The following is a 55,768-nucleotide window of genomic DNA, read 5'->3' on the forward strand; positions in this document are numbered from 1 at the left end:
TCCTGAAGGTGGATTCCACCGTCGCCTACCTGCTGATCGCCGCCGCGCTGTTCCTCGCCACGCCGTTCTTCCTGTTCTTCGGCTGGCTGTCGGATCGCATCGGTCGCAAGAAGATCATCATGGCGGGCTGCCTGCTGGCCGCGGTCACCTACTTCCCGATCTTCAAGGGCATCACCCACTTCGCCAATCCGGGCGTGGAAGAAGCCAGCCGCAACTCGCCGGCCGTGGTGGTCGCGGACAAGGACACCTGCTCGTTCCAGTTCGACCCGATCCCGGGCACGCGCAAGTTCACCAGTTCGTGCGACCAGGCCACCGCCGCCCTCGCCCGTGCCGGCGTGCCGTACAGCGTGGAATCCGCCCCGGCGGGTACGCTGGCGCAGGTGCGCGTGGGCGATGCCTCGGTGGCGTCGTTCGAAGCCGCCGGCCTGTCCGGCGACGACGTGAAGGCCAAGACCGCCGCGTTCGGTGGTGAACTGAAGACGGCGCTGGGTGCGGCCGGTTACACGGAGAAGGCGCCGACGGATCGCATCAATGTGCCGATGACGATCTTCCTGCTCTGGATCCTGGTGATCTACGTGACCATGGTGTACGGCCCGATCGCCGCCTACCTGGTCGAGTTGTTCCCGACGCAGATCCGCTACACCTCGATGTCGCTCCCGTACCACATCGGCAATGGCTGGTTCGGTGGCTTCCTGCCGGCGATCTCCTTCGCACTGGTGGCGGCCACGGGCAACCTGTACTACGGCCTGTGGTACCCGATCGGCATCGCCGTGATGACGCTGATCATCGGCACGCTGTTCCTGCGCGAGACGAAGGACGTCGACATCACGAAGTAAACGCTCCTCCCCGGGCCGGTCCCTCCCAGGACCGGCCACCCCGACGCCGGCCCCCGTGGCCGGCGTCTTCTTTTGTACGACGCGCGGCGGGATAAGCTGGGAACTTCATCCCGCCGGAGTTGCGCCATGCCCCTGGTCACCGTGACCGTCCGCAAGCCGAAGGACGCGGCCTTCAAGTCGTCCGTGCTCGATGCGGTGCATGCCGCGCTTGTCGCCTCCGGCGTGCCGGCGACCGACCGTTTCCAGCGCGTGCTGGAACTGTCCGACGAAGACTTCCGCTACGACCCCGCGTACCCGGATGTCGCCGGCGCGCGCGACGAAGACTTCGTGCTGATCGAGATCCTGTGGTCGGTCGGGCGCAGCGTGAGGGTGAAGAAGGCGCTACTGGCCGATCTGATGCAGCGCCTGCGGGCGGCGGGGCGGAATCCCGAGAACGTCATGGTCTGCTTCAAGGAAACGACCTGGGAGAACTGGGCGTTCGCCGGTGGCCGCCTGGTCCACACCTGACGTCATTCAGCGCGGCGGCGCGGCCAGTTCCTTCGCGCTGAGGAATCCATTGCCGTCGGCATCCTGCCGCTTGAAGCGGTCGGCGAGCTGCGCCAGATGCGCCTCGCGGGTGACCGGCTTGCCTCGGCCACCGGGCAGCTCGTCGAGGGACAGCACACCATCGCGGTTGCGGTCCATGCCCTCGAAGGCGTAGCTCATCCAGGTCTGGTACTCGATCAGGCTGACGCGGCCGTCGCCATCGCCATCCATGCGCGCGAGATAGTCGCCGGTGGCGGTGACCTGTGCGAACGCGGCGGCCGGCAGGAGAGCGAGGACAAGGAGGGAGGACGGGAGGCGCATGCCGGCATTGTAGGGCCGCCAGACGCGCCCGTTGACCACCATGATTCGGGTACGCTGCACCGGCAACCGCTCCCCCGCCCTGCGATGACTCCCTCTGCCTCCCCTGCCGCCACGACGCACGCGGCGCCGCTGTTCGAACTGGACCGCGCCACCGTCGTGCGGGGCGCCACCCGCGTCCTGCACGACCTGTCGCTGCGCATCCCGCTGGGCCAGCACACGGCGCTCCTGGGCCCGAACGGGGGCGGCAAGTCGACCTTCATCAAGCTGATCAACCGCGAGCTGTACCCGCTCGCCCGTGAAGGCGATGCGCCGGTGAAGGTGTTCGGCCTGCGCCGGTGGAACGTCAACGAACTGCGCAACCGCCTGGGCGTGGTGACCAGCGACCTGACCCGCGACCTGCAGCAGATGCCTTACCTGCGCGCCGAAGATGCGGTGGTCACCGGCTTCTTCTCCAGCTTCATGGTCCCGCCGCACCGGCAGGTCGATGAGGGCATGCGCCGCCGTGCGCGCCGTGCGCTGGACGACGTGCGGGCGCTGTCGCTTGCCGACCGCCCGGTCGCCGAGCTGTCCACCGGCGAAATGCGGCGCGTGCTGATCGCGCGCGCATTGGTGCACGAACCGGAGGCGCTGCTGCTGGACGAACCGACCGCAGGCCTCGACGTGGTGGCGCGGCAACACTTCCTCGCGCTGATGCGCACGCTGGCGCAGCGCGGCATCACGCTGGTGCTGGTGACGCACCATATCGAAGAGATCATTCCCGAGATCGACCGCGTGCTGCTGTTGCGCGATGGTGTACTCCACGCCGACGGCGATCGTGCGGCCACGCTGACCGACGCCCACCTCAGCCATGCCTTCGGCGGGCCGGTGCGCGTGCGCCACGAAGGCGGCTTCTACCGTGCGGAGCCGGACCATGCCTGAGTTGCCCGAGGTCGAAACCACCCGCCGCGGGCTGGCACCGCACATCGAAGGCCGGCGCATCCGGTCGGTGACGCTGCGCCGGCCGGACCTGCGCTGGCCGATCCCGCCCGACATCACCCAGGCATTGCCCGGACAGCGCATCGACGCGGTGCGCCGTCGCGCGAAGTACCTGCTGATAGACACGGCGGCGGGCAGCGCGCTGCTGCACCTGGGCATGTCGGGCAGCCTCCGCGTCCTGCCTGCGGCGACACCGGTGACCGCGCACGACCACGTGGACATCACGCTGGACGGGGCGGAGGGGCGCGTGCTGCGGTTCAACGATCCGCGCAGGTTCGGCTGCCTGCTGTGGCAGCCGGTCGGCGAGATCCATCCCCTGTTGCAGGGGCTGGGACCCGAGCCGCTGTCGGACGCTTTCGACGGCGACTACCTGTTCGCCCTGAGCCGTGGCCGCAAGGCCCCCGTGAAGACCTTCCTGATGGACCAGGCCGTGGTGGTGGGCGTGGGCAACATCTACGCGGCCGAGAGCCTGTTCCGCGCCGGCATCTCCCCGCTCCGCGCCGCGGGCAAGGTCTCGCGGGAGCGCTACGTGGCGCTGGCGGGGGCAGTGAAGGAGATCCTCGCATGCGCCATCACCCGGGGCGGCACCACGCTGCGCGACTTCCTGAGCCCGGACGGGGCGCCGGGCTACTTCGAGCAGGAACTGTCGGCCTACGGACGCGGCGGCGAACCCTGCCCGCGCTGCGGCCGGCCGATGAAGCACGCCAGCATCGGCCAGCGCGCGACCGTGTGGTGCGGCCACTGCCAGCGCTGACGACCCTCTCAGGGGCATCGCCGTCCTCACGTCCTGTGAGACAAATGACGTTATATTCGCGCCCTTGGCTCGTGGGGAAGACGGATGGCCGACGCACCTGACATCACCTTGTGGCTGGACTCGGCCCGGAGCGGCGATCGCGCCGCGCTGGACCGCGTGCTGGCCACGCTGTACCAGGAACTGCACACGATGGCGCGCCGCCAGCTGTCCGGCCAGCACGGCTACACGCTGGACGCCACCGCACTGGTGCACGAGTCGTACCTGAAGCTGCTCGGCTCCACCGGCACGGCCAAGTTCGAGGACCGCGCGCACTTCTTCGCCTATGCCGCCTCGTCGATGCGCAGCGTGGTGGTCGACTACGCGCGCAGCCGGCTGGCGCGCAAGCGCGGCGGCGACCTCAAGCGCGTGGCGGACATCCCGGAAGAGGTGGAAGGCAACCTGCGCCTGGACGAGGACATGCTGGCGCTCAACGATGCGCTGGAGAAGCTCGCCGCCGCGGACGAGCGCCTGGCCCAGGTGGTGGAGATGCGGTATTTCGCCGGCCTGTCGGAACTGGAAATCGCCGAGCTGCTGCAGCGCTCCGAGCGCAGCATCCGCCGCGACTGGCAGAAGGCGCGGCTGTTCCTGTTGTCGGCGATGGCGGATACCTGAGGCAGGCACGCCCGCGCCGCACCGATGGACGTCGAACGCTGGAAACGCCTGTCACCGCTGCTCGACGTCCTGCTGGAGCTGGAGCCGGAGGCGCGCGCGGACCAGCTGGAGATCCTGCGCGCGGATGATCCCGACACCGCGCGCGAGCTCGAGGCGCTGCTCGCGCTGGAAGAGGAAGGCGACGGCTTCATCGACCAACCGCTGGTCGACAAGCCCGGCCAGCTGAAACCCGGCATGCGGGTCGGACCCTACCAGCTCGAGTCCCTGCTGGGCGAAGGCGGGATGGGCCTGGTCTGGCTGGCGACCCGCGCGGATGGGCTGTACAAGCGCCGGGTCGCGCTGAAGCTGCTGCGCCCCGGGCTGGCCGACCCCAACCTGCGGCTGCGCTTCACCCGCGAGCGCGAGATCCTCGCGCGCCTCGAACACCCCAACATCGCGCGCCTGCTCGATGCCGGCATCGGCAGCGAGGGCCAGCCCTACCTGGCGCTGGAATACGTCGAGGGCGTGTCGATCACCGACTACTGCCAGGCCAACAACGTGGGCCTGGAAGCGCGGCTCGCGCTGTTCCTGCAGGTCTGCGAGGCCGTCAGCCACGCACACGCGAACCTGATCGTCCACCGCGACCTCAAGCCATCCAACATCCTGGTCACGCCGACCGGCGACGTGCGCCTGCTGGACTTCGGCATCGCCAAGCTGCTGGACGATCCCGAACCGGTGCCCGTGCATCCGCGTACCGAAGTCCGCGCCTTCACCCTGCACTACGCGGCGCCGGAACAGGTGCGCGGCGAACTCGTCACCACCATGACCGATGTGTATTCGCTCGGCGTGGTGCTGTACGAACTGATCGCGGGAACCAAACCCTACCGCCTGCGCCGACAGACCGACGCCGAGTGGGAGCAGGCCATCCTTGCGGTGGAACCGCTCAAGCCTTCCGTCGCCACCCTGCGCACCACCGACGGCAGCCGCAGCCGTTGCCCGGACGCGCGGCGCACGTCGCGCAAGCTGTCGGGCGACCTCGACAACATCACGCTGAAAGCCCTGCAGAAGTTGCCGGAGCAGCGCTATGCCTCGGTAGAGGCGCTGTCGCAGGACCTGCGGCGGCACATCGAGGGCCGTCCGGTGCACGCGCGTGCCCAGAGCATGGGCTATCGGATGAACAAGTACCTGGTGCGCCACCGCTGGGCACTGGGCACGGGCCTGGCGGTGGCGACCGTGCTGGTGGCGGCGCTGGCGGCCAGCGTGTGGCAGGGCCGGCAGGCGATGCGCGAAACCGCGCGCGCGCAGGCGATGCAGGATTTCGTGATCGGCCTGTTCGACAACGCGGCCGCGTCGCAACAGGGCAGCACGTTCGATGCGCGCGAACTGCTGGCCGCGGGCGAGCGCCGTGGCGAACGCGAACTCGCCGCCCAGCCGCGCGCACAGGCCGAGCTGCTCGGGGTGATCGCGCGCCTGCGCCTGGGCCTGGGCGACTACCACGAGTCCCTCGCGCTGCTGGAGAAACAGTCGCGCGTGCTGGCGGTGACGGACGATGCGCCCGACAGCCTGCGCCTGCAGGCCGCGACGCAGCACGGCCGCGTGTTGCGCCTGCTGGGACGTTCCCGCCAGTGCGTGCAGGTGATGGTGCCGATGGAAGCGCGCCTGCCCTCGCTCGCATCGCGCCTGCCGCTGCGGGTCGCGGAATTCCAGTCGCAGAACGGGCGCTGCCGCGCCGACGCCGGCGAGAAGCAGCTCGCCCGGCAGATGTTCGACCGCTCGCTGGACATCCGCCGCAACCTGAAGGACGAAGCCGGCGTCGCCGAGAACATGCGCGACCTGGCCCAGCTGGACGTGGAACTGGGCAACGCGGACGCCGGTGCGCGCGGTTATCTCGCCGCCCTGGCGCACCTGGAAGCGCATGGCCATGCGCGGCACCCGCTGGCCATCGAGATCCAGCGCAGCCTGGCGCTTCTGTATCGCAACCGCGGCGACACCGAGGAGGCGCTTGCAGCGTTCCGGCGCGCCCGCGCGCTGTCCGAGGATATCCATGGACCGCGCCATCCCCTGACCCAGGCCCTGCGGCGTCATATCGCGGCGGTGCAGGTGGACATGGGCCAGCTGCGCGAGGCCGACGAAGAGTTGCATCGCCTGCATGCGATGACGCTGGAATCGCTCGGCCCCCATCATCGCGATACGGCCTCGAGCTGGAATTCCATGGGCATCATCGCGTGGGAGCGCGGCGACAACGAAACCGCGGTCGCCGACGTGGCCCGCGCCGTGGCCATCTGGCGCGAGACGGAAAGCCTGCAGATCCTGCCGGGAGGCCTGTTCAACTACGGCATGGTGCTCTACAGCGCCGGGCGTTACGACGAGGCGTTGGCCGCGCTCGAAGAGTCGCGGCAGATGCGGGTGACCACGATCGGCGCCAGCCACGCGCTGATCGGCGAGACCGACCGGATGATCGGCGAAGTGCTGGCCGCGAAGGGGGACCTGAAGGGCGCCACCGAGCGCTTCGATAGGGCAGTACGGCTGACCCGGGTGGGGTTCGGCCCCGATCACCCGCGCACCTGGTTCGCGGAACTGTCGATGGCGCGCCAGCTCACGCGCCTGCACCGGCCGCAGGACGCCATCGCCCCCCTGCAGGCGCTCGCCGTGCACGAGGGTGGGGGCAGCGAAGCGCCCAAGCTGCGCTGGCTGGCGCGCGCCTATCTGGCGGAGGCGCGCTGCGGCCTGGGCGAAAAGGAGCGCGCGCGGCGCGAGCTGGATGCGCTGGCCGGCGAACTGCGCATCGCCCTGCCCGACGGCGGCATCATCCCGCGCGAAGTGGCGGGACTACGCGACGCCTGCCGCTGACGCCCGCGTCAGCCCAGCGGAAGATCGGGCTGCAGCGGATCGATGCGTCCTTCGCCGCGCGCGATCTTCTTGAACTCCGCGCGGCTGACCGACACGTAGCGTTCGTTGCCGCCGATCTCCACCTGCGGACCGTCCTGCACCGCCCGCCCCTGCTCATCGACGCGCACGGTCATGGTGGCCTTCTTGCCGGTGTGGCAGATGGTCTTGATCTCGCTCATCTCGTCGGCCCACGCCAGCAGGTACTGGCTGCCTTCGAACAGCTCGCCCCGGAAGTCGGTGCGCAGTCCGTAGCACAGCACCGGGATGCGCAGCGCATCCACCACTTCGCTCAGTTGCCAGACCTGGGCCCGCGTCAGGAACTGGGCCTCGTCCACCAGCACGCAGTCGAGCTTGCCGTTCACCGCGATGTCGTCGCGTATCCGCCGCTCGAGATCGTCGTCGCGCTCGAACGCCACCGCGTCGGCGCGCAACCCGATCCGCGACGCCACCACGCCGGTACCGGCGCGGTCGTCGAGCCGCGGGGTCAGGATCGCCACGCGCATCCCGCGCTCACGGTAGTTGTGCGCGGACTGCAGCAGCGTAGTGGTCTTCCCGGCATTCATCGCCGAGTAGTAGAAGTAGAGCTTGGCCATGGCGCGGATTCTACCGCGCGGCTTAACGGTCGTCGGTGCCCGCCGGCTCCGTGGGAACGTTCTCCACCTCGCCCACTTTCACTCTTCCCTTCAGAGGCGCTTTCCAGATCGCGTCCTGCAATCGCCAGTACTGATCGGGCTGCCAATACTTGGGGGCGTAATACTGGTCGCCCGTCAGTGTCATCCCGGTGCCTGCCAGCGGACCGGTGTGCGGGATGATGGTGAGATTGCCGACGTAGCCCACGCGACTTCCGGTGACGTTCCGTTTCGCGCGGCGCAGGACCTTTTCCAGGCGTGGCTTGGCGACGTCGTCGCCGTACTCGGCCAGGATGGCCTGGCCGCGCGCGATGGCGTCGCGCCGCTCATCATCGTTCAAGTCGGACCACATGCCTTCGCGCCTTACCAGGAAGTCGTGGTAGTGGCGCTCGGCCGCGATGTCCATCCAGGCGTAGGCGAGCGGTCGATCCACGGCAACGCCGATACCGCTCCAGTACATCTCGGCGATGATCGCCTGCGACGCCTTGTCGGCATGGCTCGCCGCGCGCTTGAACTCGTTCATCGCGATGGCGTAGTCCTTGCGGTCGTACGATCGCACGCCCTCGGCACGCCAGCGAAGATCGGGGTGTGCGGCCAGGAAGCCTTCGGTCAGCACGGCCGGATCGATCTGCGCGTCCTGGGCGATGGCCGCCGACACCGGCATGGCGAGGAAGACGAGGAGCGCCAGGCGGTTGAGACGGTTCATGGGGCGGCCTGCGCAGGAGGGCGGATGCAGGCCATGCTAGGAGAAGCCGGGCGCCGTTGTCTGTAAACTGATGGCCTACGCCGAAGTACGCCTCATGCACGGTCTCAACCCCCCCCAACGCGCTGCCGTCCTTCACAGCAAGGGCCCCTTGCTCGTGCTCGCGGGTGCGGGCAGCGGCAAGACGCGGGTGATCGTGGAGAAGATCGCCCACCTGATCGCAGGCAACCACGTCCCGGCGCGCCGGATTGCGGCCATCACCTTCACCAACAAGTCCGCGAAGGAAATGCGCGAGCGCGTCTCCAAACGGATCAGGGGCGATGCCGCGGAGGGACTGACGATCTGCACCTTCCACGCGCTCGGCCTGAAGTTCCTGCAGATCGAACATGCCGCGGTGGGCCTGAAGCGCGGTTTCTCTATCTTCGATGCCGACGACGCCCATGCACAGGTCAAGGACCTCATGTACGGCGCCAAGCCCGACGACGTGGAGGCGGCCAAGAACCTGATCTCGCGCGCGAAGAACGCCGGGCTGTCGCCCGAAGAGGCATTGGCGGAAGCACGCACCAACCGCGAAAAGGACGCCGCGCTGCTGTACCAGCGCTATCAGGACCGCTTGACCACCTTCAACGCGGTGGATTTCGACGACCTGATCCGCCTGCCGGTGCAGATCCTCGAGAACAGCCCCGAGATCATCGCGGCCTGGCGCGAGCGCATCGGCTACCTGCTGGTCGACGAATGCCAGGACACCAACGACGCGCAGTACCGCCTGCTGAAAGCGATCGCCGGCGAGCGCGGCGATTTCACCTGCGTGGGCGACGACGACCAGAGCATCTATGCGTGGCGTGGCGCGAACCCCGACAACCTGCTGCAGATGGCGAAGGATTATCCGGCGCTGCAGATCATCAAGCTGGAGCAGAACTATCGCTGCAGCAATCGCGTGTTGCGCGCCGCCAATGCGCTGATCGCCAACAACCCGCACGAGCACCCGAAGGCGCTGTGGAGCGACCAGGCCGACGGCGAGCGGATCCGCGTCTGGGAATGCCGTGACAACGAGCATGAGGCGGAGAAGGTCGCGGCCGAGATCTCGTTCGTGCACGCGTCGAAGAGCGCGGCGTGGAGCGACTTCTGCATCCTGTTCCGCGGCAACCACCAGTCGCGCGCGCTGGAGAAGGCGCTGCAGTTGCTGCGCATTCCCTATCACCTGACGGGGGGCACGGCGTTCCTGGAGCGCCAGGAGGTGAAGGATGCAATGTCGTGGCTGCGCCTGCTGGTGAATCCGGACGACGATGCTGCCTTCCTGCGCGCGGTGCAGTCGCCCAAACGCGAAGTCGGGGCCACATCGCTGGCCAAGCTGGCTGAAATGGCGCAGCACGCCCACCTGCCGCTGTCGCGCGCCGCCGAATCGATGGGCGCGCTGAAGGCCCTGCCGCCGCGGGCGGCGAACGGCCTCAGCGCCTTCGTCGATATCGTGCGCGATCTGCGCCGGCACGCCGAGGAGCTGCCGCCGGCGGACCTGGTACGGCGCTTGAGCGAGCGTTCGGGCCTGCTGGCGGACCTGCGCTCGCAATGCAAGGACGAAGCCTCGTTCCAGCGCCGCCGCGCCAACCTGGACGAGCTGGCGGACTGGTTCGAGGGCGGACCGCGCGGCAGCTCGGCCGGCGATCTCGCCGCGCAGCTCGCGCTGCTGTCGCGCAACGACAAGGACGACGGCGGCAACCAGGTGCGGTTGATGAGCCTGCACGCGGCCAAGGGCCTGGAGTTCCGCTACGTCTTCATCGTCGGCTGCGAGGACGGCACGCTGCCGCACGAGACCAGCGTGGAGGAAGGCAACCTGCAGGAAGAACGGCGCCTGATGTACGTGGGCATCACGCGGGCGAAGGAGCAGCTCTGGCTGAGCCACAGCCGCGAGACGCGCCGCTTCGGCGAGCGCCTGCGACTGCAGCCCAGCCGTTTCATCGACGAGCTGCCCGCCGACGAACTGCAGCGCGACGGGGCGGACCCGGTCGCGGATGCCGAGCGAAAGAAGGAACGCGCCAGCGCGGGGCTGGCCGCGATCCAGGCGATGTTCGACTGACGCCGCGCAACCGCCGGGCGAGACGCGGTAGGCTTGGCCGGCACCCCTCGGAGCATCGACGATGACGCGCAACAGCCGGATCTGGTGGCTGGTGGGTTTCCTGATCGCCCTGGTCGGCGTGGGTTTCCCGTACTGGCGGGCGCCTTCCGCGATGACCGCGCTGCCCGGCGCCTTTTACGGGCCCGGCCTGGCTGCGGTCGGCGTGGTGGCGATGATGCTGCGCGCGTTCGGCACCGGCCGCTTCTTGCCGCTGTGGTTGCTCATCGCGGCCGCCGCACCCGCGGCGGTGGTGGTGCGCATGCTGGTCGGCGATATCGCCGGCACGCCGGCGTCCTGGCCACGGGAGTTGTTGATCGCATCGGTGCTGGGGCTAGCGGCCTCGCTGGCAGGTACGCTCATCGGCAGCCTGTTCCTGCTGCGCAGCAGCCGTCGACCCACGTGATTCCGCCGGAGGTGCTGCGATGACCGCGACGCTCTCGACCATTCGCCAGATCGCCATCACGGTGAGCAATGTCGACGCAGCCCTGGCGTTCTACCGCGATGCGTTGGGCTTGGCCTTCCTGTTCCAGCCCGCCCCGACGCTCGCATTCCTGCAGGCGGGCGATGTGCGCCTGATGCTGACCACGCCACAGGGCGCAGGCGCCGTGGGCGCCAACTCGATCCTCTACTTCAGCGTGCAGGATATCGCCGCGACGCAGGCCGCGCTCGTGGCACGCGGCGCCACGGAAGAGCGCCCTCCGCAGATGGCCGCCCGGATGCCGGACCACGAGCTATGGACCGGCTTCCTGCGCGATCCGGATGGCAACCTCGTGGGGTTGCTGGAAGAGAAGCGCTAGCGCGCCCCTTACTGGCTCATCGCACCAGAGCGGGTGGCTCGCGGGCGGGCTCGACGGGCGCCGCTTTTGGCGGTATCTCAGGCAACGACGGTTCTGCGCGCGCGGCAAGTTCCCTTGCGACATCGGCCTGGAACTGGCGTGCCCACGGACCACTCAGATATTCGCTGACGACGGTCGCCATCGGGTCGCCTCCTCTCACCGCACCTGCGCGCGACACGCGCTCCACAAGATCATTGAGACCGGGCCAGGTGGAACGGTCGCCGGGGTCGGGAAGGGATCGTTCACCGGCCTTGTCCATCGTCGGTGGCGATACCCCGGTGCGGCGCTCGAATCGGGCGTCAAGGACTTCGTCGATCGGCTCCTTGCGGTTGCAGTCGTCGACCACGGCCCGCCTGCACAGCCGCTCCGGCGCCAGCGTGTCCACCTGGTCGCGGATGCCGTCGCGGTCGTAGCCGCGCGTGCCATACAGACCGCCCAAGTGCTGATCGGAGCGATGGATCACGTACTGGTCGGGATCGGTTGGAAGCGGACGCTTCTCAAGATAAGGCGTATCGCTGAGGCGATTGAGGAATTCGACACCGAGGTTGTGGCTGAGCGTACCGAGGCCGTTGCGGCTGTAGGTGTCACCGATGTTGCTGTGGCAGCCGAACACCCGTGCATTGTAGTTCCGGTCGTCTTCGCTGAAACCGGGGACGACGTGCTGGCTGGAGGGAAACATATCGCGACGTTCGTGTTGAGCGGTGACCTGGAAAGTCGAAAGGGTCGAGGGTGGCAGGCGGCGGTCATGCTCCTCGACGCCCGTCGACACGGGATCGAAGAGCAACGCGACTTGCGGCGTCTTGCCCGGCTCGACGAGCAGAGGTCTATCTGCGTACTGGATACCCACGACGAGATTTTCCGAATCACGCACTACCTTTGCGCCCACCGGATCGCGGATGCCTCGCTCGTGCACCATGCGCTGGAGCGCTGCAATCCCCTCGCCGCCGCGACTGAAACCCACGCCCGCCGTACGGATCTGCGCCTGGGGATCCTCATCAAGCCATTTCTTGGCCTGTTCGCAGAACTGAAGGTAGGCCGTCTCCACCCGCTCATCAAAGGTATGACCGAAGCGACCGTCCAACAGCTTTTCCGGTTTACTCAGCAGGCCATTCTGGGTATAGGTGCCTTCCACGTACCCCGTCGCAATATTGCTGACGCCCTCATCCTGCAATTCCCTGACTTGCTGGTGGATCTTCGCGACGACACTCCATCCCTCCGGCTTGTCGTCGAACATGCTATTACCCGTGCCGTCCATCGCCGCCAGATACAGCTTTTCGTTTGGCCTGCCGGCGTGAAGCAGGATGGGAATACGAAGCCGTGACAGATCGGCTTCTGCCCGAAGGTAGCTTTCCCTGCCAGGATCGCCTGCCAGTTCCGCCTCAACCCCACCATCACGATGCTTTGATTTTTGCCCAGACTCCATGGCGAGCTCTCCCTGCTCAGTAAGTCCGACTGAATACCTTGATCAGATCATCGCGGAAGTCACTGTGCGGCCGATCCGGCACACGCGGCTTCTTCAGCGCAATCATGTCGCGCATGTACACATTGATGGTGCGATCGTTGACCTCGAGGATGATGCCGGGCGTGCCACTCGACGCAGGGTCGAGCGCATCCTCCCGTGCCACATGGTGGCGGATCAGTTGATCCCTGAAGATCTCACCGATGTCGATCTGCGCCTGGAGCGCAGTACCATCCCGCGATCGCCACGAGACGTTGGCAGGCGGGGGGAAGTTGGCGATGGGGCCCGCGCCCGCCGTCATGTTGGCTGGATAACGCGACCCTAGTGCCTCGGATGAGGATTGCAGGCGATCCGCTGGTTCGTCAGCACGCACTCGTCCCGCATATTCCACGCGACAGCCATAGGTGCTGTAGGTGGACACACCGAAATAGTGGGCCCTGAACTTCAACGGCCATTCGGCACCGACGTTGGTGTAGTGGCCTTCCGGCAGCGCGGAAGAGGGGCCGGCTGAACTCGATTGACCCATGCTGGCGTGGCATCCTGTCGTGGCGACGGAGATCATCGCGGTGGTGGCGATGCTCCGGATGAGGCGTCGTTCCATGGAAACGTTCCGTGTCGGTGGACGTGGCGAACGTAGCGCGATGCATGGGTGCATGCAACGCGTCGGCACGCGTATCCGCGTGTAGCATCGCTTTCGTGCAGGCGAATGCAGCGTCATCCAGCCGATGATGAATGTGAACAACGCCTGCAGCGCGCGCAACGATGACCGACGATGCCCGATTCACGTTGCTCGCGTCCTACAACACATGGATGAACCAGCGCCTCTACGCTCCCCACAGCGACGTTGCCGCACGACGCTCTCGCCGCGGATCGTGGCCCCTTCTCCGGTCGATCCTGGCACGCTCAACCACCTGGCAGTCGCCGACACCCTCTGGCTGAAGCGCTTTGCCGCACGCTCGACGGTACGCCGATGCCGACGGAACGGGATGCGATGCCCTCCTCCACCTGTCCGCGTTGCACGCAGGCGCGCCTGGCTCGATGCGGCGATCGTGGAATGGATCGCCACGCTGGCGACGCCTGCCCTCTCGTCGCGGCTGGTCTACCCGAACATGAAGGGTGAGACCTTCGCGCGGCGCCTGGATGGCCTGCTGACGCACCTGTCCAACCACCAGACGCAGCATCGGGACCTGGCCACCACGCTGCTGTCGCAGGCGGGCGTGGAGGTCGGCGTGACCGATTTGGTGAGGCTGGCGCCGGACGAGGCGTGAGCGTCAGGAATCGCGCGAGGCCAGCAGTCCGGCCAGCTGTTCGCGCAGGGAAACGACCTCGTCCTCCAGTGCGGTAACGCGGGCTTCCAGCTCTGCGGTCGCGGGCTCGCCCACCGAGGCTGCCGGAATGCGCGCGGCGATAGCCGCCACGTCCACCGCGCCGCTCAACAGATGCACGTACCGATCCTCGCGCTGGCCCGGGCCGCGCGGGATCTGCACGACGAGGGCCGGGTCGCGCTGGATCATGCGGTCGAGGTGATGGCGGACATCGTCCGCATCGTTGAACTTGAACAGGCGCTCGCTGCGTGCGAGCAATTCGTGCACGGTCTGCGCACCGCGCAGCATCAACAGGCCCAGCAGCACGGCTTGCTGCCGGGGAATGCCGAAGAACGCGGCCGTGCGGTGCTCGTAGCGCTCGGCGCGCGAGGAGAACACCTGCTTCGCCAGTCCCTTCTGTTCCAACTGCCGCAACGCATGATTCACGGCGCCCGGATCCAGCGCCATCACCGGCTCGCGCGCGGTCTTCTGGTTGGCGGCGGCCTGCGCGGCATTCACCGTCAGCGGATACGTTTCCGGCGTGGTGGCTTCCTTTTCGATAAGGCAACCCAGCAGGCGGGCTTCGGCGGAGGTCAGGACGGGCGCGGTGTCTTCCATGGAGGCATCGGGAACTGGGTCGGACCGGCAGGATAACCCGCGCGCCGCAGCGTCGAACGACGGGTGTAATAGCGGTCGGCTAGAATTCCCGCACATTCGAAATGGGATCTTCCATGCGCGTTTCCCTGCTTGCCGCCGGCCTGGCGGCGTCGTTGCTGACCTTGGCCGCCTGCAAACGCACCGAACCGGCGGCGCCCGCTGATGCCGCCCCACCTGCCGCTGCCGCGACGCCTGCGAAGGACGCTTCCACGCACGACAACCTCAATGCCGTGGCCTGGGTACAGACGTCGGTCGAATATCGCGCGATCACCATGCAGACCTTCCGTGCCGCCGCCGACCATCTCGACGTGGCGCTGAAAGAGAAGAACTGGGACGCGCTGGTCCCGGGCGAGCGCGGCAATGCCGCCGCCGGCCTCAAGCCCGCCGTGGTGATGGACGTGGACGAGACCGTGCTGGACAACTCGCCCTACCAGGCGCGCCTGATCCGCGACGGCAAGGAATACGACGAGATCAGCTGGGACCAGTGGGTGGCCGAGAAGAAGGCCAAGCCGCTGCCGGGCGTGGTGGACTTCGCCAAGGCCGCCGCCGCGAAGGGCGTCACCATCCTGTACATCTCCAACCGCGCCGTGCATCTGAAGGAAGCGACGCTGGCCAACCTGCGCGAGGCCGGCCTGCCCGTGGCGGACGAGAGCGTGTTCCTCGGCCTGGGCACGGTGCTGGACGGCTGCGAGCAGAACGGCTCCGAGAAGAACTGCCGCCGCCGCCTGGCGGGACAGCAGTACCGCGTGCTGATGCAGTTCGGCGACCAGATCGGCGACTTCGTCCAGGTGGAAGCCAACACGCGTGACGGACGCCAGGCGCTGTTCGACGAATACGACGACTGGTTCGGCGAGCGCTGGTGGATGCTGCCCAACCCGACCTACGGTTCGTGGGAGCCGGCGCTGTTCAACAACGCCTGGGACCAGCCGGCCGCCGCACGCACCCAGGCCAAGCGCGACGCGCTGGACTACGCACCGTGAGCCGTGGGCCGGTCGCCCTGAGCGCGCGCGAGCGCCTGATCTTCGCGCTGGATGCGCCGTCCGGTGCCGACGCGCTGGCGTGGGTCGATCGGCTGGGCGATGCCGTGCAGTTCTACAAGATCGGCATGGAGCTGCTCGCCAGCGGGGACTACTTCACCGTGCTGGACGAACTGGCCCGCCGCGACAAGCGGGTGTTCGTCGACCTGAAGTTCTTCGACATCCCCGCCACCGTGGCGGGCGTGATCCGCGGACTGTCCCGCTGGCCGGTGACCTACGCGACCATCCACGGCTGGCACGCGGGGATGATGGAGGCAGCCGCCGCAGCGCGCGGCGGCGACCTGCGCCTGCTCGCGGTGACCGTGCTGACCTCGATGGACGGCAGCGATCTGCGCGCCATGGGCATCAACAGCGGTGAACCCGCCGATATCGTCGTGCAACGTGCGCTGGCTGCGCAGGCCGCCGGCATTGATGGCGTGATCTGCTCCGGGCAAGAGGCCGGCATGATCCGCGCGGCGGCGGGCACCGGCTTCTCCATCGTCTGCCCCGGCATCCGCCCCGGCGGCCCGGTCGGCGACGACCAGAAGCGCACCGTCGGCGTAGCCGAAGCCTTCGCGCTGGGCGCCGATGCCATCGTGGTGGGTCGGCCGATCAGCAAGGCAAGCGATCCGCGCTCTGCGGCCGATGCCATCCAGGCCGAGATCGCTGGCGCCTTCAATTAATTCAATAGCTTACACATATATATTTCAGGTATTGCCTTAGCATTCGGGCGCAGGTAGTCTGTGCGCATCCGGCCTGCGGGCCGGAGATGTGCCACAACACTTCGTCCTCCGGCCTCGGCCGGATTTCAGGAGGTCGGCGACGTCGAAAGACGCCCCGGCCTCCTTTTTTATGGGCCGCCGGCGGAGAACTTGCGACGACGGTGCTTGCCGCCCGCCCACGCGGGCCGCGAAGATGCGGGGCGACTGGGGAGTCACACCGCATGAAGCCAAGGCCATCCGCGTCCGTCCCGCGCGTGCTGGCAGCCCTCGGGCTGTCGCTGCTGCTGCTGGCCGCCTGCAAGAAGCATGGACCGGAGGAGCTTGCCGGTGCCGCCAGTGGTCCGGCCGCCGCCGTGCGCCAACTGGCCACCCACCTGCAGCGGAATGATCTGGTCGGCTTCGCCCGCGACGCCGTGCCTCCCGACCTCCACGACCGGCTGGATACCGCCTGGCGCGCCGGCCATAGCCGCTGGCCGCTGAGCGAGCTGCCCCTGGAGGACAAGCTGGTGCCGATGCTGGCCGCGCTGTCGGCGAAGGACGCGGAGAAGACGCTGCAGCGCAGCTTCGACCGCCAGTTCGCGCGCCAGGACCGGGACTTGAAGGAGGCCGCGCGCACGCTGGGGCTGTTCGGCGTGCAGTACGTGAAGAACGAGGGCGACTACACCCAGGAAGAACGCGACCATTACGCGCAGGTGATCGCCGCGCTCGGCGACTGGGCGCAGCAGGCACCCCTGGGTGACCCTGCGCTGGCGCGCACCACGCTGGCCCGACTGGCGCCGGCTGCACGTCGCAGCGGACTGACCACGGAGCAGGACCTCAGCGAGGCCGGCATGACGGCCAGCCTGCAACGGCTGACGCCGTTCTTCATCGAGGCCAAGGCGACCTTCTCCCGTTATGGGCTGCCGCTCGACACCACGTTCACCGACCTGCGCACGGGCCTGGTGGAGGAGAAGGGCGACACGGCCACCGTGCGCATCCACTACCCGCTGGGCGAGCGCGAGATCGACACGGTGGTCAGCCTCACGCGGCGCGGCGATCGTTGGTACCTCAGCGACTACCTCAAGCACGCCGAGGATGTCCTGGCGGCCTTGCCCCCGCCCGATGTCCCGGCCCCCGCGCCCTCCGAGCCCGAAACCCCACCGTCACCCTGATGATGCCGGGACACCACGCGAGAGCGGGGCTGGCGCTGGCCGCGTGGCTGGCGTGCGCCTCCTCGGTGCCTGCACACCCGGGGGGGCGTGGACAAGCAGGGGTGCCATACCGACCGGAAAAGCGGTGACTACCATTGCCACCGCATCATCCCGCGCGCCAGGGCTGCACCGAAACAGCCGTTGGCGCCGCCGCACATGCAGCCGCCGGCGCCCGCACGCGCTTTCCGCAACTGCGACGAGGCCCGCGCGCGCGGGGCTGCGCCTGTGGGGCGCGGAGATCCTGGCTACGGGCCGCACTTGGACCGTGACAACGACGGCGTGGGCTGTGAGCCGTATCGGGGACGCTGAACCGCTACGTTTCCGCCACGTGCATCGCTCCCATCGCCGCCGCTGCGATCGGGGGAACTGAAGGGCGGCACTCGCTGCGCGCTGTAACCGCTTCCCAGCCGGCCATGGGGGTGGGCCATAATGCGGTCGATGCCTGAACAGAATTCCCTGCCGTTCCCGGACGGCCCGACCCCGACGCCGCCGGAGAAGAAGCCGGGCGCGACGGACGTGCCCGTGCCTGACGCGACCCAGCCTCCGGCCGCGGATGTCGACATGCGTGGGACGGCCGGCCTGCCGATGGCCCCGGTTGCCCGCCAGGCGAAACGTCCGCTGTGGGCGCGCCTGCTCGGGCGCCTGGCCGACCCCTGGCTGGCCCTGAACATCGAACCCGCCGCGCCGGCCGAGCTGCTGGACGGCCGCCCGGTCTGCTACGTGCTGGAAGACTACGGCCTGTCGAATGCGCTGATCCTCGATCGCGCCTGCCGCGACGCCGGCCTGCCGTCCCCGCTGGTGCCCCTGCCCGTCGGTGGCAATCCGCTGGGCCGCAAGCGCGCCTACGTGGCCCTGTCGCGCCGCAACGCCAGCACGCTGATCCCCGACCAGGTCAGCGCCAAGACGCATTCCGGTTCGCTGGCGCGCCTGCTGGAAGCGCATCGCGCCAGCGCGGGCCTGGACGTGCAGCTGGTGCCGGTCTCGATCTTCGTCGGCCGCGCGCCGGACAAGCAGAGCGGCTGGTTCTCGGTCCTGTTCTCGGAAAACTGGGCCATCGTCGGCCGTTTCCGCCGCCTGCTGGCGATCCTGTTGAACGGTCGCGGCACCATCGTGCGGTTCGCCCCGCCCGTGTCGCTGCGCGATACCGTCGACGAGGGCCTGGAACCCGAACGCACCGTCCGCAAACTCTCGCGCGTGCTCCGCACGCACTTCCACCGCATCCGCGAAGCGATCATCGGCCCCGACCTGTCCACCCGCCGCCTGCTGGTGGACCAGGTGCTCGCCGCCGACCCGGTCAAGGAAGCCATCGCCGAACAGGCCAGGCGAGACAAGTCCAAGCCCGAGGACGCGTGGAAGAAGGCGCATGCCTATGCGTGGGAAATCGCCGCCGACTATTCCAACCCGGTGGTGCGCTCGGCCAGCTTCCTGCTGAGCCATGTGTGGAACCAGATCTACGACGGCGTGCTGGTCCACCACCTGGACAAGTTCAAGGAGGCCGCGCCCGGACACGAAGTCGTCTACGTGCCCTGCCACCGCAGCCATATGGACTACCTGCTGCTGTCCTACCTGCTGTACGAACGCGGCATCGTGCCGCCGCACATCGCGGCCGGCATCAATCTGAACCTGCCGGTGGTCGGCACGCTGCTGCGCAAGGGCGGCGCGTTCTTCATGCGCCGCAGTTTCCGCGGCAACCCGCTGTACTCGGCCGTGTTCACCGAATACGTGGCGCAGCTGGTCTCGGGTGGTTATTCGCTGGAGTACTTCATCGAAGGCGGACGCTCGCGCACCGGCCGCCTGTTGCCGCCCAAGGGCGGCATGATCTCGATGACGCTGCGCGCGTTCCTGCGCCAGCCGCGCAAGCCGGTGCTGTTCCAGCCGGTCTACATCGGTTACGAGAAACTGCTCGAGGGCACCAGCTACCTGGACGAACTCAGCGGCCGCCCGAAGGAGAAGGAATCCATCTGGGCCGTGCTGTGGGGCATTCCCAAGGTACTGCGGCAGAACTACGGCCAGGTGGTGGTGAACTTCGGCGAGCCGATCCCGTTGAACGACGCACTGTCCCGGTACGCGCCCGAGTGGGACGGCACGCCGGTCGGCGAAGAAGAAAAGCCCGCGTGGCTGTCCGACATCGTCGATGCGCTGGCGCAGCAGATCCAGGTCAACATCAACCGCGCCGCGGACGTGAACCCGATCAACCTGCTGGCGCTGGCGCTCCTGTCCACGCCCAAGCACGCGATGGGCGAGGCCGATCTGGTCGCGCAGATCGAACTATCGAAGACGCTGCTGGCCGAACTGCCGTACTCCGACCGCGTGACGGTCACGCCGCACTCGCCCGACCGCATCATCTCCCACGCCGAAGAAATCAACATGCTGCAGCGGATCAAGCATCCGCTCGGCGACGTACTGAGCGTGGACGACGACACCGCCGTTCTGCTCAGCTACTACCGCAACAACGTCCTGCACCTGTTCACGGCCTCGTCGTGGATCGCGTGCTGCTTCCAGAACAACCGGCGCATGAGCCGTGCCGGCGTACTGCGGCTGGGCCGCACGCTGTACCCGTTCCTGCAGGCCGAGCTGTTCCTGCCGTGGAGCGAGGACGAGTTCGCCGAGCGCATGGAACGGACGATCGACGTGTTCGTGCGCGAAGGCCTGCTGCAGCAGGTCAACGACGACGACGGCGGCATCCTGGCGCGCAGTGCCGGCCAGACCGACGAGGTCTTCCGCCTGCGCGCGATCGGCCACTCGCTGCAGCAGGCGTTCGAGCGCTACTACATCGCCATTTCGGTGCTGGTGAAGAATGGTCCCGGCACGCTGGGTGCCGCCGAACTGGAGGGCCTGTGCCAGCAAGCCGCGCAGCGCCTGAGCCTGCTGTATGCGCCGGCGGCGCCGGAGTTCTTCGACAAGACCCTGTTCCGCGGCTTCATCCAGAAGCTGCGCGAGATGAAACTGGTGTGGCCGGACGAGAACAGCAAGCTGGTGTTCGACGAGCGCCTGGACGCGTGGGCGCGCGATGCCAAGGCCATCCTCGGCCGCGAACTGCGCCACACCATCGAAAAGGTCAGCCCGGAAGCGGCGAAGGCCGCCGCGCCGGCCGAGGTGCCCCCCCCGCAGGAGTGAGCGTGGTGATGCGGCGCGCAGCTGCGCCCGTCAGTGCGCGGCGGCGCTGTCCGCCCCGGGGACACGACCGAGGCGGTATCCGGCCGCACCGTGGAGCACGGCCAGGCAGCCCACGTCGGGTGGCCGCTCACCCGTGACGCGGTTTGGCAGCCGCGAGGGCATCAGCACATCGCGTGGAACGACCGCGTCAGCCACGCCTTCGCCGGCAGCGCGCGGGCCGGATCGCGTATCAGCCGGTGCAGCGGCGAGCCGCATTCGGACAGATACGGCTCGTCCTCCATCACCAGCACCATGCGCAGCAGGTCCACGCCGCCCGGCAGGATCGCCGGCGGCAGGTACTCACGGAATCCGTAGTGCTCGAACACGCCGTGCAGGAAGGGCTCGCAGGCAAGCAGGCAGAACTGGATGCGCGATTCCTGCGCCCACCGGTAGGCCTCCTCCATCAAGCGATCCACCACGGGCTTGTTGCGTTCGTCCGCCTGCACCGCGAAGCGCGTGCCCACGGCCACCTGCGACAACGGCCAGGTCCGCGCGAAATCGTCGATCCGGAACAGGTTGCCGTATTCGACCTGCACCGCCAGCGGCGAGAAGTCGTGCAGCCGCAGCGTGGCGATCGCGTGCGAACCCTTCTCCACCGCCAGCGTGGTGCCGCAGCCATCCAGGCCGTCGGTGACGCGCTTGCTGCGGTCGCCGAACTGGCCCTGTTCGTGGAAGTAAACCTCGCGGCGCAGGCGCGGAACGTCGCCCAGCGCCTCGCCGGGCAACATACGCCGCATCCGCAGTCCGATGCCGGCCAGCGCTTCGTCGGTCGCCGCCGATGCCAACCGGGCCTCACGGGCCGAGACCGGGATGCGGGGGTTGAAGGGTTTGTCCTGCTCCATGCCACTCCCTCGCCACCGCACAGGCGTGCGCGTGGCATGTCGTTGGGAACCGCGGCGCCGGCAGGACGGCAGGCGGTCCTTGGTCGGGGAAATCCCCACACCCGGACTACCAAGCAAGCATCGGGCCAACTGCCGCCGCGACCCGCCGGGACCGCGAACGACACCTGCGGCGGGCGTGGCATGGCGGGACGGAGCGCCTGACGTGCGCACGGGCGGCGGCGCGGCACGCTTCCCGGTGACGCAGTGCGTCAGATTGCGCCTCCATCACGCGATTCCCGCCTGCGCGGTCGAGCGGTCTCTGCCGACGCCGTGGCTATACCCGCCCGCGGCACACGGTGGGGAACCGGGCGCCACACGCAATGTCGACACACGCAGGGGAATCCGGTGCGTCTCATCCACCTCGCCCGCCTGGCGACATGCGCGGCGGCTATCGCTCTGGTGGATGCCCGTCCCGCCCCCGACCGCGCCTTTTCGAGTGCCATACTCCCGGCCGCCCTGACGGTGGACGGCGGGGCACTCGACCCGGCCCCCGCTCCCTGCTTCCGTTGGCCCGCTTCGCGGGCCAACGCCATGTCCGTCGTGCGGAACTCAGGCGGGCTCGTCCGGGATCAGTGCGCTTTCCAGACGCGCGATGCAGTCCTTCAGCCACAGCTTGCGCTTCTTCAAGCGCTTGATCGCCACTTCGTCCGCGTCCGCATCATCGACGAGGCGCGCAATGGCGTCGTCCAGATCGCGATGTTCGACCCGGAGCGCGGCGATCTTGTCGGTGATGTCGGCGAGACTGTCGATGTTCACGCGATGAGCGTACACCGTCGCCCTCCCCACCGTCACCGCGCGCCGGTGCCGGCCGCACGCGACGGGACGGTGGCTGCCAGGCACCACGCGCCCCTCCGTGCGCCGGGGCGAGGGCGCATCGGGACGCCGGGTAGAATGGCGGCATGAGTACCGTCCTGCCCCTGCCCGACCCCGTCCTGCGCCGCCCGGCCGTCGACCCGCGCCGTGTCACGCACGAGCAGGGCAAGCTGGCCAGGCGCCTGCGCCGCCAGGTCGGCCAGGCGATCGCCGACTTCGGCATGATCGAGGACGGCGACAAGGTGATGGTGTGCCTGTCCGGCGGCAAGGACAGCTACACGATGCTGGACATTCTGCTGCAGCTGCAGAAGAAGGCGCCGGTGCGCTTCGAGCTGGTGGCGGTGAACCTGGACCAGAAGCAGCCCGGGTTTCCGGGACAGGTACTGCCGGAGTACCTGGAACGCGTCGGCGTGCCCTTCCACATCATCGAGCAGGACACCTACTCGGTCGTCAGCCGGGTGATTCCGGAAGGCAAGACCATGTGCTCGCTGTGCTCGCGCCTGCGCCGCGGCGCGCTGTACAGCTACGCCGAGGACAACGGTTTCACCAAGATCGCGCTGGGCCACCACCGCGATGACCTGGTGGCGACGTTCTTCCTCAACCTGTTCTTCCACGCCAAGCTCTCGGGCATGCCGCCCAAGCTGCTGTCGGACAACGGCAAGCACGTGGTGATCCGCCCGCTGGCGTACGTCCGCGAGGACGACATCGCCGCGTACGCCGATGCGAAGGCGTTCCCGATCATCCCCTGCAACCTGTGCGGCAGCCAAGAGAACCTGCAGCGCAAGCAGGTGAAGAAAATGATGGATGCCTGGGAGCGGGACACGCCCGGCCGCATCGAGACCATCGCGCGCGCGCTGGGCGATATCCGTCCGTCGCAGTTGAGCGACGCAAGACTGTTCGATTTCCTCTCGCTGGGCCATCGCGACGGCGCCACGCTGCATGACGCCCATGCATGGCTGGCCGGTGAGCCGCACGCCGACGGCGAGACACCGCAGTAACCCTTCCGTTTCGATCACTCCGCCCGTCCACGGGAGGAGCGGCTTTTCCCAACTTCTGGATAATCGATGTTCTTCCGCAATCTCACGCTGTTCCGTTTCCCGACCTCCCTCGATTTTTCCCAGCTCGACGACTTGCTGCCGGAGGCGGTGCTCAAACCGGTCGGCCCGCTGGAGCTGTCCTCGCGCGGCTTCATTTCCCCGTTCGGTCGCGGCGAAGACGCGCTTTCCCACCGCATCAACGACGCCATCTGGCTCAGCGTCGGCGGCGAGGACAAGATCCTCCCCGGCGCGGTGGTCAACGACCTGCTGCAGAAGAAGCTGCTGGAAATCGAAGCGAAGGAAGGCCGCAAGCCCGGCGGCAAGACCCGCAAGCGCCTGAAGGACGACCTGCTGCACGAACTGCTGCCGCGCGCGTTCGTGAAGCCGTCGCGTACCGACGCGCTGATCGACCTGGAGCACGGCTTCATCGCCGTCGATGCGTCTTCGCGCAAGACCGGCGAGAACGTGGTGTCGGAAGTGCGCCGAGCGCTGGGCAGCTTCCCCGCTCTCCCGCTCAACGCCGAAGTCGCGCCGCGCAGCGTGCTGACCGGCTGGATCGCCGGCGAACCGTTGCCGGAAGGCCTGTCGCTGGGTGAGGAATGCGAGCTCAAGGATGCGATGGAAGGCGGCGCGGTGGTGAAGTGCCAGAACCAGGAACTGCAGAGCGACGAGATCGCCAAGCACCTGGAAGCCGGCAAGCAGGTCACCAAGCTCGCGCTGGTGCTGGACGACCACGTGTCGTTCGTCCTCGGCGAGGACCTGATCGTGCGCAAGCTGAAGTTCCTCGACGGCGCGGTCGACCAGCTGGAGAACACCGAACACGACGACCTGCGCGCCGAGCTCGATGCCCGCTTCGCCCTGATGGCGGGCGAGCTGAAGCGGCTGTTCCTGGTGCTGGAGCATGCGTTGAAGCTCAGCAAGGTCGAAAGCTGAATCGGTCCGCGGTCCGAGGGTGGGATGCCTTCGCATTGACACGCGTCCGGAGACGGGCGCAGGATCGATTGCCGACCACACAAGGATAGAGTGAGATGAAGTCGATCCTGATCGTGTTTTCCCTGGGTGTCGCCTTGACGGCGGCGGGGTCATGCATGGCCACACCCGAGTCGGCGCCTGAGGCGTCCACGCAAACCGCGCGCCACGACTTCAAGCTTGTCACCCCGGACGTGCTGACGCCCTCCGGCAAGCAGTTCATCCGCCAATGCGACGACAAGGCCTTCGCCGCAACCGATGACGAACGCGGCTTGGCCAACCGCTGCGAACGGCTGTTGACCGGCTGGCGTCAGGAGGCCCACGCGCTCGTCGCCTCCCAACCTCCCGGTCCCCCGTCGGTGGGCGTTCCCTACGGACGCCCCATGGCCAGTTCCTCGGCCTACCGGTACCGACAGTGATCGCGCCGGCCTGATGTCCCCACGAAGAAGCCGGCGCCTACGCCGGCTTCTTCGTTCACCGCTACGGCGTGCCCATGCTCCGACTGCTCCACCGCAAACCCGCCCCCCCGCGAAGCATCGAACGCGATGTGGTTCACCTGACGCTGGACGACGGCGCGACCATCGAAGTCCGACGCGTCCGCGATCCCCGTGCGAAGCGCCTGAAGCTCAGCGTCGACGAACGCGGCGCACGGCTGACGCTGCCGTGGCGCGCGAGTCTGGTTTCCGGCGACCGCTTCCTGCAGCAGCATCGTGGGTGGCTCGGCGAACAGCTCGCCCGCCATGCACCCGATGACGACGCGACACCCTGGGCGCCGGGCGTGACGAGCCACCTGCCGCTGCGCGGCGAAGACCTTCCCCTGCACTGGCACGAGGGACGTTTCGCGCGGATCGAACGGCAGCAGGACGGCATCCATGCATTCCTGCCTGCCCGCGTCAGCGATGCGACCTTGCGGAGGACGCTACGCGGCTTCTACGAGGCCGAAGCGCGTGCCGACATCGGTCGTTGGCTGCCGGGCTATCTCGCGGGACTGCCCCGGTCGCCGCGGCAGATCCGCCTGAAGGTGATGTCCTCGCAATGGGGGTCGCTGGCACCCGATGGCACGCTGACGCTGGACCTGGCGCTGGTGCTGGGCCGCCCTTCGGCGTTCGAATACGTGCTGGTCCACGAGCTGTGCCATCTGCTCCAGGCCAACCATTCGCCGGCCTTCTGGCGGGAGGTCGAAGTCCGCTTTCCGGCCTGGCGCGACGAACGCGCTTGGTTCCATGCGGAAGGGCGTCGGCTGAAGGCCTCGCTGCATCGTCTCCTCGAGACCCGCCAGGGCTGATGAGAAGGGATTGCATGTCCTGAGTGAGACGTGCGTCACGATTCAATGGGGAGCCGATGGTGGCGGCCCCCTGGGGAGCGCCGACACCTCGTCGGATCCTTCCCACTGCCGATATCGCCATGGATCACCGCCCGCTTACCCCCCGTTCCCCTTCCCGTGCCGTCTCCGCCACGCGCGACGAAGGTGCAGATTCGATGCGGAAGTTCTCGCTGTATGCCGTCCCCACCTCCGAGACGGCGGCCAGCCTCAATGCCCGTCGCGCCCTGATGAGCCGCAAGAGCCTGTCGGTGGAAGAGGCCGGCAACCGAGCGCGCGAGCGTCGGCGGGCTGCCAGTGCGATCCAGCGGTTCGACCGTGTCGCCAGGCTGCTCCTCGCACTCTTGCTGGTGGCCGGAACCGTGGCGTGGGTGGGCAGCGCGCGGGATTCGATTCCCACCCTCCTGGCCGGCTACGTGCTGCTGGGCTTCGCCGCCATAGCGCTCATCGCACGCCTGACCCGCACGCCGGAGGCTGCGCGGCTTCCGCTGGAGCGGTATTACCTTCCCGACGAGCAACTGGCCAGTGCGGAAGACATCACCCTGCTGCGCCGCCTGGCGCAGGACGACAGCGAACTGGATGCCGCCACCACCGCATGGTGGCGGAGCAGCGCGCCGATCCGGAAGGGCGATATCGCGCTGGCGGTAGCGTTTCATTCCGCCAAGCGCGGCGCGTCAGGGCAGCAGAAACGCTGAGACCAGCGCGGCGACCGTCGCGGGGTCTTCCATGTGCAGGTGGTGGGTGCCGGGGATGACATGCAGCCGGCCGTCGGGCAGCAGTGCCGCCCGCTGCGAGCGCAACGGTTCCGGGAAATAAGCCTGCGGCGGGTCCGCGTAGACCACGGTGGTCGGACAGGCGACGCCTGCCACCAGCGCTGCCAGCTGCGCCTCGTCCAGTCGTTGCGGGGTGGGCAGGGTCAGGCGCGGGTCGCTGCTCCAGACATAGCCGCCGTCGACCGCCCGTACCCCGCGCTCGACCAGCAGGCGTGCGGCGGGTTCGCTCAACTGGTTCGCCTGCATGCGCGCCCGCACCGGTGCCGCGAGGTCGCCGAACACGCGCAGCTGCTTGCCCGGCAGCGAACGCGCAGCGGCGATCGCCTCACGCCACCGGTCGGCCGTACGTTCGACGGTCTCGGCTAGGCCACCGAGCGCTTCGATCACCACCAGGCGCTCCACGCGCTGCGGCACGGCGGCCGCCATCAGGCTGGCGATCCCCGCACCCATCGAATGGCCGAGCAGCGAGAACGTCTCCCAGCCCAGCGCATCGGCGATATCGAGCACCGCGTTGACCGCCACGCCACTGGTGTACTCCGCCCCGGGCGCAAGATGCGCGCTGCGTCCATGGCCCGGCAGGTCCGGTACCACGAGCTGTAGCCCCGGCAGATGGCCGGCGATCGGGACGAAGCTGGCCGCATTGTCGAGCCACCCATGCAGGGCGAGCACGCGCGGACCCGTCTTCGCCGCACTGCGCAGCCCGCTGATCCGGCCCAACGCGATGTCGACTTCGAACGCTTCCAACGTCATGCGCGCGCGTCGTCCGCCTGGCTGACCAGCGCAGCCAGCGCATCGGCATGCTGCCCATCATCGTTGAGGCACGGGATGTAACGCAGCTCGCCGCCGGCGTGCGCGACCTGCTCGGCGAAGCCGATACCGACCTCCTCCAGCGTCTCCAGGCAATCCACCGCGAAGCCCGGACACACCACATCGACCTTGCGCACACCGCGCGCCACCAGCGCCTGCAGGGTGGTGTCGGTGGCCGGTTCCAGCCAGCGCTCCTTGCCGAAGCGGGACTGGTAGGTCAGCGTCCACTCGCCGTCGCGCAGTCCCAGCGCCTGCACGATGGCACGCGTGCTGGCCTCGCAGCGCTGCGGATACGGGTCGCCGTTGCGCGCCAGTCGTTGCGGCAGCCCGTGATAGGAGAACAGCAGGTGCTCGCCCGCCCCCTGCCGCGCGCGCCATTGGCGGATCGCATCGACGACCGCCTGCACCCAACCGGCATCGACGGAATAGTCCTCGATGAAGCGCACCTCCAAGCCCGTCGCCTCGCGCACGACCACGTCGCGCACCGACTCGGTGGTGGTCGTGGAGTACTGCGGATACAGCGGCAGCACGACCACGCGTCGGATGCCCTCGGCCCGCAGCGCCTGCAGGCGGCTGGCCACCGATGGCTCGCCGTAGCGCATCGCATCCCGCACGCGCCATGCCGGCAACCGTGCCTGCAGCGCAACGGCCAGGCGACGCGTGTACACGGCCAGCGGCGAACCCTCGGGCAGCCAGATGCTGGCGTACTTCGCGGCCGCCTTCGGTCCCCGCAGCGGCAGGATCACGAAGTGCAGCAGCGGGCACCATAGCCATCGCGTCAGCTGCACCACGCGATGGTCGTGCAGGAATTCGGCCAAGTAGCGCCGGACGGCGCGGGGTGTCGGCGCCTCGGGCGTACCGAGGTTGACGACGAGCAGGGCGGTGGGCGTGTCGGACATCCGCGTATTGTGGCAGAGCCCCTGCATCGCACCGAGCCGGTCTTGCACCACCGGTGGTCGGCGCCCGCTGTCAGCACCGATTCATCCCTGCGCGCCTACTTTCAAGCAGTTGCAGCGTCCTGCTGCGAAACCCCCTTATGGAGCCGCCATGAACCGCACCTCCCGTCGCCTGCTGCCGCCCACCGCGCTCGCGCTGGCCGCCGCCCTGTTCGCCGGCCAGGCCATCGCGGGGCCGAAGGAAGACGAGCGCGCCGCCAATGCAGTGCGCGTGCTCAACGAAATCCAGCGCATTCCGGAAAACGGCATTCCCGACAAGCTGCTCGACGAAGGACGGGCGATCGTCGTGATCCCCGACACGCTGAAGGCGGGGCTGGTGATCGGCGGCCGTCGCGGCCACGGCCTGATGTCGGTGAAGAACCCGGACGGCAGCTGGTCGCAGCCGGTCTTCATCAAGCTCACCGGTGGCAGCATCGGCTTCCAGGCTGGCGTGCAGTCGTCGGACGTGGTGCTGGTGTTCCGCAACGACCGCTCGCTCGACTCCATCGTCAACGGCAAGTTCACCCTCGGCGCCGACGCGGGCGTGGCCGCCGGTCCGGTGGGCCGCAACGCCAGCGCATCCACCGACGGCCAGCTGAAGGCCGAGATCTGGTCGTGGTCGCGGGCGCGCGGTCTGTTCGCCGGGGTGGCGCTCGATGGCGCGGTGCTGCAGATCGACGACGAAGCCAACACCTCGGTCTACGGCAGCGCCGCGACGCCTCGCGCCATTTTCGAGAGCCGCGCCGGGCAGCCGTCGGATGCGGTGGTCGGCTTCCGCGACGAGCTGGAGGAAGTCACCGAACTGGCACGCGGCAACCGTGGCACGGCCGGCGCAACGGCGTCGGCCGCTGCGCGCACCCCCGCGCCCGCCGTCGCGCCGGTGGTCGTCGAAGCCCCGGCCCAGGCGCAGGGATTCGAGCCCGTGCAGGACGGCGAGGTGCGCACCGAACCGCTGGATGGCACCCCGTAACGGAAGTAATGGGCGGTGGATCGCCATCCCGGCGGTCTGCCTGCGCTATCCTGAGCGCCCCAACTTTCCTGCGAGCACACCATGGGCGGTTTGAGCATCTGGCATTGGATCATCGTGCTGGTGGTCGTGTTGCTCGTCTTCGGCACCAAGCGCCTGCGCAATGCCGGCCAGGACCTGGGCGAAGCGGTCAAGGGTTTCAAGAAGGGCATGAAGGACGACGACAAGCCCGCCGGCCAGCTCGATGACCAGTCGCGCAGCGACGCATCCGACGCCGCCAAAGAGCGCGACCGCGACGCCCGCTGATCCGGCGGGACGTCCGCCGCGACCATGTTCGATATCGGTTTCAGTGAACTGCTGGTCATCGCGGTCGTCGCGTTGATCGTGCTCGGCCCCGAGCGCCTGCCCAAGGCGGCGCGGTTCGCCGGCCTGTGGGTACGACGCGCCCGCGCGCAGTGGTACTCGGTGAAGGACGAGCTGGAGCGCGAGCTCGCGTCCGAAGAACTCAAGCGCAACCTCAGGGATGCTCAGGACGCCCTGCGCGATACCGAGCAGCGTATCCGCGACAGCGCGCGCGAGACCGAACGCCAGTTCGAGGACGTGCGCCAGGCGGCGCGCGAGGACGCCAAGGCGCTTCGCGACGACGTCGAATCCGCCATCACGCCTCCCGCGCTCGCGAGGCCGCCGGCAGCATCTGCAGAGAGGGAGCCCGAGCCGGTGATCGAATCGGAACGCCGTTCCGATGCGACGACCGACGCGGACATCGATGCGCCATTGGAAGCGAACCACCAGCCTGAAGCCGGCACCACCGCCGACCTGTTCCCGCCCAAGGACGCGCGATGAATCGCACCTCCCCGGATCAGGAAGCCGAAAGCAGTCTGATGGAACATCTGCTGGAACTGCGCACGCGATTGATGCGCGGGCTGGCGGGTACCGGGGTGATCCTGCTGGCGCTGCTGCCGTTCGTACGCCAGCTCTATGATCGCCTCGCCCAGCCGCTGATTTCGCAACTGCCCGCCGGGCAGGCCACGCAAATGATCGCCAGCGACCCGACCTCCGGGTTCTTCGCGCCGATCAAACTGGCGTTCTTCCTCGCGTTGTTCCTGTCCTCGCCCTGGTTGCTGTACCAGGCATGGAGCTTCGTCGCGCCCGGTCTGTACAAGCATGAGAAGCGCCTGGCGATGCCGTTGCTGGTGTCGGCCATCGTGCTGTTCTACGCGGGGTGTGCGTTCGCCTACTTCCTCGTGCTGCCCAGCGTGTTCCACGCACTGACGGTGTTCACGCCGGACATCGTGACGCTGGCGCCGGACCCGGCGAAGTATCTGGACTTCGTGATGGTGATCTTCCTGGCGTTCGGCGTGAGCTTCGAGCTGCCCGTGGCCTTGGTGATCATGGTGCTGCTGGGCTGGGTGACACCGCAGCAGCTGCGGGAGGGGCGCGGTTACGCGATCGTCGGTGTCTTCGTCATCGCCGCACTGATCACCCCGCCCGATGTGGTGTCGCAGCTGATGCTGGCGATCCCGATGTGCCTGCTTTACGAGCTGGGCATCATCGCGGCGGGCTGGCTCAAACCGAAAGAACAGCCCGCTTCGTAGGGCGGGCCTTGGCCCGCCGCCTCACGATCCCTAAGGTTCAGACCTCGATCCGCGTCGACGTCGGCGAAGAGCCACCTGTCGACGCAGGCTTATCCCCATCCAGCATCTGACGCCACGCGGTGTACGCCGCGCCTGCGATGATGGGCATCAGGCTGCCCACCATCGTGGCGTTGATCAGCAGTACGGCAATCACCGGACCCAGTACTAGCTGGATGAAGACGCCGACCATGTTGAGTGCCAGATTCAGCACGAACATGAGGATCGTCAGCAGCACCGAGAAAACCACCAGTGCCGGGAAGTTGCGCAGGTTCACTGACAGGCTCGCACGCAGGGCAGCCATGCCTCCGCGGTCGCGGAAGACGACCTCGGCCATGGCGACCATGACCAGAAGGATCACCACCGGCGTAATGATGACAACAGCCACCACCCACAACATGAGCCTCAGAACCGGCAGCGCGGAAATCAGCGCAGTCACTTGCTGAGGATTCGGCGGCGCGCCGCTAGCGCTGAGCTCTCGCAGCTTCAGCATCACCTCATTGGTCTGCTGAGCGCCCTCGGGGCCGATCAGTGCAATCAGCAACAAACCACACAACATCGTCACGATCACCGGCACTAGGGACACCACCACGAGCGGGCGCAGGTGACGTAGGCCCACCTGCAGATGCTCAAGGGTCGCGACCCGCCCCTCCGCAACCTCCCGTGCCGCCCAAACCACGCCACTGAAGACGATGCAGGGTACGCCCAGCAAAACGAGATTGGCAGCGAGCGACCCAAGGAAAGACAGCGGAAACGGCAAGGCAGACGCAGCCAGCATCCCGATCAACGCCACTACCAACCCGAAGGCAACTACCAGCAGTCCGGACAGGCTGATCGTGATCAGCGGCACCGGCGCGCGCTTCAGCAGCGCGAAGCCCGCCAGCAGCCATTCCGCGCCGGCACTGGCCGGCACCTTGTTGATCGTCGACATCGGGGATCTCTGGGAGAAGTACAGCAGGAATGCTCAGCGCGCGTGCAGGCCACGCGCATGGCGGACGAACCGCCGCAATAGTTTGCGGGCTTGCGGCGCCGCCGTCACGCCGCGGGCGATGGTGCCGGGGCAGCGGCCCTCGCTGCGCAGGTGCTCGGCGCGGGCGTGCACGTAGCCGCGCATGTGGTGGGTGGCGAATTCGGGATGGAACTGCACGCCCCAGGCGCGATCGCGCCAGCGGAACGCATGGCAGTCGTCCTGCTCGGACCGGGCCAGCACGGTCGCGCCATCCGGGGGCCGGGCCACGGTCTGTACGTGGGTGGCGTGGGCCGTGAACTTGCGCGGCAGCGCGGCGAAGAGCGGATCGTCCTGTGCCTGCGGGTGCAGGTCGATGTGGACCGTGCCGGATTCGCGCCCAGCCGGGTTGTACGCGACCTCGCCACCCAGCGCATGCGCCAGCAACTGGTGCCCGTAGCAGATACCGAGCAGCGGCAGGCCCTCGTGGGCGGCGTCGCGCAGCCAGTCGGCACTGCGCTCGCTCCAGTCGGCGCGGTCGGTGACCATGGCGGCCGAGCCGCTGACGATGACGCCGGCGAAGCCTTCGCGCGATGGCAGCGCATCGCCGCGCTCCACATTCGCCACCACGGTCTCGTGCGCCTCCAGCCCGGCGGCCACGCGGATCCAGTGCGGGAAGCCGCCATAACGCCGCATCGAGCGCACCGGCTGGCCGGTTTCGACGATGAGGAAAGGGGCTTTCACGGACATATCCACGACGGCGGCGAACGGGCGGAAAACGGCGGAAGGACAAGGGCTTGCCCGTATACTAGCCCGCTTTTCCGCAGTGCACGATAACGCGATGGCCGGACAAACCATTTCACCGGTAACCACCTTCCAGGGCCTGAGTTTCCAGGCGCTGATCCAGACCCTGAACCAGTACTGGGCCGACCAGGGCTGCGTGCTGATCCAGCCGCTGGACCTGGAAGTCGGCGCCGGCACCTTCCATCCCGCCACCTTCCTGCGCGCGCTCGGGCCCGAGCCGTGGAATGCCGCCTACGTGCAGCCCAGCCGCCGTCCCACCGACGGCCGCTACGGCGAAAACCCCAACCGCCTGCAGCGCTATTACCAGTACCAAGTGGTGATGAAGCCCAACCCCGACAACATCCAGGAGCTGTACCTGGGGTCGCTGAAGGCACTGGGCATCGATCCGCGGGTGCACGACCTGCGCTTCGTCGAGGACAACTGGGAGTCGCCGACCCTCGGTGCCTGGGGCCTGGGCTGGGAAGTCTGGTTGAACGGCATGGAAGTCACCCAGTTCACTTATTTCCAGCAGGCCGGCGGCCTGGAATGCCGCCCGGTGCTGGGCGAGATCACCTACGGCCTGGAACGCCTCTGCATGTACCTGCAGAACGTCGACAACGTCTACGACCTCGTCTGGACGGTCGGCCCGCAGGGCGTGGTGAAGTACGGCGACGTGTACCACCAGAACGAGGTGGAACAGAGCACGTACAACTTCGAGCACGCCGACGTGGAAGAACTGTTCCACCGCTTCGACGCCTGCGAGAACGAAGCGCTGAAGCTGGTCGAGGCCGGCCTGCCGCTGCCCGCCTACGAGCAGGTCTGCAAGGCCAGCCACAGCTTCAACCTGCTGGACGCGCGACGCGCGATCTCGGTCACCGAGCGCCAGCGCTACATCCTGCGCGTGCGCAAGCTGGCGCAGGGGGTGGCCGAGGCGTATTACGCGCAGCGGGAGAAGCTCGGGTTTCCCGGTTTGAAGAAATCTGCTTGAAGCCCCTCTTCCACCGGGAGAGGGGTTGGGGAGAGGGGCGATTGAGTCCCGGTGGTTTGGACCGTCATTACTCCGCTCGCCCCTCATCCGCCCTTCGGGCACCTTCTCCCGAGGGGAGAAGGGAAACGCACCACAAGGCTTGACGACATGAGCGAACAAAAACCCCTGCTGATCGAACTGGGCACCGAAGAACTGCCGGTCAAGGCGCTGCCCGGCCTGGCGCAGGCCTTCTTCGATGGCGTGATCGCGGCGCTCGACAAGCGTGGCATCGGCCACGAGCGCGGCGACGCCAAGCCGTTGTACACGCCGCGCCGCCTGGCGGTACTACTGCCGGCCGTGGACGTGGAACAGCCCGAGCAGACATCCGAAGTGCTGGGCCCGTACCTCAACATCGCGCTGGACGCGAACGGGGCACCGACCAGGGCGCTGGAAGGTTTTGCTGCGAAAGCGGGCATCGACTGGACCGCGCTGGAGCGTACCACCGACGGCAAGGGCGAGCGCTTCGTCCATCGTTCGGTGAAGCCGGGCGCGAAGACCGCCGACCTGCTGGCCGATATCGTGCGCGAGGCGCTGGCCGGCATGCCGATTCCCAAGCCGATGCGCTGGGGCGACCACGACTACGCGTTCGCGCGGCCGGTGCACTGGCTGGTGCTGCTGCTGGGCAAGGACGTGGTGGACGCCGAGGTGCTCGGCGTGAAATCCGACCGCATGAGCCGCGGCCATCGCTTCGAACACGACAAGCCGGTCTGGATCGGCCAGCCCGACGATTACTTGGATGCGCTGCGTGGCGCCAAGGTGCTGGTCGATGCCGACGCGCGCCGCGCCCGCATCGTCGAGGAAGTGCAGAAGGCCGCGGCGCAGGCCGGCGGCAGCGCGCGCATCACCGACGACAACCTCGAGCAGGTGGTCTGCCTGACCGAGTGGCCGGCCGCGGTGCTGTGCAGTTTCGAATCCGCGTTCCTGGCCGTGCCGCAGGAAGCGCTGATCGAGACAATGGAGATCAACCAGAAGTTCTTCCCGGTGCTGAGCGACGGCGGCAGGCTGACCGAGCATTTCATCGGCATCGCCAACATCGAATCGCAGAATGTCGACGAAGTGCGCAAGGGCTACGAACGCGTGATCCGTCCGCGCTTCAGCGACGCGAAGTTCTTCTTCGACGAGGACCTGAAGCAGGGACTCGTCTCGATGGGCGACGGGCTGAAGACCGTCACCTACCAGGCCAAGCTGGGCAGCGTCGCCGACAAGGTCGCGCGCGTGGCCGCGCTGGCGGAGACGATCGCCGCGCAGGTCGGTGCAGATCCGGAACAGGCTCGCAAGGCGGCGCTGCTGGCGAAGAACGATCTGCAGTCGCGCATGGTCAACGAGTTCCCCGAACTGCAGGGCATCGCGGGGCGCCACTACGCGCTCGCGGCGGGTGAAGCGAAGGAGATCGCGCTGGCCATCGACGAGGCCTACCAGCCGCGCTTCGCCGGCGACGACATCGCGCTGTCGCCGCTGGGCAAGGTGCTGGCGATTGCGGAGCGTCTGGATACGCTGGCAGGTGGTTTCGCGGCGGGGCTGAAGCCGACAGGCAACAAGGATCCGTTTGCGCTGAGGCGTAATGCATTGGGATTGGCGAGGACGGTGATTGAGAGTGGGTTCAATCTCAATCTTCACGAACTGCTTAAGCGCGCTAGGCATGAGGTTAATGTCAGCGCTTCGGGCAATCATGCGCTCAAGAGAATCGACGCTCTTGAGAAAGCGAAAGAGGCGGGGGCACACCTTCCAGACCCCGTCGTAAGCGACGCGCAGCTATCGCTTGCTCAGCCAAATCAGGATGGCGAACTCTACGACTTCATCCTCGACCGCCTCCGCAGCTACTACGCCGACAAGTGCGTGCCTGCCGCGCACTTCAACGCGGTCGCCGAACTGAAGCCGGCCTCGCTGTACGACTTCGACACCCGCCTGGACGCCATCGGCACCTTCGCCACGCTGCCGGAAGCCGAGGCGCTGGCCGCGGCCAACAAGCGCATTGGCAACATCCTGAAGAAGGCCGACATCGCCATCCCTCACGCGATCGACCGCGCGCTGCTGACCGACCCGGCCGAGAGCGCGCTGGCCGAAGCGGTGGAAGCGGTGCTCGGCGAGACGGACGAAGCCCTTCACCACCACGACTACGTCACCGTGTTGAACCACCTCGCCCGCCTGCGGCCGCAGGTTGATGCGTTCTTCGACAGCGTGATGGTCAACGCCGACGACCCGGCCGTGCGTGCCAATCGCCTGGCACTGCTGAAGCGCCTGGCTGATCGCTTCCGCGCGGTAGCGGCGATCGAGCATCTGTCGGGCTGACGCTTGTTTCCTTCTCCCCGCATGGCGGGGAGAAGGTGCCCAGCGGGCGGATGAGGGGCAGAGCGCGGTACTTGTACAGGCGCAGCAGTGTCCTTGCTACGTTCGCCCCTCACCCGCCTTCGGCACCCTCTACCCGCGCGCGGGGCGAGGGAATGCTCCGCATGATGTGATCGACTGGTCGCGTGAACCGCGACGGGACAAACCGTACCGATCCTTCACCCCGCTTAACCCCCACCGGGTATCCTCCCCGCATGCGTCGATTCCCCCGCCTCGCCACCGTCGCCGTTCTGCTCGCCGCCACCGGTCCCGCCTTGGCTGCGGCCATCGTCGACAAGGTGCAGGTCGAGGGGCTGGACGACGAACTGATGGTCGAGAACATCAACGCCGCGCTGTCGCTCAACGACTCGCTCGGCAATCGCCTCGGCGAATCACGGCTGGAATACCTGCTGGGCGAAGCCGTCGCCGAAACGCGCGAGGCCCTGGAGCCGTTCGGCTACTACTCGCCCACCATCACCATCGATGCCCCGCGCAGCGAGGCCGCCGAAGACGAGCGCCTGACGGTGGTCGTGCGCGTGCAGCTCGGCGAGCCGGTGCGGGTGCGCAGGCGCGACCTGTCCATCGAAGGCGAAGGCGGTGAAGACCGTTACCTCAAGGAAGACCTGGCCGCCTTCGCGCCGGATGTCGGGGATGTCTTCGACCACACCACCTATGAGGCGAGCAAGCTGGCCATCGTGCGGCGCCTGGCGGACCGCGGTTACTTCGATGCGGACTTCACCCATCGCCGCGTGGAGATCACGCGTGCCGACCACGCCGCCGACATCGCACTCGGCTGGGTCAGCGGCATCCGCTACGACATGGGGGCGACGACCTTCCACCAGGACAAGTTCGACCCCGGTCTGCTCGACAAGCTGGTGTACTGGGAAGAAGGCAGCTACTTCCACCAGGGCAAGCTGGACCGGCTGCGCGAATCGCTGGTCGGGCTGGACTACTTCTCCAGCATCGACATCCAAGCCAATCCCGACAAGGCCGTCGACGGGCGCGTGCCGATCGACGTGAACCTGGAGCTGGCCAGGCGCGACATCTACACCGCCGGCCTGGCATACGGCACCGAGAGCGGCCCGGGTATCCGGCTGGGGCTGGACCGGCGCTACGTCAACTCGCGCGGGCACAAACTGTCCACGCACCTGGATTACGCGCAGAAGCGCAAGACGCTGCTCACGCAGTACCGCATCCCCGCGTTCAAGTGGCTCGATGGCTGGTACACGGTCGGCCTGCAGGCCAGCGACGAACAGACGGATTACATCGACCTGCGCCATGTCGAGTTCACCGGCAGCCGCAGCGGCCAGGTCAGCGAGGACTGGACGGCAGTGGCCTCGATCCATGCGCTGCGGGAACGCTGGCGCTACGTCGAGGATGATCCGTTGACCGGCCTGCCCGACACCACCGTGCAGTACGCCACGTTCACCTACCCGTCGCTGCGCGCGGACTACACCAATTCGCCGGTCGGTTCGAACCGTCCCGACCAGCTGGCAGGGTCCCTCCTGTTGCGCGGCGGCGTCGACGGCGCGGGCTCGGACGCCAACTTCCTGCAGTTCCACATGCGCGCGCGCTGGTCGCAGCGCTACAAGGCCAACAGCACGCTGATCGTGCGCGGCGAATACGGGCACACCTTCACCAGTTCGCTGGTGGCGATGCCGCCTTCGCTGCGCTTCTTCGCCGGCGGCGACCGCAGCATCCGCGGCTACGCCTGGCGCGAAGTCGGGCCGCGCCGCGGCGACTACGCGCTTGGCGCGAAGAACGTGCTCACCAGCAGCGTTGAATACGAGTTCTATCCGAAGGGCGGTCCTTACGGCGGCGCGGTGTTCGTGGATACCGGCAGTGCGTTCGACGGCACGCGCCCCGACCTCAGCACCGGCATCGGCGTGGGCCTGCGCTGGCGTTCGCCGGTCGGTCCCGTCCGCCTCGACGTGGCGCATGGCCTGAACGACCCGGATTCCAGCTTCCAGATCTACCTCAACATCGGGACCGACCTGTGAGGAAGAAGGCGCTTCCCGACGACCTGACACCGGAAGAGCGCGAAGCGCGCATCGCCGAGTTGCGCGCGCGCCGCAGGGCGCGCATGCGCACGTTGGCGATCCGCAGCGCGATCGGCAGCGGCGTGCTGCTCGTGCTGCTGTGCATCGGCCTGTACTGGCTGTTGCAGACGGTGGCCGGGCGCGACGTGCTGCTGGCGCAGATCCAGGCGCGGCTGCCGGCGGACGCATCGCTGACGTACAAGCAAGTCGATGGCCCCATCGCCGGTCCGCTGACGCTGCGCGGCGTGGATTTCCGCTGGGACACGATCCGCTTCACAGCAGACGAGGTCTATCTGGAACCCGACCTGCGGCCGCTGCTCGGCAAGCGCCTGCGCCTGGACGTGCTGAAGCTGCGCGGCGCGATGCTCGACGTGCCCGAAAGCGATGAACCGTTCGAGCTGCCGCGCTGGCCCGACGTGTTGCCGCAGATCGAGATGCCGCTGGCGATCCAGGCCGACCGCATGGAGATCGACCGCTTCCTGATCCGCCAGAGCGGACAACCGGTCATCGACATTTCGCGCGCAACCGGCGCGATCGACATCGGCAACGGGTACGTGCATGCGCAGAAGCTGGCCATCGCCAGCGACCGCGGCGCATTCGGCGTGCACGGCAGTTACGCACCGCGTGACGGATACGCCACCGACCTCACCGCGACGGGAGTGTTCCCTGCGCCATTGGGTCGCACGCCCGCGCGCATCGGCCTGGTGGCACGCGGCAATCGCGCGCGCATGAGCGTCGGCGTGTCCGGCGCTGCGCCGGCCCCCGTGCGCGCCACGCTGACCCTGCGCGGCGAGACGGAGCCGACCTGGAACTTCGCGGCGAAGTCCGACGCCCTTGATCTCTCGCTGCTCGGCGTGATGGAGGACAGCACCCCCGTGTCGTTCGACCTGGTCGCGAAGGGCGCCGGGGGTGCCGCCGACCTGCAGGGCACGTTGCGGCAGGGCGACATCGCGGTCGTCATCGAACCCTCGCACGCGCGCATCGACGGCGAAGTGCTGACCGTGGAGCCGCTGGCGATCCGCGCGTTCGACGGCTATGCCTCGCTGCGCGGCCGCGCCGACTTCACCGCGCCGGAGAATCCCGGATTCCGATTCGCCGTCAACGCGCGCGGCCTGCGCTGGGGTACGGAAGCGGACAGCATGATCGGCGCCGAAGGCGACTTCGGCCTGGCCGGCAAGCTGGACGCCTGGGCCGCCATCGGCAAGGCCACGCTGACGCGCGGCAATGAAAGCGCGCTGCTGGAATTCGATGGCCGCGGCAATGCCGAGCGCGTGCAGCTGGAAACGCTGCGCGCCACCATGCCCACCGGCACGCTCGATGCGACGGGCAAGGTCGGCTGGGCGCCGGTGCTGGACTGGGACGTGAAGGCGACGCTGGCCGGGTTCGATCCCGGCTATTTCGCAGCAGGATGGACCGGCAACGTCTCCGGCAACCTCGCATCGCAGGGGCGCCAGCGCGAGGATGGCCTGTTCCAGGGCGCGCTGGACATACCGAAGCTGAGCGGTCGCCTGCGCGACCGGCCGCTGGATGCACGCGGCACATTCGCGCTTGACGGCAACAACGGCGAAGGCGATCTGGCCTTGTCGCTCGGCGGCAGCCGCGTCACCGCGAAGGGCAGGGTGGGCGATACGCTGGCCATCGACGCCGCGTTCCGCCCGTTCAACCTCGCGGACCTGCTGCCCGAGGCCAGCGGCACGCTCGCCGGCACGGTCAGCCTCACCGGCGCCCGCAATGCGCCGAACATCGATGCCGACCTCGGTGGCGAGAACCTGCGCTGGAACGACTGGAGTGCGGGCACGCTCAGCCTACGCGGGCGCCTGCCCTGGCGCAGTGGCAGCGGCAACCTGGCGCTGCAGGGCAGCGCGGTGGACGTGGGCGCGGTACTGGACACCGTCGCTCTCAACGCCCGTGGCGCCGTGGAAGACCTGCGCTTCGATGGCGACGCGCGCAACGCGATGGGCGCCGTCGCGCTGTCCGGCACCGCGCAGAAACGCGGCGCCCACTGGCAGGGCACGCTCGACGCGTTGCGCATCGCGCCGTCGAAGGGCAACCCATGGACCTTGCGGCAACCGGCACGCTTCGCGCAGAACGGCGCCAACTGGACGCTGTCCGAGAGCTGCCTCGGCTCCGACATCGGGGGCGAACTGTGCGCCAGCGCAAACTGGCCGCGCCAGGGGCTGGCCGTGCGTGGCGAAGCGCTGTCGCTCGCACTGGTGCAGCCGTGGCTGCCGCCGGCCGATGGTCGTCCGCTGACGCTGCGCGGCGAGTTCACCCTCGATGCCACGCTCCGCCCGGCCGGCAACGCCTGGCAGGGCGAAGTGCACCTCGCGTCGCTGGACGGCGGCCTGAAGATGGGCACCACCGCGCGCGGCGAGATCATCCGCTACGACAACTTCACCCTCGACGTGGACTTCACCCCGCAACGCATCCAGGGCCGGCTGGGCACCGGCTTCAAGGGCGACGGTTACGTGGATGCGACGTTCAACACCGGCTGGGACGCATTCGCGCCGCTGAAGGGCGACCTGTACTTCCACAACTCGCGCCTGTTCTGGATGGAGTTGTTCTCGCCGGACCTGGTACGCCCGCGTGGCAAGTTGGCTGGCCATATCGGCGTGGCGGGCACGCGCGGACGACCGCTGCTGAGCGGTGAAGCGACGCTGACCGAATTCACCGGCGAACTTCCCGCGCTGGGCGTGTCGCTGACCGACGGTGGCGCGGAGCTGGTCGCACTGTCCGACGGCAGCGCGCGCATCGACGGCAGCATGAAGACCGTGTCGTCCACCGGCGGCACCGGCACCGGCGGCATCCTCAACGTGTCGGGCACGCTGGGCTGGAACAACGACACCACGCCACTGCAGTTCCAGGTGCGCGGCGACAACGTGCTGGTCGCCGACACCACCGACCTGCGCGCGGTGGCGTCGCCGAACATCCAGGTGGGCTTCGCCGACAACACCATCCAGGTCCGCGGCGAGGTAGGCATCCCGTCGGCGACCATCGATGTCGAAAAACTGGACGACGGTGTGTCTGCCTCGGAAGACGTCGTGATCCTGGACCCCGTCGATCCCGAGCGCGCACCCAGTTCGCGCCTCGACCTGGACCTGTCGCTGAAGGTCGGTGACGAGGTCAGGTTGAAGGGCTATGGGCTGGAAGGCACGCTGGCCGGCACGCTGCACGTGCGCTCGCAACCGGGCCGCGAAATGCTGGCGACCGGCCGGCTCGATGTGGACGGCCGCTACGAGGCGTACGGGCAGAAGCTGCGCATCACCCGCGGCGAACTGACGTGGAGCAACAACGCCGTCTCCGATCCGCGCATCAACATCCGCGCCGAACGCGACGTCGTCAGCGCCAGCGTCACCGCCGGTATCGACGTGACCGGCCGTGCCAGCCAGCCGCGCGCGCGCGTGTGGTCCAACCCGGCGATGTCCGAGTCCGAAGCACTCGCCTACCTGGTGCTGGGCCGCTCGCTCAACACGGCGAGCAGCGACGAAAGCCAGCGCATCAACGCGGCTTCGTCCGCACTGGGCGCGGGCGCAGGATTGCTCGCGTCGCAATTGGGCGCGAAGATCGGGCTGGACGATGCGGGGGTGCTGGAATCGCGCACGCTGGGCGGCTCCGTGTTCGGCGTGGGCAAGTACCTCTCACCCAAGCTGTACGTCAGCTATGGGGTCTCGATGATCGGCTCCGGATCGGCGGTGACGCTGAAGTATTTGCTGCGCAAGGGGTTCGACGTGGAAATCGAATCCAGCACCATCGAGACGCGCGGCTCGATCAACTGGCGCAAGGAGAAGTAGGCGTGCTGCCGTCGCTGACGGCACGACGCCTGCACGCGCAAGGCATAACGATGCCCCTTGCCGCGTCGCCTGCCGATGTCGTCCGCCACATGGGCGCGCTGCAGGCGCAGGACTACCACGCTGCGCTGTGGGCCGTCGGCCTGCGGACGGAAGCGGCGACGCGGGCACAGGTGGAGGATGCGATCACGCGCGGCGAGATCGTGCGCACCTGGCCGATGCGGGGCACGCTGCACCTGCTGGCACGCGAGGACGTGCGATGGATGGTGGCGCTGCTCGCACCGCGCGTGCAGGCGGCGCATGCCGCGCGCATCGCGCGCGACCTGGGTCTCGACGCGGCCACGCTAGCGACCGGGCGGCGCGTCATCGAGCGTGCGCTGGCCGATGGCGCACCGGTCCCGCGCGCCGACCTGTATGCCCGGCTCGACGCCTCCGGCATCGCCAGCACCGGTCAGCGCGGCCTGCACCTGCTGAACTGGCTGGCGCATGAGAGCGTGATCTGCCAAGGGCCGCGCCAGGGCAGACAGCCGACCTTCGTGCTGATGGAGGCGTGGGTGCCACCAGACGCGCCGCTGGACCGCGACGAAGCCCTGCACCGGCTGGCGCTGCGCTACCTGCAGGGCCATGGGCCCGCCACCGCCGCCGACCTCGCCTGGTGGGCGGGACTGACGCAGAAGGACGCGGTGCACGCGCTGGCGCTCGCCAGCGCAGAGACCGAACGGGAAGCGCGCGACGGCACAACTTGGTGGTGGCGTGCCGACGCACCGGCTGCGCCGCGGTCGCGCACGATCCACCTGCTGCCCGCCTTCGATGAATACCTGATCGGCTATCGCGACCGCACGCCGGTGCTGGACGCCGCGCATGCGCGCCGCGTGATCGGCCTCAATGGACTGGTCGCGGCCACCATCATCGTCGGCGGCCGGGTGGCGGCGACCTGGAAGCGCGGCGGCGGCAACGACGGCGAGGTCGTGCTCGATCCGCTGCGCGCACTCGCCGACGCCGAACATGCCGGCATCCGCCGCGCGGCGACGCGCTGGCGTCGCTTTCTCGGCGACGCTCGCTGACGGCACGGCACGCGCCTTCATTGCCGCAGCGGCGCAGGCCCGATATCGTCGCGGTCTCTCCGCTGGATGCTGACGATGCGCCGCCGACTTTCTACCTCCGTCCTCGCCCTGGGCGTCGCCCTGTCCCTGCCCGCCGAGGCCGACGAGGGCATGTGGATGCCCTCGCAACTGCCGCAGCTTGCCAAGACACTGCGCGACGCCGGTTTCACGGGCGATCCGAAGACGCTGGCGGACGTCACCGCCGCGCCGCTCAGTGCCGTGGTGCGCGCGGGTGGCGGGACGGGCGCGTTCGTGTCACGGGATGGCCTGCTGCTGACCAACCACCACGTTGCCTTCGGCGTGATCCAGTACAACAGCAAGCCTGGGCAGAATCTGATCGATGACGGCTTCATCGCAGCTGACCCCGCCGGCGAACTGCCCGCGAATCCCGACTTCCGCGTGTGGGTGACGGTGGCTTACGACAAGGTTACCGATACGGTGCTGAAGGACACCGCCGGCAAGACCGGGCGCGACTACTTCGATGCCGTGGACCGCGCAAGCAAGGCGATCGTGGCTGAGTGCGAGGCCGCCGGCGGCGTGCGCTGCAGCGTCGCCAACATGTACCACGGCACCGACTTCTACCGCATCACCCAACTGGAACTGCGCGACATCCGCCTGGCCTACGCGCCGCCCCGCGCGATCGGCAACTACGGCGACGAGATCGACAATTTCATGTGGCCGCGCCACACCGGCGACTTCACCCTGCTGCGCGCTTACGTGGGCAAGGACGGCAAGCCGGCCGCCTACAGCCCGGACAACGTGCCCTATCGCGCGCCCGCACACCTGTCGCTGGCCAAGGATGGGCCGAAGGCCGGCGACTACGCCATGCTCGCCGGCTATCCGGGCGTCACCTACCGGCACCGCACCGCGGCCGAGTTCGACGAACAGATCAACTGGACCCTGCCCGCACGCGTGGCCGTGTTCGACCAGCTCATCGCCGTAATCGAAGCGGCTGGCAGGCAGGATGCCGACGCGAAGACGCGCTATGCGGCGCAGCTGCAGTCGCTGAAGAACAACCGCAAGCGCGCTGCCGGCGAACTGGAAGGCCTGCGCCGCAGCGATGCCGTGCGCGTTCGTGCCGAGGACGAGCGCGGCATGCTGGCGACCGACGCGGCAGCGAAGGAACGGTCGGACATCGATGCGCTTGCCGCCTCGATCGCCGGCGGATCGGCGGTGCGCGAGCGCGAGCTGCTGTTGGCGCTGTTCGGTTCGCAGTCGCAACTGATGCGCAGCGCGATCACGCTGGAGCGCTTGCGGCTGGAATCGGCCAAGCCGGACGCCGAGCGCGAGAGCGGCTACCAGGCGCGCGACCATGCGTTGATCGAAGGCATCCTGAAGCAGGTGCAGCGCCGGTATTCGCCTGACGTGGAGAAGGCGCTGCTGACGGTGCTGTTGACGCGCTACCAGCAATTGCCGGACGCGCAGCGCCTGCCGGGCTTCGATGCGGCTTTCGGCCGCACGCCCGCTTCGCTCAAGAAGGCGTTGGATGTGCTGTATGCGGGAACGAAGCTCGGTGACGAGGCCGAGCGCCTGTCGCGCTTCGCGGCGGCGCGCGAAGGCAAACCGCTGGCCGCCGATCCCCTGATCGACCTGGCAACGGCGCTGGTACCCGTGCAGTTGGCACTGGAGCAGGAACGCAAGACGCGTGAAGGCGAGCAGCTGCGGCTGCGCCCGGCCTACATGCGCGCGCTGTTCGCTTGGCGCAAGCAGCAGGGACGCGCCCTGTATCCGGACGCCAACGGCACGCTGCGGGTCAGCTTCGGCAAGGTCGACGGCTTCTCGCCGCGCGACGGCGTGCAGTACACGCCGGTGACCACGGTGGCCGGCATCGTCGAGAAGAACACCGGCCAGGTGCCATTCGACGCGCCGAAGCCGCTGCTCGATGCGATCGCCAAAGGCGATTTCGCCGGCACCGAAGATCCCGCGCTGAAGACGCAGACGGTCAACTTCCTCACCAACCTGGACACGACCGGCGGCAACTCCGGTTCGCCCGTGCTCAACGCGCGCGGTGAACTGATCGGCCTGAACTTCGACAGCAACTGGGAATCCGTCAGCGCCAGCTGGATGTTCGACCCTCGCTACAAGCGCGCGGTGCACGTGGACATGCGCTACCTGCGCTGGCTGATGGGCAAGGTCTATCCGGCGCCGCACCTGCTGAAGGAAATGGGCGCACCGTGACGCCCGACGACGATCCGCGCCCGGTCGAACCCGAACCGCCGCTGCCCAGCGACTGCTGCAACAGCGGCTGCCCGATCTGCGTGCATGACCTCTATGCGGAGCAGTTGCAGCACTACCGGCAGCAGTTGGCGGCGTGGAAGGAACGGCATCCCGAAGAACCCCCTGCAGGAGCGACGTAAGTCGCGACCGCACGCCTTCCCGCGTGCAAGGCTCGCTCTCCTGCATGGATGGTGCGTCGTCACTGAAAATCCACGGTCGCGACTTACGTCGCTCCTACAACAGCCGAGCGGCACTTATGCCACGCGCGTGCGCCGCGCCCGCTCCAGGTGAACCAGCAGCAGCGAGATGGCGGCCGGTGTCATGCCGGGGATGCGCTGCGCCTGGCCGACGGTCTCCGGCTGAACGCGCTCGAGCTTCTGCTGCACTTCCGCCGACAGGCCCCGCACGCTGGCGAAATCGAAGCCGGCCGGGATCGGCGTGGACTCGTTACGCTGCTGGCGCTCGATCTCGTCGCGCTGGCGGTCCAGGTAACCGGCGTACTTCACGCCGATCTCCACCTGCTCGGCGACCTGCGCATCGTCAACGCCGGGGCCGATCGAGGGCACGGCGACGAGCTTGGCGTAGTCCAGTTCCGGGCGCTTGATCAGGTCGAGCACGTTGGTCTCGCGGCTGACCTGCACGCCGAGGGTATCGGCCACTTCGCGGCCCAGGGCATTGCCGGGCGTGGCCCACAGCGCGCGCAGGCGGCCGGTCTCGCGCGCGATGGCGTCGCGCTTGGCGTCGAAGCGCTGCCAGCGCGTGTCATCCACCAGGCCCAGCGCGCGGCCGGTTTCGGTCAGGCGCAGATCGGCGTTGTCCTCGCGCAGCTGCAACCGGTACTCGGCGCGACTGGTGAACATGCGGTACGGCTCCTTCGTGCCGTGCGTGATCAGGTCGTCGACCAGCACGCCGAGATAGGCCTCGTCGCGACGTGGCGACCACGCCTCTTTCTGCTGCGCGAAGCGCGCGGCGTTGAGGCCGGCGAGCAGGCCTTGCGCAGCAGCTTCCTCGTATCCCGTGGTGCCGTTGATCTGGCCGGCGAAGAACAGGCCGGCGACCGCCTTGGTCTCCAGCGACGCCTTCAATCCGCGCGGATCGAAGAAGTCGTACTCGATGGCGTAGCCCGGACGCGTGATGTGCGCGTTCTCCATGCCACGGATGCTGCGCACGAGCGCGAGCTGGACGTCGAACGGCAATGATGTCGAGATGCCATTGGGGTAGATCTCCGCGACATCGAGGCCTTCCGGTTCGACGAAGATCTGGTGGCTGGCCTTCTCGGCGAAACGCACTACCTTGTCTTCGATCGACGGGCAGTAGCGCGGCCCGATACCTTCGATCTGGCCCGAGTACATCGGCGAGCGATGCAGCGAGCCGCGGATGATCTCGTGGGTCTGCTCGCTGGTATGCGTGATCCAGCACGACACCTGCCGCGGATGGTCGGACACGTCGCCCATGAACGACATCACCGGCAACGGATCATCACCGGGCTGCTCCTCCATCACCGAATAGTCGAGCGAACGGCCGTCGATGCGCGGCGGCGTGCCCGTCTTCAGGCGATCGACCATGAAGGCGCCTTCGCGCAGGCGCTGCGCCAGCGCGGTGGCCGGTGGATCGCCTGCGCGACCTGCGGCGTACTGCGTCTCGCCGACATGGATCTTGCCGGCGAGGAAGGTGCCCGCGGTCAGCACGACCGCCGGCGCATGGAAGGTCAGGCCGGTCTGGGTGACCGCGCCGCGGACGGTACCGTTCTCGATGACGAGGTCATCGACGGCGGCCTGGAACAGGGTCAGGCTGGGCTGCGCCTCCACCGCGCGGCGGATCGCGCTGCGGTACAGCGCGCGGTCCGCCTGGCACCGCGTGGCGCGCACGGCCGGGCCTTTCGATGCATTGAGCGTGCGCCACTGGATGCCGGCACGGTCGGCCGCCCACGCCATCACGCCACCCAGCGCATCGATCTCCTTGACCAGGTGGCCCTTGCCGATGCCGCCGATGGCCGGGTTGCAGCTCATGGCGCCGACGGTTTCCACGTTGTGCGTCAGCAGCAGCGTGCGTGCGCCCGCGCGAGCGGAGGCGAGCGCGGCCTCGGTGCCGGCATGGCCGCCGCCGATGATGATGACGTCGTAGTGGTGGAAGCGCTGGGTCATGGGGTCGGTCAGGGGACGGCGCCGGGAAAGCCCGGGATCGGTGGAAGCGCGTCGTGCGCAGGGCGGGAAGTTGGCACGCTTCCTGCTGTATCCCCCTGCACCCGTCGTGGCAAGCGACCAGGGGCGCCGGGCTGGTAATTGGAACAGGGGCCAGCCATGCGCACGCCGGGGATGCCGAGGGGCCGGTAGTCGGGGGACTGCCGGCCCCTTTTTTGTGCGCGCAGGATACCAGAGCAAGAAAAAAGCCCGGCATGACCGGGCTTCTTGTTAGGCGCCGACGCCCGATGGGGCCGGAACAGGGGGGATCCAGATTTCCCCACCGGACGTCGACATTGAACCTTTATTGCCGCTTACGTCAGAAAGCGACGCAACCGGTCAACTGGGTTTGCAGCCTGCGACGGCAGCGGCGGGAAAGCAACGGACGGGGCGTTGCTGGGGACTGGAATCAGGGTTCTATCTGACGGGAGGTATCCCGTTCCGCCCGGGCGGGGCGGGACGGCGGGGCAGGACGCTCCATGCGGGGCGGCGGCGACGCACGTTCCATCGTGCGGGGACGCTCCTGCCTTGGCATGGACGGAGGCGAGGTGACACGCGGGCGCTGGTAGCCACCGCCATCGACACGGGGCTGGCTCGGCGACGGCGCGGCCTGGTTGGGACGCCCCGGGACCATCGGCTGCGATCCCCCTTCGCGCCAGCGGCCTGTCGGGTCGCGCCACGGCGGCGGGCGATTGCCGCCTCCGCCGTTGGACGGCGGGGGCTTGGGTGGGGGATTGTTGTGGTCCGGGCGCGGGTGACGCGGCGGGTAATAGGGGTAGTGGGAGCCGTAGTACCCGTAGTACGGATAGCCGTAATAGCCGCCGTATCCATACCCGCCATACCCATAACCGCCATAGGCGCCACCGCCACCGTAGTAGCCGCCGTACGGGTCGTAGTACTGCGTGCTGGGCCGGCCATGGTAATAGCCGCCCGGTGCGGTATCGCCGACATAGTCGTACGTCGCGCAGCCACCCAGCGCGAGGCTGGCGAATGCGATGGTCAGAAGAGATGTGCGCTTCATGGCAGGACCCCCGTTGCTTTGCAGGGCCAGCATCGGCCTGCCGCATTGAATCCGTGCTTAACCCTGCCCCCTGCCCTGAAGGGTGAAATCGCCTGCTGGCGCAGGTTCATGTCGGGATGATGCGATAACCTTTCCGCATGCCGAGCCCCCTGCCCACCTTCCACGATGTCCTTGCCGCCGCCGCCCGCATCGCTCCGCATGCCCATGCCACACCGGTGCTGCGCTCGGGCGCGCTGGACGCGATCGCCGGTTGCGAGCTGCATTTCAAGGCCGAGCCGCTGCAGAGGACGGGGGCATTCAAGTTCCGCGGCGCGTGCAATGCCGTGTGGGCCCTCGACGATGCGACCGCGGCACGCGGTGTGGTGACGCACTCGTCCGGCAACCATGGCGCTGCGCTGGCCCTGGCCGCACGCACGCGCGGCATCGCCTGCCATGTGGTGGTGCCGGAAGGCGCGAATGCGGCCAAGCGGGCCAGCATCGCGCGGTACGGTGCGCAGCTGCACTCCTGTGCACCCACCATCGACGCGCGCGAGGCGACCGCCCGCGCGGTGCAGGCCGACACCGGCGCCAGCCTGATCCATCCGTATACCCACCCCCATGTCATCGCCGGCCAGGGGACCGCGGCGCTCGAGCTGCTCAACGCACAGGGCCCGCTCGATGCGGTAGTGGCGCCGGTCGGTGGCGGCGGGCTGCTGTCCGGCACCGCTATAGCTGCTGCCACCCTCGCGCCCGCCTGCCGCATCATCGGCGCTGAACCGGACGGCGCGGCCGACACCGCCGCCTCGCTGTCGGCGGGCGAGCGCCGCATCGAATTCACCCCGGATACCGTCTGCGACGGCCTGCGCGGCACGCTGGGCGAGCCGAACTTCGCGGTGCTGCGCGCGTACCAGGTGGACGTGGTTACCGTGCCCGACGCGGAGACGCTCGCGGCCATGCGACTGCTATGGCAATGCCTGAAGGTGCTGGTGGAGCCTTCGTCGGCCATCGCGCTGGCGGCGATCCTGCGGGAGCGCGGCCGTTTCGCAGGCCAGCGCGTCGGCGTGGTGCTGTCCGGCGGCAATGTCGACCTGGATGCACTGCCCTGGGAGCGCGCGGCATGAGGGGCAGGCAGCGGAAGACGAGGCGCGGCGTCGGCGGCTGGCTCTGGCGGCTGGCACTGCTGGTGCTGGTCTGGCTGGTCGGCGTGGCCGCCTACATCGTCTGGGTGGGGCAGCGCGACGACGCCGGCCCGGCGGACGCCATCATCGTGCTCGGCGCCGCCGCGTACGATGCCAAGCCCTCGCCCGTGTTCGAGGAGCGCATCCGCCATGGCATCGACCTGTACAAGCGCGGCCTGGCGCCGAAGCTCATCTTCACCGGCGGCTACGGCGGCGTGGGCGCACGGTTTTCCGAATCGCAGGTCGCGCGCCGCTATGCGCTGCGCCAGGGCGTACCCGACAAGGCCATCCTGATCGAATCGTTGTCGCGCAACACGCACGAGAACCTGCGGCAGGCCTCGCTGCTGATGCACGAGCACGACCTGCACCGCGTCATCATCGTCAGCGACCCGCTGCACATGGCGCGGTCGCTGCGGATCAGCCGCGGCCTGGGCATCAACGCGGTGGGCTCGCCCACGCCGACCAGCCGCTTCCGCAGCTTCGCCACGCGCTGGCGGTTCCTGCTGCAGGAAGTCTACTTTTTCCACCGCGACCGGCTGCCGCGCTGACAGCGGGGCGTATCATCCCCGCCTTGCCCACCCCACGGGACTTCCCATGAAGATCGACGGCACGCGCCGGCAAGACCGCGCCACCGAACTCGTCCTGAGCTACTACACGGCGTTCAACCGCGGCGACTGGGAAGGCATGCTCTCGATGCTCACCGACGACGTGGTGCACGACCTCAACCAGGGTGCGCGTGAAACCGGACGCGAGGCGTTCGCGACGTTCCTGGGCCGCATGAATGCCTGTTACCGCGAGCAGCTGCGCGACATCGTCGTGCTGGTGACCCAGGATGGCCAGCGTGCGGCTGCCGAGTACGTGGTGCATGGCGAGTACCTGCACACCGACGAAGGCCTGCCCGAGGCGGACGGACAGACTTACATCCTGCCGGGCGGCGCCTTCTTCGAGATCCGCGACGACCGCATCGCGAGGGTCACCAACTACTACAACCTGCAGGAGTGGGTCCGGCAGGTGAGCCGCGCCAGCTCCTGAACCGACGCGGACGCGATAGGTCGCCGCAAGCTTTGGGGTGGCGACCCCGTCGGCGAGCTACTCGCCGCGTCGCCGGATCGGAATCTTCGACAGCGGCACCGCCGCGATGTCCTCGCCCTGCCCGCGGATCGGCGCGCCCGGCGGTGGCGCCCATGCGTGCGCGTAGATCACGTCCCAGGTGCTGGGCAGCTTTCCGTCCGCGCGTCGCAGCGGTTCGTACGCACGGGCGGCAGCGGCGAACCGCGCGCGCCCCGTCAGCGTATGGCGGCGATGGCGCAGTGCGTTGGTCGCGCCCATCGCGCGCAGTTCGCGCATCAGGGCGGGCATATCGTCGTAGGTCAGCGTGAAGCGATCGCGGTCGAGCACCGGATCACGGAAGCCCGCGAGCATCAACGCATCGCCGAACTGCGCGATGGGGGGGAACGGGCTGACATGCGGCGTGTCGTCGGCCTGCGCGAACGCCTCGCGCAGTTCCTGCAGGGTTTCCGGGCCGAACGTCGAGCACACCAGCAAACCGCCGGGTTTCAGCACGCGACGAAAGCCATTGAACGCCGCCGGCAGGTCGTCGACCCATTGCAGGCTGAGGTTGCAGAACAGCACGTCGACACTGGCCTCGGCCAGTGGCAAGGCGCGCAGATCGGCGCAGACGCGCTGGAACGGCTTCCACCAGCCGGCCTGTTTCCTCGCCTCGCGCAGCATCGGCAGCGCCAGGTCCAGCGCGATCACCTGCGCCTTCGGCCAGCGCTTGCGCATGGTGGCGGCCGCATGCGCGGGTCCGCACCCGACATCCAGCACGACGCGCGGCGCCGCGGCGTCCGGTCCCTGCCGCAGGGCGAAGTAGTCCAGCGATTCCAGCAGGCGCTTCTCGACCTCGTGCTGCAGTGCCGCCGCCGCGTCATAACCTGCGGCCGAGCGCGAAAAGGCGCGCCGGATGTGGCGTTGGTCGAAGGTGGTCATGCGACCTCGTCCTGCCGCAACGACTGCATGAACGCGTCCACGTCGCCCGCCACGAGATCGGCGTGGCCAAGGAACGGCGCATGGCCCCCGCCCGCGATCTCGACGAACGTGGCGTGCGGCGCGGCGGCGGCCGATGCCTGCATCGCCTTCGACGGCACCAGCAGGTCACGGCGTCCGGCAAGCCACAGGGTGGGCACAGCGAGTGCCGGCAGCGTCGCGCGCAGGTCGGACTGCTCGAGCAGCTTGAGACCGGCATGCAAGGCGGCAGGCGACGGTTCGCCGCGGGCATACAGATCCTGCTTCAACGTGCGCAACTCGCTGCGGGCGTGTTCGGAGCCCATCGTGTCGAGCGCGAGGAACCGGTCCAGCGTACCTGCGTAGTCGTTGCGCAGGTCGTCGCCGAACTGGGCGAACACCCGTGCCTCGACCGCATGCGGCCATGTTTCGTCGCGGACGAAGCGCGGCGTCGCGGCGATCATCGCCAACCCGCGCACCTGCGGCGACGAGGCTGCCGCATGCAGCGCGAACAGGCCGCCCAGCGACCACGCCAGCCAGACGGCCGGCGGCGTGCGCGCGAGGATGGCGTCGACCGTGGCGTCCAGCGTCAGCGCGACCTCGCTGTCGCGGCTGTGGCCATGGCCCGGCAGGTCGACGAGATGCAGCGTGTAACGGTCGGACAGTCGCTGCACCAGGGGCGCGAAGACGCCGCCATGCAGCGCCCAGCCATGCAACAGCACCAGGGAGGGGCCGCTGCCGAGGGTTTCGATATGCATGCCGCGTATTGTCGCCGATCCCGCGCGAGTCGGGACCGTGCGGCCGCGCGCGGGTTCGATCAGGCGACCGCGCCGTGCACGCGCTGCACCGCCTCCCACGCGCGCGACAAGGTCGTCACCAATCCGTCCACGTCCTGCGGCGAATGCAGGGCGGACAACGTCACCCGCAGCCGCGCCTTGCCGTCGGGTACCGTCGGTGGCCGGATCGCCGGCACCAAGTAGCCGGCGCTGTCCAGGGCGGCGGACAGCGCCAGCGCCGTGGCATCGCCGCCGCACAGGACCGGCTGGATCGCGGAGTCCGAAGCCATCAGCTGCAGCCCCGCGCGCTGCGCTCCGCTGCGGAATCGATCGACCAGCGACATCAGCTTGTCGCGCCGCCACTGGTCGCGGCGCGCATGCTTCACCGCAACGCGCGTGGCCGCGGCCAAGGCCGGCGGCATGGCCGTGGTGTAGATGTAGGGGCGCGCGGTTTCGGCCAGGTGCTGGATCAGCGTGTCCTCGCCGACCACAACCGCACCGTAGCCCCCCAGCGCCTTGCCCAGGGTGACCAGCTGCAGCGGCACGTCGGCGACGCCCATGCGCGCTTCGGCCACGCTGCCGCGCCCTTCCGGCCCGCGCACGCCGACGCCGTGCGCGTCGTCGACGAAGAACAGCGCCTGCTGCATGCGGGCGACGAGACTAAGCGACCGCAGCGGCGCGGCGTCGCCATCCATGCTGAAGACGCCATCGGTGGCCAGCATCGCCGCGCCCTCCGGCTGCAGCTTCAGCTGGCGCAATGCGCCTTCGGGGTCGAGATGCGGATAGCGGCGCAGCTTCGCGCCCGCAAGCCGCGTGGCATCCAGCAGGCTGGCGTGGTTGAGGCGGTCCTGCACGCAGACATCGCCGTCCTCCAGCAGTGCCTGCTGTACGGCGAGGTTGGCGAGGAATCCGCTGCCGAACAGCAGCGCACGCGGATAACCCAGCCAGTCGGCGATGTCGCGCTCCAGCCCCTCATGCGCGGCGTGGTGGCCGCTGACCAGGTGCGAGGCGCCGGCGCCAGCACCTTCGCGCGCGGCTGCGTCCTGCAGCGCGTTGGTCACTTCGAACTGCTGCGCCAGTCCCAGGTAGTCGTTGCTGCTGAACTCGGTCAGCCAGCGCCCGCTGATCTCGACCCGCACGCCGTCGCGGCGCGCGACGGTGCGGCGGACGCGCTGCCGGCCCAGCGCGATGCGCTGCTGGCGCTGGGCGAGGATGCGATCGTGCAGGTCGATGCGGGTCATGTCGGCGGGCCTGGCGGATGAGGACGCCGGGGCGCGGGAAGTCGTCGACGACGACACGCCGGCCCGCGTTTCCGCGCCAGCGTCTTCGTCCGGTACTGCCCCCTGTCGCCCCGACTTACGCCGCCCGGCCGCAGGACGGCTCGGGACGGGTGATGTCGGCATGCACCGTACCGCTGCCCGGGGCATCGGTTCTGTGATGGTCGTGCACGTTTTCCACCTGCACGGCCATCGGACGCAGGCCCAGGCGGGCGAACAGCGCCCGGTCGCGCTCGGTGTCCGGGTTGCCCGTGGTCAGCAGCTTCTCGCCGTAGAAGATCGAATTGGCGCCGGCCAGGAAGCACAGCGCCTGCAGTTCGTCGCTCATCGCCTCGCGGCCGGCCGACAGGCGCACCATCGACGCCGGCATGACGATGCGGGCGACCGCGATGGTGCGTACGAACTCGAAGGGGTCCAGTTCGCTGGTGCCATGCAGCGGCGTACCGGCGACCTGCACCAGCCGGTTGATCGGCACCGAATCCGGATGCGAGGGCAGGTTCGCCAGCGCTTGCAGCAGGCCGGCGCGTTGGTCGCGCGACTCGCCCATGCCGACGATGCCGCCGCAACAGGTCTTCATGCCGGCGTCGCGCACGTGCGCCAGCGTGTCCAGGCGGTCCTGGTACTGGCGGGTATGGATGATGTCGCCGTAGAAGTCGGGCGCGGTATCGAGGTTGTGGTTGTAGTAGTCCAGCCCCGCGTCCTTCAGCGCCTGCGCCTGTTCGCCGCTCAACATGCCGAGGGTGGCGCAGGTCTCCAGGCCCATCGCCTTCACGCCGCGGATCATCGCGGCGACCTTCGGGATGTCGCGGTCCTTCGGCGAACGCCACGCCGCGCCCATGCAGAAGCGCGAGGCGCCGGCCGCCTTCGCCTGCGCCGCCTTGGCCAGCACCTCGTCGGCGTCCATCAGTTTCTGCGCGGCCACGCCGGTGTCGTAGCGCTGGGCCTGCGGGCAGTAGGCGCAGTCCTCCGGGCAGCCACCGGTCTTCACCGACAGCAGTGTGGACACCTGCACTTCCGCCGGGTCGAAGTGGGCGCGATGGACCGTCGATGCCCGATGCAGCAGCGCGGGGAACGGCAGGTCGAACAGGGCCAGCAGTTCGTCGCGCTGCCAGTCGTGGCGCACGACCGGCGCATCGGGAGAAATGTGAAGGGACATCGCGGCCTCGGCGGACTACAGTCGGGGAAGTCTGGAAACCGGGCCCTGCCCTGTCAACCGCATGGATGCTTTGGAAGTTGACGGCTGGTGGCGCCGTGCGAGCCGGTGGCTGCTGGCGCCACGCTGCCTCATCTGCCTCGAACGCGGCCACAACGGCACCGATCTGTGTGCGTCCTGCACCGAACGGCTGCCTTGGAACCGGGTCGCGTGCGTCCGGTGCGGGCTGCCGATGCCGGCGGCCGGGGAATGCGGCGACTGCCTGCAGCATCCGTCCTCGCTGACGCACGTGCGCGCGGTGTTCGTCTACGGTTTTCCCCTGGACCGGCTGGTACCGCGCTTCAAGTTCCACCGCGACCTCGCCGCGGGCCGGCTGATGGCGAACCTCATGGTCGGGGTGCTGGCATCGGCCCCCCGGCCGGACGCCGTGGTTCCGCTTCCGCTGCACGCGCACCGCCTGCGGGAACGGGGCTACGACCAGGCGCTCGAACTCGCACGACCCTTGGCGACCACGCTCGCACTGCCGCTCCGCACCGACCTGCTGCTGCGTGTCCGCGCGACGGCACCGCAGTCGGAACTCGACGCCGGCCAGCGGCAGAAGAATGTCGCACGCGCCTTCGCGGTGTCGCCGCGCCTCACGCCGCCCGACCACGTGGTGTTGCTCGACGACGTGATGACCACGGGCGCCACGCTGGATGCAGCCGCGCGCGCGTTGCTGCGCGCGGGTGCGAAGCGGGTAGATGCCTGGGTCTGCGCGCGCGTGCCCTGAGGCCCTGCACTCCCTGACCCCTCCTGGCAGAGCGGTGGCGGTCACCCGGCACGGCAGCGTCAGCACAAGCTGGCCACCCACCGGGAAGGCCGGAATGCTCCCACCGCTCTTGCCGGTCAGGCTCGCGGACGGACACCGTTCACTCCGGGCAGAGGGCGCCGCCGGTCGCGATGTAGCCCGCCATCGGCGCAGGATCGGTGCACTTCAGGCGTCGCGCAGCATTGTTCCTTTTGCGGCGGCCGGGACCGGATTGCCGGCGGTCATCGTGTCCGTCACGACGCGGCCCGACAGCGCGGCGACGGGGCTGGCCGCTCTTGACGATCGACAGGCCCGCGCGGGAAATGCGCACGTTGC

The 55,768-nt window shown here is 68.5% G+C and carries 53 protein-coding genes; 35 read left to right on the forward strand and 18 right to left on the reverse strand.

Annotation, left to right across the window (positions count from 1 at the left end):
- A partial coding sequence (locus CYU89_RS13050; RefSeq protein ID WP_296281583.1) for an MFS transporter occupies positions 1-836 on the forward strand: 836 nt, incomplete at its 5' end.
- 126 nt (positions 837-962) lie between these two features.
- Complete coding sequence (locus CYU89_RS13055; RefSeq protein ID WP_296281585.1) at positions 963-1,343, forward strand: tautomerase family protein; 381 nt, start codon at positions 963-965, stop codon at positions 1,341-1,343.
- A gap of 6 nt (positions 1,344-1,349) precedes the next feature.
- On the opposite strand, the gene CYU89_RS13060 is transcribed toward CYU89_RS13055, so the two are convergent.
- A complete protein-coding gene (locus CYU89_RS13060; RefSeq protein WP_296281586.1) occupies positions 1,350-1,682 on the reverse strand; it encodes a hypothetical protein in 333 nt (110 codons plus the stop codon).
- A gap of 84 nt (positions 1,683-1,766) precedes the next feature.
- On the opposite strand from CYU89_RS13060, the gene CYU89_RS13065 reads away from it, so the two are divergent.
- The 4 genes from CYU89_RS13065 to CYU89_RS13080 all read left to right on the forward strand — a co-directional run bounded on the left by CYU89_RS13065 (position 1,767) and on the right by CYU89_RS13080 (position 6,891).
- Positions 1,767-2,600, forward strand: coding sequence for an ATP-binding cassette domain-containing protein (locus CYU89_RS13065; protein ID WP_296281588.1), 834 nt, complete (start codon positions 1,767-1,769; stop codon positions 2,598-2,600).
- A complete protein-coding gene (gene mutM / locus CYU89_RS13070) occupies positions 2,593-3,411 on the forward strand; it encodes a bifunctional DNA-formamidopyrimidine glycosylase/DNA-(apurinic or apyrimidinic site) lyase (protein ID WP_296281590.1) in 819 nt (272 codons plus the stop codon). The genes CYU89_RS13065 and mutM overlap by 8 nt, the downstream gene beginning before the upstream one ends.
- Before the next feature lie 84 nt (positions 3,412-3,495).
- On the forward strand, positions 3,496-4,062 hold the full coding sequence (locus tag CYU89_RS13075) for an ECF-type sigma factor (protein WP_055939119.1): 567 nt from the start codon (positions 3,496-3,498) through the stop codon (positions 4,060-4,062).
- A 24-nt stretch (positions 4,063-4,086) separates the two neighbouring features.
- Entirely contained in the window at positions 4,087-6,891 is a 2,805-nt protein-coding gene (locus CYU89_RS13080; protein WP_296281592.1) for a serine/threonine-protein kinase, read from the forward strand.
- 8 nt (positions 6,892-6,899) lie between these two features.
- Here the strand turns inward: CYU89_RS13080 and CYU89_RS13085 are convergent, their stop codons facing one another.
- Positions 6,900-7,523 carry a thymidine kinase gene (locus tag CYU89_RS13085; RefSeq protein ID WP_296281594.1) on the reverse strand — a complete coding sequence of 208 codons (624 nt, stop codon included), beginning with the start codon at positions 7,521-7,523 and terminating at the stop codon, positions 6,900-6,902.
- A gap of 22 nt (positions 7,524-7,545) precedes the next feature.
- A complete protein-coding gene (locus tag CYU89_RS13090) occupies positions 7,546-8,265 on the reverse strand; it encodes a hypothetical protein (protein ID WP_296281595.1) in 720 nt (239 codons plus the stop codon).
- 94 nt (positions 8,266-8,359) lie between these two features.
- Between CYU89_RS13090 and CYU89_RS13095 the strand changes: the two genes are divergently transcribed.
- The 3 genes from CYU89_RS13095 to CYU89_RS13105 all read left to right on the forward strand — a co-directional run bounded on the left by CYU89_RS13095 (position 8,360) and on the right by CYU89_RS13105 (position 11,172).
- On the forward strand, positions 8,360-10,336 hold the full coding sequence (locus tag CYU89_RS13095) for a UvrD-helicase domain-containing protein (RefSeq protein ID WP_296281597.1): 1,977 nt from the start codon (positions 8,360-8,362) through the stop codon (positions 10,334-10,336).
- Between the two features lie 61 nt (positions 10,337-10,397).
- Complete coding sequence (locus tag CYU89_RS13100) at positions 10,398-10,778, forward strand: hypothetical protein (protein ID WP_296281598.1); 381 nt, start codon at positions 10,398-10,400, stop codon at positions 10,776-10,778.
- A gap of 19 nt (positions 10,779-10,797) precedes the next feature.
- Positions 10,798-11,172, forward strand: a complete 375-nt coding sequence (locus tag CYU89_RS13105; protein WP_296281600.1) for a VOC family protein — start codon at positions 10,798-10,800, stop codon at positions 11,170-11,172.
- 16 nt (positions 11,173-11,188) lie between these two features.
- Here CYU89_RS13105 and CYU89_RS13110 read toward each other — a convergent pair whose 3' ends face one another.
- The gene (locus tag CYU89_RS13110; protein WP_296281601.1) at positions 11,189-12,634 is read right to left on the reverse strand and encodes a DUF2235 domain-containing protein; all 1,446 of its coding nucleotides are present in this window, start codon (positions 12,632-12,634) and stop codon (positions 11,189-11,191) included.
- Between the two features lie 16 nt (positions 12,635-12,650).
- Positions 12,651-13,271: a hypothetical protein gene (locus CYU89_RS13115; RefSeq protein WP_296281603.1), complete on the reverse strand. Its 621-nt coding sequence runs from the start codon at positions 13,269-13,271 to the stop codon at positions 12,651-12,653.
- Positions 13,272-13,476: 205 nt separating this feature from the next.
- Here CYU89_RS13115 and CYU89_RS13120 point away from each other — a divergent pair, with 205 nt between their 5' ends.
- Entirely contained in the window at positions 13,477-13,938 is a 462-nt protein-coding gene (locus tag CYU89_RS13120) for a DinB family protein (RefSeq protein ID WP_296281604.1), read from the forward strand.
- A gap of 3 nt (positions 13,939-13,941) precedes the next feature.
- Here the strand turns inward: CYU89_RS13120 and CYU89_RS13125 are convergent, their stop codons facing one another.
- The gene (locus CYU89_RS13125; protein ID WP_296281606.1) at positions 13,942-14,592 is read right to left on the reverse strand and encodes a DUF480 domain-containing protein; all 651 of its coding nucleotides are present in this window, start codon (positions 14,590-14,592) and stop codon (positions 13,942-13,944) included.
- Positions 14,593-14,705: 113 nt separating this feature from the next.
- On the opposite strand from CYU89_RS13125, the gene CYU89_RS13130 reads away from it, so the two are divergent.
- From CYU89_RS13130 to plsB, 5 genes are all read left to right on the forward strand, one after another.
- Positions 14,706-15,611 (forward strand): 5'-nucleotidase, lipoprotein e(P4) family, encoded by a 906-nt coding sequence (locus tag CYU89_RS13130; protein WP_296281608.1) that lies wholly within the window; start codon positions 14,706-14,708, stop codon positions 15,609-15,611.
- Positions 15,608-16,330 (forward strand): orotidine-5'-phosphate decarboxylase, encoded by a 723-nt coding sequence (gene pyrF / locus CYU89_RS13135; RefSeq protein WP_296281609.1) that lies wholly within the window; start codon positions 15,608-15,610, stop codon positions 16,328-16,330. The genes CYU89_RS13130 and pyrF overlap by 4 nt, the downstream gene beginning before the upstream one ends.
- Positions 16,331-16,590: 260 nt before the next feature.
- Positions 16,591-17,520, forward strand: coding sequence for a hypothetical protein (locus tag CYU89_RS13140; RefSeq protein WP_296281611.1), 930 nt, complete (start codon positions 16,591-16,593; stop codon positions 17,518-17,520).
- 195 nt (positions 17,521-17,715) lie between these two features.
- Positions 17,716-17,868 (forward strand): excalibur calcium-binding domain-containing protein, encoded by a 153-nt coding sequence (locus CYU89_RS18665; RefSeq protein ID WP_343125261.1) that lies wholly within the window; start codon positions 17,716-17,718, stop codon positions 17,866-17,868.
- A gap of 120 nt (positions 17,869-17,988) precedes the next feature.
- Positions 17,989-20,676: a glycerol-3-phosphate 1-O-acyltransferase PlsB gene (plsB, locus tag CYU89_RS13145; RefSeq protein WP_296281613.1), complete on the forward strand. Its 2,688-nt coding sequence runs from the start codon at positions 17,989-17,991 to the stop codon at positions 20,674-20,676.
- Between the two features lie 161 nt (positions 20,677-20,837).
- Here the strand turns inward: plsB and CYU89_RS13150 are convergent, their stop codons facing one another.
- Positions 20,838-21,557, reverse strand: a complete 720-nt coding sequence (locus tag CYU89_RS13150) for a hypothetical protein (protein ID WP_296281615.1) — start codon at positions 21,555-21,557, stop codon at positions 20,838-20,840.
- A gap of 588 nt (positions 21,558-22,145) precedes the next feature.
- A complete protein-coding gene (locus CYU89_RS13155) occupies positions 22,146-22,352 on the reverse strand; it encodes a YdcH family protein (RefSeq protein ID WP_296281618.1) in 207 nt (68 codons plus the stop codon).
- Between the two features lie 143 nt (positions 22,353-22,495).
- On the opposite strand from CYU89_RS13155, the gene ttcA reads away from it, so the two are divergent.
- The 5 genes from ttcA (at position 22,496) to CYU89_RS13180 (ending at position 26,431) form a co-directional block, all read left to right on the forward strand.
- Complete coding sequence (gene ttcA / locus CYU89_RS13160) at positions 22,496-23,407, forward strand: tRNA 2-thiocytidine(32) synthetase TtcA (protein ID WP_296281619.1); 912 nt, start codon at positions 22,496-22,498, stop codon at positions 23,405-23,407.
- A gap of 66 nt (positions 23,408-23,473) precedes the next feature.
- Positions 23,474-24,379: a recombination-associated protein RdgC gene (locus tag CYU89_RS13165; RefSeq protein ID WP_296281621.1), complete on the forward strand. Its 906-nt coding sequence runs from the start codon at positions 23,474-23,476 to the stop codon at positions 24,377-24,379.
- A 95-nt stretch (positions 24,380-24,474) separates the two neighbouring features.
- Positions 24,475-24,834 (forward strand): hypothetical protein, encoded by a 360-nt coding sequence (locus CYU89_RS13170; RefSeq protein WP_296281623.1) that lies wholly within the window; start codon positions 24,475-24,477, stop codon positions 24,832-24,834.
- A gap of 74 nt (positions 24,835-24,908) precedes the next feature.
- Positions 24,909-25,700, forward strand: coding sequence for a SprT family zinc-dependent metalloprotease (locus tag CYU89_RS13175; RefSeq protein WP_296281624.1), 792 nt, complete (start codon positions 24,909-24,911; stop codon positions 25,698-25,700).
- 194 nt (positions 25,701-25,894) lie between these two features.
- Positions 25,895-26,431, forward strand: a complete 537-nt coding sequence (locus CYU89_RS13180) for a hypothetical protein (protein WP_296281627.1) — start codon at positions 25,895-25,897, stop codon at positions 26,429-26,431.
- Here the strand turns inward: CYU89_RS13180 and CYU89_RS13185 are convergent.
- Positions 26,411-27,259, reverse strand: a complete 849-nt coding sequence (locus CYU89_RS13185; protein WP_296281629.1) for an alpha/beta hydrolase — start codon at positions 27,257-27,259, stop codon at positions 26,411-26,413. The two genes, CYU89_RS13180 and CYU89_RS13185, sit on opposite strands and share 21 nt — an antisense overlap.
- Entirely contained in the window at positions 27,256-28,215 is a 960-nt protein-coding gene (hemH, locus tag CYU89_RS13190; protein ID WP_296281630.1) for a ferrochelatase, read from the reverse strand. The genes CYU89_RS13185 and hemH overlap by 4 nt, the downstream gene beginning before the upstream one ends.
- Positions 28,216-28,363: 148 nt before the next feature.
- Between hemH and CYU89_RS13195 the strand changes: the two genes are divergently transcribed.
- The 4 genes from CYU89_RS13195 (at position 28,364) to tatC (ending at position 30,813) form a co-directional block, all read left to right on the forward strand.
- Entirely contained in the window at positions 28,364-29,221 is an 858-nt protein-coding gene (locus CYU89_RS13195; protein ID WP_296281631.1) for a lipid-binding SYLF domain-containing protein, read from the forward strand.
- A gap of 81 nt (positions 29,222-29,302) precedes the next feature.
- Positions 29,303-29,524, forward strand: coding sequence for a Sec-independent protein translocase subunit TatA (gene tatA / locus CYU89_RS13200; RefSeq protein ID WP_296281632.1), 222 nt, complete (start codon positions 29,303-29,305; stop codon positions 29,522-29,524).
- Between the two features lie 24 nt (positions 29,525-29,548).
- Positions 29,549-30,061, forward strand: a complete 513-nt coding sequence (gene tatB, locus CYU89_RS13205) for a Sec-independent protein translocase protein TatB (protein ID WP_296281633.1) — start codon at positions 29,549-29,551, stop codon at positions 30,059-30,061.
- Positions 30,058-30,813 carry a twin-arginine translocase subunit TatC gene (gene tatC / locus CYU89_RS13210; RefSeq protein WP_296281634.1) on the forward strand — a complete coding sequence of 252 codons (756 nt, stop codon included), beginning with the start codon at positions 30,058-30,060 and terminating at the stop codon, positions 30,811-30,813. The genes tatB and tatC overlap by 4 nt, the downstream gene beginning before the upstream one ends.
- A 37-nt stretch (positions 30,814-30,850) precedes the next feature.
- On the opposite strand, the gene CYU89_RS13215 is transcribed toward tatC, so the two are convergent.
- Complete coding sequence (locus CYU89_RS13215; protein WP_296281635.1) at positions 30,851-31,780, reverse strand: hypothetical protein; 930 nt, start codon at positions 31,778-31,780, stop codon at positions 30,851-30,853.
- 33 nt (positions 31,781-31,813) lie between these two features.
- A complete protein-coding gene (locus tag CYU89_RS13220) occupies positions 31,814-32,545 on the reverse strand; it encodes a glutamine amidotransferase (protein WP_296281636.1) in 732 nt (243 codons plus the stop codon).
- Between the two features lie 91 nt (positions 32,546-32,636).
- Between CYU89_RS13220 and glyQ the strand changes: the two genes are divergently transcribed.
- From glyQ to CYU89_RS13255, 7 genes are all read left to right on the forward strand, one after another.
- On the forward strand, positions 32,637-33,566 hold the full coding sequence (gene glyQ, locus CYU89_RS13225; protein ID WP_296281637.1) for a glycine--tRNA ligase subunit alpha: 930 nt from the start codon (positions 32,637-32,639) through the stop codon (positions 33,564-33,566).
- Positions 33,567-33,713: 147 nt separating this feature from the next.
- Entirely contained in the window at positions 33,714-35,894 is a 2,181-nt protein-coding gene (glyS, locus tag CYU89_RS13230) for a glycine--tRNA ligase subunit beta (protein ID WP_296281638.1), read from the forward strand.
- A 251-nt stretch (positions 35,895-36,145) separates the two neighbouring features.
- Entirely contained in the window at positions 36,146-37,930 is a 1,785-nt protein-coding gene (locus CYU89_RS13235; protein ID WP_296281639.1) for an autotransporter assembly complex family protein, read from the forward strand.
- Entirely contained in the window at positions 37,927-41,760 is a 3,834-nt protein-coding gene (locus CYU89_RS13240) for a translocation/assembly module TamB domain-containing protein (protein ID WP_296281640.1), read from the forward strand. The genes CYU89_RS13235 and CYU89_RS13240 overlap by 4 nt, the downstream gene beginning before the upstream one ends.
- Before the next feature lie 50 nt (positions 41,761-41,810).
- Complete coding sequence (locus tag CYU89_RS13245) at positions 41,811-42,821, forward strand: winged helix DNA-binding domain-containing protein (protein WP_296281641.1); 1,011 nt, start codon at positions 41,811-41,813, stop codon at positions 42,819-42,821.
- 69 nt (positions 42,822-42,890) lie between these two features.
- Positions 42,891-45,038 carry a S46 family peptidase gene (locus tag CYU89_RS13250; RefSeq protein ID WP_296281669.1) on the forward strand — a complete coding sequence of 716 codons (2,148 nt, stop codon included), beginning with the start codon at positions 42,891-42,893 and terminating at the stop codon, positions 45,036-45,038.
- Positions 45,035-45,217: an oxidoreductase-like domain-containing protein gene (locus CYU89_RS13255; protein WP_296281642.1), complete on the forward strand. Its 183-nt coding sequence runs from the start codon at positions 45,035-45,037 to the stop codon at positions 45,215-45,217. Before CYU89_RS13250 ends, CYU89_RS13255 begins: the two co-directional genes overlap by 4 nt.
- Before the next feature lie 114 nt (positions 45,218-45,331).
- Here CYU89_RS13255 and mnmG read toward each other — a convergent pair whose 3' ends face one another.
- Both mnmG and CYU89_RS13265 read right to left on the reverse strand, forming a co-directional pair.
- A complete protein-coding gene (gene mnmG, locus CYU89_RS13260) occupies positions 45,332-47,221 on the reverse strand; it encodes a tRNA uridine-5-carboxymethylaminomethyl(34) synthesis enzyme MnmG (protein WP_296281644.1) in 1,890 nt (629 codons plus the stop codon).
- A gap of 445 nt (positions 47,222-47,666) precedes the next feature.
- Positions 47,667-48,278, reverse strand: coding sequence for a hypothetical protein (locus CYU89_RS13265; protein WP_296281671.1), 612 nt, complete (start codon positions 48,276-48,278; stop codon positions 47,667-47,669).
- 137 nt (positions 48,279-48,415) lie between these two features.
- Here CYU89_RS13265 and CYU89_RS13270 point away from each other — a divergent pair, with 137 nt between their 5' ends.
- Genes CYU89_RS13270 through CYU89_RS13280 form a run of 3 tightly spaced genes read left to right on the forward strand, consistent with a single transcriptional unit; the run spans position 48,416 to position 50,467 of the window.
- Positions 48,416-49,378, forward strand: coding sequence for a pyridoxal-phosphate dependent enzyme (locus CYU89_RS13270; protein WP_296281646.1), 963 nt, complete (start codon positions 48,416-48,418; stop codon positions 49,376-49,378).
- Complete coding sequence (locus CYU89_RS13275; RefSeq protein WP_296281647.1) at positions 49,375-49,983, forward strand: YdcF family protein; 609 nt, start codon at positions 49,375-49,377, stop codon at positions 49,981-49,983. The genes CYU89_RS13270 and CYU89_RS13275 overlap by 4 nt, the downstream gene beginning before the upstream one ends.
- 46 nt (positions 49,984-50,029) lie before the next feature.
- Positions 50,030-50,467: a ketosteroid isomerase-related protein gene (locus CYU89_RS13280; RefSeq protein WP_296281650.1), complete on the forward strand. Its 438-nt coding sequence runs from the start codon at positions 50,030-50,032 to the stop codon at positions 50,465-50,467.
- A gap of 57 nt (positions 50,468-50,524) precedes the next feature.
- On the opposite strand, the gene bioC is transcribed toward CYU89_RS13280, so the two are convergent.
- From bioC to bioB, 4 genes are all read right to left on the reverse strand, one after another.
- A complete protein-coding gene (gene bioC, locus CYU89_RS13285; RefSeq protein ID WP_296281652.1) occupies positions 50,525-51,424 on the reverse strand; it encodes a malonyl-ACP O-methyltransferase BioC in 900 nt (299 codons plus the stop codon).
- Positions 51,421-52,197 carry a pimeloyl-ACP methyl ester esterase BioH gene (gene bioH / locus CYU89_RS13290; protein WP_296281654.1) on the reverse strand — a complete coding sequence of 259 codons (777 nt, stop codon included), beginning with the start codon at positions 52,195-52,197 and terminating at the stop codon, positions 51,421-51,423. The genes bioC and bioH overlap by 4 nt, the downstream gene beginning before the upstream one ends.
- A 59-nt stretch (positions 52,198-52,256) precedes the next feature.
- On the reverse strand, positions 52,257-53,456 hold the full coding sequence (gene bioF / locus CYU89_RS13295) for an 8-amino-7-oxononanoate synthase (RefSeq protein ID WP_296281655.1): 1,200 nt from the start codon (positions 53,454-53,456) through the stop codon (positions 52,257-52,259).
- Between the two features lie 115 nt (positions 53,457-53,571).
- The gene (gene bioB, locus CYU89_RS13300; protein WP_296281657.1) at positions 53,572-54,648 is read right to left on the reverse strand and encodes a biotin synthase BioB; all 1,077 of its coding nucleotides are present in this window, start codon (positions 54,646-54,648) and stop codon (positions 53,572-53,574) included.
- Between the two features lie 61 nt (positions 54,649-54,709).
- On the opposite strand from bioB, the gene CYU89_RS13305 reads away from it, so the two are divergent.
- Positions 54,710-55,414 (forward strand): ComF family protein, encoded by a 705-nt coding sequence (locus tag CYU89_RS13305; RefSeq protein WP_296281660.1) that lies wholly within the window; start codon positions 54,710-54,712, stop codon positions 55,412-55,414.
- Positions 55,415-55,768: the final 354 nt, after the last annotated feature.

Source organism: Pseudoxanthomonas sp., from assembly GCF_002863005.1.
Classification (GTDB): domain Bacteria; phylum Pseudomonadota; class Gammaproteobacteria; order Xanthomonadales; family Xanthomonadaceae; genus Pseudoxanthomonas_A.

Excerpts from the sequence above, each read along its gene's own strand:
- CYU89_RS13055 (WP_296281585.1), top strand. The coding sequence starts at position 963 with ATGCCCCTGGTCACCGTGACCGTCCGCAAGCCGAAGGACGCGGCCTTC.
- CYU89_RS13060 (WP_296281586.1), bottom strand. The coding sequence starts at position 1,682 with ATGCGCCTCCCGTCCTCCCTCCTTGTCCTCGCTCTCCTGCCGGCCGCC.
- CYU89_RS13065 (WP_296281588.1), top strand. The coding sequence starts at position 1,767 with ATGACTCCCTCTGCCTCCCCTGCCGCCACGACGCACGCGGCGCCGCTG.
- mutM (WP_296281590.1), top strand. The coding sequence starts at position 2,593 with ATGCCTGAGTTGCCCGAGGTCGAAACCACCCGCCGCGGGCTGGCACCG.
- CYU89_RS13075 (WP_055939119.1), top strand. The coding sequence starts at position 3,496 with ATGGCCGACGCACCTGACATCACCTTGTGGCTGGACTCGGCCCGGAGC.
- CYU89_RS13080 (WP_296281592.1), top strand. The coding sequence starts at position 4,087 with ATGGACGTCGAACGCTGGAAACGCCTGTCACCGCTGCTCGACGTCCTG.
- CYU89_RS13085 (WP_296281594.1), bottom strand. The coding sequence starts at position 7,523 with ATGGCCAAGCTCTACTTCTACTACTCGGCGATGAATGCCGGGAAGACC.
- CYU89_RS13090 (WP_296281595.1), bottom strand. The coding sequence starts at position 8,265 with ATGAACCGTCTCAACCGCCTGGCGCTCCTCGTCTTCCTCGCCATGCCG.
- CYU89_RS13095 (WP_296281597.1), top strand. The coding sequence starts at position 8,360 with ATGCACGGTCTCAACCCCCCCCAACGCGCTGCCGTCCTTCACAGCAAG.
- CYU89_RS13100 (WP_296281598.1), top strand. The coding sequence starts at position 10,398 with ATGACGCGCAACAGCCGGATCTGGTGGCTGGTGGGTTTCCTGATCGCC.
- CYU89_RS13105 (WP_296281600.1), top strand. The coding sequence starts at position 10,798 with ATGACCGCGACGCTCTCGACCATTCGCCAGATCGCCATCACGGTGAGC.
- CYU89_RS13110 (WP_296281601.1), bottom strand. The coding sequence starts at position 12,634 with ATGGAGTCTGGGCAAAAATCAAAGCATCGTGATGGTGGGGTTGAGGCG.
- CYU89_RS13115 (WP_296281603.1), bottom strand. The coding sequence starts at position 13,271 with ATGGAACGACGCCTCATCCGGAGCATCGCCACCACCGCGATGATCTCC.
- CYU89_RS13120 (WP_296281604.1), top strand. The coding sequence starts at position 13,477 with ATGGATGAACCAGCGCCTCTACGCTCCCCACAGCGACGTTGCCGCACG.
- CYU89_RS13125 (WP_296281606.1), bottom strand. The coding sequence starts at position 14,592 with ATGGAAGACACCGCGCCCGTCCTGACCTCCGCCGAAGCCCGCCTGCTG.
- CYU89_RS13130 (WP_296281608.1), top strand. The coding sequence starts at position 14,706 with ATGCGCGTTTCCCTGCTTGCCGCCGGCCTGGCGGCGTCGTTGCTGACC.
- CYU89_RS13140 (WP_296281611.1), top strand. The coding sequence starts at position 16,591 with ATGAAGCCAAGGCCATCCGCGTCCGTCCCGCGCGTGCTGGCAGCCCTC.
- CYU89_RS18665 (WP_343125261.1), top strand. The coding sequence starts at position 17,716 with ATGCAGCCGCCGGCGCCCGCACGCGCTTTCCGCAACTGCGACGAGGCC.
- plsB (WP_296281613.1), top strand. The coding sequence starts at position 17,989 with ATGCGGTCGATGCCTGAACAGAATTCCCTGCCGTTCCCGGACGGCCCG.
- CYU89_RS13150 (WP_296281615.1), bottom strand. The coding sequence starts at position 21,557 with ATGGAGCAGGACAAACCCTTCAACCCCCGCATCCCGGTCTCGGCCCGT.
- ttcA (WP_296281619.1), top strand. The coding sequence starts at position 22,496 with ATGAGTACCGTCCTGCCCCTGCCCGACCCCGTCCTGCGCCGCCCGGCC.
- CYU89_RS13165 (WP_296281621.1), top strand. The coding sequence starts at position 23,474 with ATGTTCTTCCGCAATCTCACGCTGTTCCGTTTCCCGACCTCCCTCGAT.
- CYU89_RS13170 (WP_296281623.1), top strand. The coding sequence starts at position 24,475 with ATGAAGTCGATCCTGATCGTGTTTTCCCTGGGTGTCGCCTTGACGGCG.
- CYU89_RS13175 (WP_296281624.1), top strand. The coding sequence starts at position 24,909 with ATGCTCCGACTGCTCCACCGCAAACCCGCCCCCCCGCGAAGCATCGAA.
- CYU89_RS13180 (WP_296281627.1), top strand. The coding sequence starts at position 25,895 with ATGCGGAAGTTCTCGCTGTATGCCGTCCCCACCTCCGAGACGGCGGCC.
- CYU89_RS13185 (WP_296281629.1), bottom strand. The coding sequence starts at position 27,259 with ATGACGTTGGAAGCGTTCGAAGTCGACATCGCGTTGGGCCGGATCAGC.
- hemH (WP_296281630.1), bottom strand. The coding sequence starts at position 28,215 with ATGTCCGACACGCCCACCGCCCTGCTCGTCGTCAACCTCGGTACGCCC.
- CYU89_RS13195 (WP_296281631.1), top strand. The coding sequence starts at position 28,364 with ATGAACCGCACCTCCCGTCGCCTGCTGCCGCCCACCGCGCTCGCGCTG.
- tatA (WP_296281632.1), top strand. The coding sequence starts at position 29,303 with ATGGGCGGTTTGAGCATCTGGCATTGGATCATCGTGCTGGTGGTCGTG.
- tatB (WP_296281633.1), top strand. The coding sequence starts at position 29,549 with ATGTTCGATATCGGTTTCAGTGAACTGCTGGTCATCGCGGTCGTCGCG.
- tatC (WP_296281634.1), top strand. The coding sequence starts at position 30,058 with ATGAATCGCACCTCCCCGGATCAGGAAGCCGAAAGCAGTCTGATGGAA.
- CYU89_RS13215 (WP_296281635.1), bottom strand. The coding sequence starts at position 31,780 with ATGTCGACGATCAACAAGGTGCCGGCCAGTGCCGGCGCGGAATGGCTG.
- CYU89_RS13220 (WP_296281636.1), bottom strand. The coding sequence starts at position 32,545 with ATGTCCGTGAAAGCCCCTTTCCTCATCGTCGAAACCGGCCAGCCGGTG.
- glyQ (WP_296281637.1), top strand. The coding sequence starts at position 32,637 with ATGGCCGGACAAACCATTTCACCGGTAACCACCTTCCAGGGCCTGAGT.
- glyS (WP_296281638.1), top strand. The coding sequence starts at position 33,714 with ATGAGCGAACAAAAACCCCTGCTGATCGAACTGGGCACCGAAGAACTG.
- CYU89_RS13235 (WP_296281639.1), top strand. The coding sequence starts at position 36,146 with ATGCGTCGATTCCCCCGCCTCGCCACCGTCGCCGTTCTGCTCGCCGCC.
- CYU89_RS13245 (WP_296281641.1), top strand. The coding sequence starts at position 41,811 with ATGCCCCTTGCCGCGTCGCCTGCCGATGTCGTCCGCCACATGGGCGCG.
- mnmG (WP_296281644.1), bottom strand. The coding sequence starts at position 47,221 with ATGACCCAGCGCTTCCACCACTACGACGTCATCATCATCGGCGGCGGC.
- CYU89_RS13265 (WP_296281671.1), bottom strand. The coding sequence starts at position 48,278 with ATGAAGCGCACATCTCTTCTGACCATCGCATTCGCCAGCCTCGCGCTG.
- CYU89_RS13270 (WP_296281646.1), top strand. The coding sequence starts at position 48,416 with ATGCCGAGCCCCCTGCCCACCTTCCACGATGTCCTTGCCGCCGCCGCC.
- CYU89_RS13275 (WP_296281647.1), top strand. The coding sequence starts at position 49,375 with ATGAGGGGCAGGCAGCGGAAGACGAGGCGCGGCGTCGGCGGCTGGCTC.
- CYU89_RS13280 (WP_296281650.1), top strand. The coding sequence starts at position 50,030 with ATGAAGATCGACGGCACGCGCCGGCAAGACCGCGCCACCGAACTCGTC.
- bioC (WP_296281652.1), bottom strand. The coding sequence starts at position 51,424 with ATGACCACCTTCGACCAACGCCACATCCGGCGCGCCTTTTCGCGCTCG.
- bioH (WP_296281654.1), bottom strand. The coding sequence starts at position 52,197 with ATGCATATCGAAACCCTCGGCAGCGGCCCCTCCCTGGTGCTGTTGCAT.
- bioF (WP_296281655.1), bottom strand. The coding sequence starts at position 53,456 with ATGACCCGCATCGACCTGCACGATCGCATCCTCGCCCAGCGCCAGCAG.
- bioB (WP_296281657.1), bottom strand. The coding sequence starts at position 54,648 with ATGTCCCTTCACATTTCTCCCGATGCGCCGGTCGTGCGCCACGACTGG.
- CYU89_RS13305 (WP_296281660.1), top strand. The coding sequence starts at position 54,710 with ATGGATGCTTTGGAAGTTGACGGCTGGTGGCGCCGTGCGAGCCGGTGG.